This window comes from Roseibium sp., from assembly GCF_965232425.1.
GTDB lineage: Bacteria > Pseudomonadota > Alphaproteobacteria > Rhizobiales > Stappiaceae > Roseibium.
Window position 1 is genome coordinate 6,197,112 of record NZ_OZ246971.1, and the last position, 56,495, is coordinate 6,253,606.

The window sequence follows — 56,495 nt, forward strand, 5'->3', positions numbered from 1 at the left end:
TGCTCTTCGCCGGCGTGCTGGTCGTCTATTTCCTTGCCCTGGTGACGGAGCAAAGCAACCAGCGCAGGATGCGCCTGATCATGATGGGATTTACCGGCGTGCTGGCCGTCTTCGCGCTTCTGGCAGCCGCGCTCTCCATCGATACCGTTGCGGAGATGTTCGAACAGCGGGCGCGCCTGGTCCAGGACTACGACAGCGCCCGGCTTGGCCGGTTCGCGCGCTATGCGCTCGGTTTTCAGCTGGTGATGGAACACCCGCTCGGCCTCGGGACGCTCGGTTTCCGGAACTATTTCCCGGAAGACACCCACAATGTCTACCTGAAGAGCTTCACGACCTATGGCTGGCTCGGCGGCGTCACCTATATCGTGCTGGCGCTCTGGACGGTTTCAGCCATGGTGCCGCTCCTGTTCAAGTCGCGGCCCTGGACCGGCTTCACCCAATGCGTCTTCGCCGTTTTCCTCGCTCACCTGATCCTGTCGGTGATTATCGATACCGACCGCTGGCGGCACATGTACATGCTCTACGGGCTCGCCTGGGGCCTGATTGCGGCCGACAGGATTGAGACCCGGCGATCCCGCTCCGGTTTTGCGACAGGGAACCGGATGGGTGGACAAAGCCGGTCCTGACCCCAACAAGCGGCTTGCGCTTGGAAAGCGAACAAGATAGGTAGAACCCGTTCGGGCAGTAGCGCAGCCTGGTAGCGCACTTCACTGGGGGTGAAGGGGTCGTCGGTTCAAATCCGGCCTGCCCGACCAAGCCGTTTCAACGGCAAAAAGGCAAAATCTCCTGTTGCCTAAACCTTCCCCGCCCCTCCCCACTCTTGCAAAGGTCCTGTCGGGCCAATAGCTTCGGCACGAGGCGCCGGGTGCAGGCGCTCGTCGTGGGGCGACGCAAGGGGCCGATGAAACCGTTTTCCAGATTTTCCATAACCGTCAGCCTGTTCACGGTGACGTTGAGCGTTGCCCTGGCGCTGGCGGCAACCATCATTTCCTATACGCACTATGCCAACCGCGAGACGGCGCTGACGGCCGGGCGCGAGCTCATGGAGCGGTCCGCCGAAGTCGTGCGGCTGCAGACGGCCTCCTTGATCGAGCCGATCAACGCCATCGCGCACTATTCGGGAGACTGGCTCGACGTCAATATCGACCCCAAGGCGAGCGGCCACCCTGCCCGCAAACGGCTGATCTCGTTTCTCTCGGCGATGCCGCAGATCGCCAACATCTATATCGGCTACGAGGACGGCAGCAATTATCTTGTCGGCGCCACCCGCACGCTGCCCGAAGCCCGCCTGGAGGAGATGGGTGCGCCGGAGGGCACAGTGTTTCGCGAGCAGATCATCCTGAGGGGCGACCGGGCCAGGCCCGTCCAGATCGAGCGCTTTCTGGACGAGAACAGCGTCACGCTGCACACCAATTCAAACGAGGACGAGATTTCCTACGATCCACGGGAGCGGCCCTGGTACGAACAGGCCATCAACAGCCCCCTGGTGGAGCGGACGGACGTCTACCTGTTCACCGGCTCGAAAAAACCCGGCCTGACTGTCAGCAAGCGGCATGCGCGCGGCGTCGTCGGCGTCGATATCACGCTGTCGGACCTCAGTTCGTTCCTTGATTCCGAACCCCAGGCGAGAACCGGGGTTCTCGCGATCATCAGCCATGAAGGCACGCTGCTCGCGCACTCCTCCCTCAAGGACAGCCCGGACGGCGACGACAGATATGCTGCCCTGGCGGCCCTGCAGGAGCAGGTGCGCAATCCGGAGCGTGAAACGATCAAGACGGTTGAAGTCAGCGGCCATCCATGGATGACGCATATATCGGCGATCGGGCTTGGCGCGGGCGAGCGCGAAAATCTCGCGATTGCCCTGCCGTCGCGCGACGTGATCGGCGAGATCACTCGGGCGTCTCAGCGGACGATCCTCGTGTCCGCACTTATCGCGCTGTGCAGCATCCCGTTCATCTGGCTCGTCTCGCGCTCGCTGTCACGCCCGCTCAAGACCCTGGCGAAAGGCACGCAGCGCATCCGCAACTTCGATCTCGACCGGCCGTTTTCGCGCTCATCCGTGGTCAACGAGGTCTTCCAGCTCGAAACAGCCCTGGACCAGATGCGCACATCGCTTCTGACCTTCGGCAGATATGTGCCCAAGGCCCTTGTTCAGCAGATGATCAAGCGGCAGGAAACACCCGAACCCGGCGGCGAAAAGCGAGATGTCACAGTCCTCTTCATGGATATAGAGAACTTCACCGCCATGTCGTCGAAGCTCCCGCCGGAAGAAGTCATGAACCGGATGTCGCGGTATTTCGAGGTGGTCACACAGACGCTCCTGGCGCACGAGGCGACAATCGACAAGTTCATCGGTGACGCCGTCATGGCATTCTGGAACGCACCGAACCATGTCGACGATCACCCGGTAAAAGCCTGCCGTGCCGCGCTCGCCGTGATCGAGGCGTGCAAGGCCGAGACGGATTCCTGGTCCGACGCGGACATCCTGCCTCTCAGGACCCGCATCGGCCTTCATTCCGGCGAAGCCATTGTCGGCAATGTCGGCAGTTCGGACCGCCTGAACTACACGGCGCTTGGCGACACGGTGAATTTCGCCTCGCGGCTCGAGGGACTCAACCGGGAAAAGAAAACCAGCATCCTGGTCAGTGCAGAGCTCGCAAAGCGCGTTGAAGGCCGCATCCAGGTCCGCTCGGCAGGAGACGCGCGCGTCAAGGGATACGACGACACCATCGAAGTGTTCGAGTTGACGGCGGCGCATACAAAGGACGCCGGCTAGAGCTCTTGCCCGAGCCGAAGACCATCCGGCAAGCAAAGAAAAACCCGCTCGGCATCACGATGCCGAGCGGGTTCGAATTCCTGAACGGGACGCAGGCTTACGCAGCCTGACGCCGCCTCCAGCCAACAAATCCAAGTACCGCGAGCCCTGCTCCCAGAAGTGGCAAGGCCGCCGGAAGCGGCACAGGCGTGACGCGCACAGCGTCGACGTCGAAGCCACCGGTCGACAATCCGCGGGTCGGAGACGTGTCCATGATACGCACCGTGTCGAATGTCCCGGCCAGCGCTATCGGCACCACTCCGCCGCCCTGGGCATCGTCATTGCCGATGGATGCGATGAGTTGGAAATTGATCCCGTCGCCCACGAAGATCTGGGCAGCCTCAGGCCAGTTCAGAACATTTCCGAACGTGATTTCGAAAACGGACACGCTCGTATCGAAAAGCGTTCCGAAAGTCAGGTCGATATAGCTTCCGAAACCGATCTCGAAAAACGAACCGTCATGCGCACCGAGCGCATTCTCAGCGTTGCCGCGATCGTTTGCGCTGCCGCGTGCCGCGTTGGCATCATACGTGATGGAGGTCGCGTAGCCGTTGTCAAAGCCGCCGGCCCCGACCGTATTCCACATGGGTGCCGCGGTGGCGGCAGCTGGCCCCGCGAACAGAATTCCTGCTGCAATCACAGCGCGCACAGTTCCAAGCATCTGAAAATCTCTTTTATTGATTCAACTTTTATGCATTACAGCTGCTTCGTAGCTGCTTGGCGACTGATGTGTCAACGCATTTCAGGCCTTCTTTAACCTTACGTAGCGTCGTTCAATACTTCATGGTTAACGCGCTCCACGCGATCCGCCCGTCCTCACACGTCGCACGGGACTGTCCACTGCCATCGGGACAGATCAAACCGTTGCGGATTGGAGATACCTTAGGCTGTGGTGTAGGCTGCTCCAACCGGCGCTGCGACGCCCAAGTTGCATGCCCAGGCCGGCTTCAGTCCGCTGAAAAAGATGGGCCGGACCAGGACGCGGAAACTGAAAAGGAGCCTTGCCAATGACCATGATCAGGAACCGTCTGTTGTCCAGCGCGGGCGCGTGCGCCGCACCAATTCTGCTGGTGCTTGCAGTATCGCCTTCTCCTGCCTCCGCTCCACTTCTCGTCACGACCGGCGCAGACACCGGCGAAGGGTCCTTTCGTACGGCACTTGAGACGGCGTCCCGGGACACCCAGACAAGGCCGATCTTCATCGTGACGGGTGATGACATCGACATTCAAACAACCCTTGCCTATTCGGGCCGCGCACCTCTTGAAATATACGGCAACGGACAGACGGTTCATGCCCGGGAAAACGTGACGCTGCTCGAAATCTCCGAGGGCGCCGACCTTTCCGTTTCGAAACTCCATTTCAAGGGCCCGGGCGGCTTCAGCATCGAAAACCGCGGCGACGAAGCCGGCTCAGGCGGAAAGGGTATTTTTCTCGATGTGAGAGACGATCAGACCGGGGTCGTTCATATGACGCTTGAAAACGTCTCGGTGTCCGGCGTTGCCTATCATGGCATACATATTTCGGATTGCGACCTTGCCGACGCATGCGGCGGCGGCAGCGGCGGCGGTGGCGACGGTGCCCCGGCCTCCATCAATGCGCAGCTTACGGATGTCAGGATAGAGAGAGTGGGTCTCGGCGCGTTTGACGCCGACGGGATCCGGGTCGACGAACGCGGGGACGGCGACATCACGTTCGTTTCCTACAACTCCGTCTTCCGCAAGGTGGGCGCGGACGGCGTGGAGCTCGATGAAGGCGATGCCGGGAGCGTTTACGCCTCTGCCGTCGAGAACCGGTTTCTAGACAACGGCGATTACTGCGACCCCAGGATCCTGCACAGCTATCTGCCCGATGAGCCCGATGGGGAGTTCGATGATGGGGAGAAAAGCGAAGCCGACCTCCCTGCAGCCGTGACCGGCTCGCCGGACGACCGTTGTTTTGAACGCGAGATATCGCTTCATGCGTCCGGGTTCGTCGAAGAGTATGAATTCTCAATCGATCTTGATGACGGCATCGACATCGACGAAGCAGGTGACGGCGACCTGGTCGTGACGATGACCGACAGCGAAATCACCGGCAATCTCGACGAAGGTGTCGACCTGGACGAGGAAGACGCAGGCAATGCCGTCATCTCCCATGTCAGGTCGTTTGCCGATCACAACACGGATGACGGATTTCGGACGTCAGAATCAGGCCCGGGCGACCTGACAGCAGTCGTCTACGAAGTCGGCGCGTGGAAAAACGGCGGCAACGGATTGCGCTTCGACGAAGCGGGCCAGGGAACGGTCACGGTAACCATCCACAGGGTCACCACCGCCGGAAACGACGACGGCAACGATACGGGCATACGCGTTTCAAGAGAGGGCGACGGCAAGGGCACGTTGACGGTGGATCAGTCGGACCTTCGCGATGGAATCGATGCGCGCAATGTCGAGGTCGTTGACGTGAAGTGAAGCCTGCGCACAAAAACGTCGCGTTTTCGTGGTTTCATCAAGTCGCGACACGGGCCGAACATGGTTCGCTCCCGCAAATGTGCTTTCATCCGGGCCACGATGGATCGTAATGTTCCCGTCTTTCGAAATTGAGTCGGGCTGTCGCTTTGTCAGGCACGGAGATTGGTGCAAACTTGATCGAAAATGGCTATATTAAGCGTGTTTTCATCCAGCCGCTTCCAGAGCCGCGATGAAGACCTATAAGAAAGACCGTGCCGGACAGACATCCGGCAGAATCGTTCTGAGTTGTCACGGACCAAGGGACTTCCGGTGACAGGCGGAGGAAACTGAATGCAAATCAAGCGCGTTGATCCGGCGAACATGAAAGGATTGGCGGGTCAGCACATACAGGAGCTTGAGGCTTTCCTGAGGGCAACGGACGGAAAGTTCCGGCCGGACATGCCCCAGTTTCATCGTGTCGTCTTCACGTCGATCGCCGCCAATGGCGACCATATCCCGCAGATCGGATATGTCGGACAGAGCAGTTACATCAAGGAAGTGATGGAAGGCCAGTTCGGCAGCGATTTCGCGTCAGCAATCCGGAGCCAGGATCCCAAGTTCGACCAGGCCGTTGCCGGCGGGTTCGCACGGGCCGCACAGGGCGACAGGGTCTTTGAACTCGTCGAGATGGAGGTGACGCCTCCCGGCGCGCTCACCAACATACCGGTCAGCTATTATCGTCTGATCGAAAGGCTGTGGCTCGGCACGCCGAAGCCGGTTCTCGTGAATCTCACCCTGCCGACGACGGCGCAGTTTCATGAGCATCTATTTTTGCAAGATAGAGAACGTCTGACGGCCAGTTGAACAGGAACATGTCGTCCTGCTTCCTGTCCTCCGGCGGGTTCAACCATCTCGTGGCGTAGGGATACCTGTGGAACGCCCCGTAGATATCCCCCAGGGATTTGCGCACCCTGTCCGCTCTTGCGAGGCCGACACACGCGTTGGCGTCCTGCCACGTCGCCAGCCCGAGATACAGGTTCATCCGCGCAATGAGCGCCAACCGCTCCAGCGACAGCCGGGCCGAGCCGTGACCCGAGACATTCAACGCATCGCCGGAATAGATGACCTTGCCTTGTATGTCCTTCATCGGCGGACACACCCAGGATTCGTCGACCGGATACTCCGGCCCGTAAATCCGGGACAGTTGCACCCTGTGGTAGTCGAGATACTGCATCGCGCCGGTATCGAACAACTGGCTGCAATAGAATGAAACAGGTTCGTCATCGGCAAAGGCCACGTGGCAGAAACCGTTGTGGCCGTTGAAGTCGAAAAACCGCGTCTGGAAAAAGGGGGTGACGTCCTTGCCGCACTTTTCAAGCGCCGGAATGACTTCGCTGAAATCCCGCAGGACACGGGCCGTGCAACCGAGCCCGTAGAGCCTGGCCCGGCACGCTGAATACGCATTGAACAAGATCGAAACGTCTTCAGGTCCCAAGGAACCCCCCAATTACGTCAAGTCGCAGGTCCGCATGATCGCGATCAGCAGGAGATGAACAGGATGATATTCCTAACGGTCTTCCGTGGAGAGCGGACACCAGAAGCCGCTCCAATCCCGCAACAGGATCGGTCCGGACCTCACTGACACAGTATTATTCCCTATTCGCTGTTTTGACTAGAAAAAAACGGCGAATTTACCATAAATTGGAACTTATTTGGAAAATGAAGACTGTTAAATTCCAGTAAAATTTTATCTATTATCCGTATTGGCAGCAACTTTCTTAAAAGCTGCCCCAAAAGTACGGCAGATGCAGCCATCACAACCGCTAATATACTCGATAAATTCGGTTTTCGCACGCTATAAACTGAATAGATTTGGGTTCGAAACGCAAATACAGGCATCTGCTTCAGATATTGATAAATTTCCGCAGGCCAAGCTGCCCACGCGTCGGGCCTTTGCCACACAGGTGCTCTTCTTCTTCGCGCAGCGAAACGTTTTCGGTCAAATCTGGAGAGAGTCGTGCAGCGGTATTGGCGCGTTTCCCCTCTTCCCGCTGTACCCGGCTGCCTTGCAAAACAGATGGAACTTGAAAACTTGTCCTCAATGCCGGATGTCAGAAGGCGGTCCCTTGCAAAACCCGGACCTTGAAATGAACCACCGCCAACAATCCGTGCGTTCCAGATCAGTGAGACCTGAATGAGCCCGTCGCCGCTCCCCGCCTTCGATCCCCTGTCCGATGCGTTCGCGAAAGATCCCTATCCCTTTTACGAAGCCCTGAGAGCCCGGCCGGGCCTGACCTATTTCGAGGATTTCGATGTCTGGCTGGCAGCAAGGTTCGACGATGTGTCGGACATCGTCATGAATGACAGGATGGTCCGCTCGCTCGATCACATAGCCGACGCTGAAGAAATCGCAGAACAGAAACGTGCAGGCAACTGGCACGACATGCCGCATCACAGCCGTTTCGTTCAGTTCTCCCTGCTCGACAGCGACGGCGACGTGCATGACCGCCTGCGAAAGCAGGTTTTCAAGCTGTTCACACCGGTGATGGTCAACAACCTGCGCACCAGCATTCAGGCTTATGTGGACACGCTGTTCGACGCGCTCGAGGATAGAACCGGGATTGATTTCGTCGAAGACCTTGCGGCACATGTCCCCGGGCACATCATCGGTCGCATCCTCGGCGTGCCGGACGCGGACTGCCCGCAGCTCCGGACCTGGTCGGAAAACATCGTCCAGTTCTTCGATATCGACAGATCCGATGACCGAAAGGAACTCGCCGAACGCAATACGACGGAGTTCTATCACTATCTTCTGGAGCTGAAGGCAGCCCGCGAGAAAGCCCCCAGGGACGATCTCCTTTCGGTCATGATAGAGGCGGAAAGACAGGGTCACATGTCGCATGACGAGTTGTTCTCCACGGCCATGCTGATCCTGATGGCCGGGCACGGCTCGACAATCGACGTTCTGGGCAGCGGCATGCACGCGCTTCTGACGTTCCCTGCCGAACTGCAGCGCCTGCGCGACGAGCCGGGACTGATGAAAACAGCGGTACAGGAGATGTTCCGGTACGAATCCCCCCTGCCCTTTTTCCACCGTTATTGCACGGAGGATGTCGAGATTTGCGGTCAGGACTTTCCGCGCGGGACCAAGTTCGGTGTCTTATACGGTGCGGCGAACCGGGACCCGAAGCAGTTTCCGAACCCAGACCGCTTCGATGTCGGGCGCGTACCCAACTGGCACGTGGCATTCGGGCGCGGCGCGCATTTCTGTCTCGGCAATCACCTGGCGCGGCTCGACATGGACATCATTTTCTCGACTTTGCTGAAACGCTTCAATTCGATAGAACTTGTGGAAGAGACTGTGTCCTACAAACGGGGTTTATCGGTCAGGGGACCTGAAACGCTCCGTATTCGATGGAAAAATATCTGAGCCGGGCATGCGTCCCGGATGTCCCGAAATCCTGGGCGTGTCCTTCCGGTCCGCTCTCAGATAAACCTGAAAACGAGAGAACCTGCCATGTCCTTGCCAGCGAATTTTCGACAGCACCCCCGCAAGGGCGGTTTTCTCAAACAGACCGCTTCCGTCTGTCTCGCCGGGCTGGCGGTTGCCGGATTGCCTTCTCCCGGCAAAGCGGAAACAGTTTCGGTCGGCCCGCGCCCCGCCTATCTCGTCAGCCAGATGGCGGACAGCGACCTGAAAACAAAGCTTGAGAGCTGCATTGGCCAGCCGGTAGACAAGACCCTGTTTTCGATTTCCCATCGCGGGGCACCGCTGCAATTTCCCGAGCACACCGAGGAAGGCTACCGCGCAGGCGCGCTGATGGGTGCCGGCATCCTGGAATGCGACGTCACCTTCACCAAGGACAAGGAACTTGTCTGCCGTCATTCGCAGAGCGATCTGCATACGACGACGGACATCCTCGCGACGGATCTGGCCGGCAAATGCACCGGCGCATTCGTCCCGGCGCAAGGTGACACACCGGCTTCCGCCGAGTGCCGGACATCGGACATCACTCTTTCCGAGTTCAGGACCTTGCGCGGCAAGATGGACAGCGCCGACAAGACCGCGCAAACCGTCGACGACTATCTGAAGGGAACCGCGGACTGGCGGACCGAACTTTACGGCCATACGGGAACCCTGATGACCCACGCGGAGTCGATCGACCTCTTCAAGGATCTCGGTGTCAAGTTCACACCGGAACTGAAGGCACCAAAGGTTGCCATGCCGTTCGACGGATTTTCGCAAGCCGACTATGCGCAGAAGCTGATCGACGACTACAAGGCGGCCGGTGTGGCTGCGGAGGATGTGTTCGCCCAGTCCTTCAATCTCGAGGACGTTCTCTACTGGATCGAAAACGAGCCAGAGTTCGGCAAACAGGCGGTCTATCTCGACGGGCGGCGCAATCTCAATCCCCTCGACCCGTCAACCTTCTCCCCCTCCATGGCCGAACTGAAGGAGATGGGCGTCAATTACCTGGCACCGCCGCTTTTCGTGCTCCTGACCCTGGAAGACGGCAAGATTGTCCCCTCGCCCTATGCCGAAGCCGCCAAGGCAGCCGGGCTCAAGCTGATCACCTGGACGCTGGAGCGTTCGGGCCCGCTCACTTCGGGTGGCGGCTGGTACTACCAGACCGTGGGAGAGGCAATCGACAGTGACGGAGACATGATGGACGTCATGCACGTCCTTGCACAAGACGTGGGTGTGGAAGGCATTTTTTCCGACTGGCCGGCAACGACGAGCTTTTATGCCAGTTGCATGGGATTGAAATGAGGCTGTGCCTTCGACGCCGGGATTGTGAACTTTGCTAATACCTTGTTCACCGATTTTGTTTACCCTTACGCAGCGTTGAAAACAGTCTGCGGTCAATGAGTTGAAAATACATCCTCTTTCAAGCGTCGACAGCCAGATCCTGCATCAGGAATTTCGGCCATTGGGCGGTGACAGGATCCGGCATATCCTTGCCGAAGCGGCCGAACATGTCGGGCTGAATGCGGAGGACTGCGTTCAGCAGGAAAGCGGTTCTGAACACGACATCGCCATTCAAATCGCGGATTTGAAAGTGTCGGTCGTGCAGTCGATCCCGTTTGCCGAAGACGACTATCTGCAGGTTGCCCTCGACACATTTTCCCTTGAAAACTTCATCAAGGGCGACCAGCGCATCGACGATGCGGTGACAGCCTGCACGCATGTTTCCATCCAGCCCGTTTCCGGTGACAACGTGACGGCTCTGAATGGTTCCGGCGCCCCGGGCGCCGGCAATCAGGCCGTTTTCGAGGACACGGAGCGTGCGCTCCGGGCCATGTCGTTCGCCAAGGCGATCGTGACGGGCCTTCTGGCGGAGACGGACCCTGTCTCGGTCTTCTGGGGCCCGAGCACCTTTCTGCTCGAACCGGAGACATTCAGGCGGCTGGCCGCGGCGAAAGAAGAACTGCTCCTCTACCTGCACTGTCACCTGTATTCCGAAGACGATCCGAAGACCGGCGAGACACTGACCGGTGTCGTCGCCGCCGGTGCCCAATGGCTTTTGGGACGGTACGTGGAGATCAAACCGTGTCCGCAACCGCCCGAATATCTGGTCGAAAAGGTCTATGATTTCGTTCGCACGGCGCTCAAGTCCGACAGCATCGGAACCGACGGGCTGTCTTTCGGCAGAGACGAAGACGAGAGAATCGAGATCCGTATGGAACCGTCCGAGGGCTACGCCCCGGGGCGGATCCTGTTGCAAGTCGGAAACAGTGACGCGCAGGTCCCTGCAGACGAAGCTGAGAGCGAACTTGCGCAAGACGCTTCTGCCGCCGCCGCCGAAGAAACCGATCGCGCTCCGCTCGATCCGCCAACTGCTCCCGCGCAGCACCGGCTTCCGGCAACAGCCGATTTCCGGGATTTCGATGATGACGACGCAGAGCTGGACCCGGATAATCCGGTTGATGCTGCCATCCTGCAGCGGTTGGCGGAACTGAACGACGCCGGAGCGGACGAAGAAGTCGCCATCGCCGAGGAAGACGTTCCGATGCCCGCGGAAGACGAACCGGCTCCGATTGCGGTTGCGGCAGAACCGGTTCCCGAACCTGTCTTGGCAGACGCCGGCGACCAGGTAACCGAAAGCGTCGAGGCCGGGCAACGGCCAAGACCAAAGAAGCCTCAACCCAAGCGCATGTCCATGGCCGAACTCAGGAGTTTCGCGCAAGAAGCTCAGGTCGCCCAGAAGGACCGGGACGTTTCGACAAAAAAGCGCGGCTTTATCGGAAAGATGTTCAACGGAAAAACAGGCTGACCGGCTGCACGCGTTACCTGGCCTGATCCAGGGTCCGCTTGCATTCCAGCAATTCAAACAGGGTCGCCTGCAGCCGGCGGATATCTTCCTTGGAAACCGCTGACTGCCCCGTTGCCGAACCCGGTGTCGGCTTTTCCCCCCTGAGCCTGTTCAGGAAATTCATCCCGCCGGACGCAGGCGGCGAAGATGTCTCTTCACTGTTTTCCGGAAGAACGCCATTGGGCAAGGCTTCTTCCGGCATGGGGGTTTGTTCCGATGCGACGTCCGGCTGGGCTTCGTCGGCCTGCACGGTCATCGTGGCCAATGGCGAGGCATCTTCGCGCCAGATCTGGGTTACGAAGCGCTGGCCCTGTTCCTTCAGGATGCGTTGTACGCCCTTTATGGTGTAGCCTTCACCGTAAAGAAGATGCCGGATACCCTTGAGAAGTTCGACATCATCGGGACGATAGTATCTGCGTCCGCCACCGCGCTTGAGCGGCTTTATCTGGGAAAACCGTGTCTCCCAAAAGCGCAAGACATGCTGCGGCAAGTCCAGATCTTCTGCGACTTCGCTTATCGTTCGAAAGGCGTCCGGGCTTTTTTCCTGTGAAGTCATCCGGTCGTTGTTATTTGCTTGCCTGCCCTGTCAGCGCATCATTGATCCGCTGCTTCAAAACGTTTGACGGCTTGAACACCATCACGCGACGCGGTGAAATCGGTACTTCCTCACCTGTCTTCGGATTGCGGCCGATACGCTCACCCTTGGAACGGACCACAAATGAACCGAAGCTTGATAATTTTACCGATTCGCCGGTAACAAGACAGTCCGAAATTTCAGAAAGTACACGCTCGACCAGTTCTGACGACTCGGTTCGCGAGAGGCCGACCTTTTGATAAACGGCTTCACACAAATCCGCACGGGTAATAGTCCGATTGCCCATGACCCCTCCACAAAGATGCCAGCGATCTGGCTGATTTTGCAATGGAACTCCAACGCAAGGCCCTACGGTATTGCCTCACGGCGGGCCGGTCAACCGGAACTCCACCTCAAGATAATATTTGTCGGCAATGGACTTGCCGCCGATTACCAGCGCAGGAGAACCGATCCCCAGGTGAAGCCGCCACCCATCGCCTCGAGCATCACGAGATCGTTGTTTTTGACACGTCCGTCCTTCAGCGCCGTGTCGAGCGCCAGAGGGATCGAAGCTGCAGAGGTGTTGCCGTGCAACTGCACGGTTGTGACAACTTTTTCAGGAGCGATGCCGAGCTTTTTCGCGCTCGCGTCAATGATGCGCTTGTTCGCCTGGTGCGGCACGAACCAATCCAGGTCCTCCGACGTCAATCCCGTTGCCGCGTATGCGTCCTCGATGACGTCCGTGATCATGCCCACCGCATGCTTGAAGACCTCACGGCCTTCCATGCGAAGATGTCCAACCGTCTGCGTCGACGATGGTCCACCATCGACAAAGAGCTTATCCTTGTGGCGGCCGTCCGAGCGCAGGTGGCTGGTGAGCACGCCCCGGTCGACATTCGTGCCCGAGCCATCGGTTTTCTCCAGCACCACGGCTCCCGCGCCGTCGCCGAACAACACGCAGGTCGTCCTGTCTTCCCAGTCAAGTATCCTGGAGAAGGTTTCAGCGCCAATGACGAGGCAGCGCTCGGACACGCCTGCGCGAATATAGGCGTCCGCCGTCGTCATGGCATAGACGAAACCAGAACAGACGGCCTGCACATCGAAGGCGAAGCCCTGGGTGATGCCCAGCTTGGCCTGCACCGTCACGGAGGTTGCCGGAAACGTGTTGTCGGGCGTTGCAGTTGCAAGAATGATCGTATCGATGTCTTCCGCCTTGCGCCCGGCGCTGTCCAGCGCACGGCGCGCCGCCTCCAGCGCGAGATCGGACGTCACCTCGCCCTCGGCGGCAATGTGACGTTGCCTGATGCCGGTCCGCTGGACGATCCACTCGTCGGACGTGTCGACCTGCCTTGCAAGATCGTCATTGGTAAGAACATTGTCGGGCAGATAACTGCCGCACCCGGTCACGGTCGAACGGATTACGCTCACAAATCACCTTCCGTTGTCGGCGCGGCTTCAGCGAAGCGGCCGCGATGGTAGTGCACAAGATCCTGCGCGATCTTGTGCGTCAATTCGTTTTTCACCATGTCATAGGCCAGATCAATCGCTGAAGCATAGCCTTCAGCGTCCGTGCCGCCATGGCTTTTGATCACAATTCCGTTCAGCCCGAGAAAGACGCCGCCGTTCACCTTGCGCGGATCCATTTTTTCACGAAGCAGGTCAAAGGCACCCTTGGCGAACAGGTACCCGATCTTGGACATAAAGGTTCGATTCATCGCGGAGCGCAAGTAACTGCCGATCTGCTTCGCAGTGCCTTCGGCTGTCTTGAGCGCAATGTTGCCTGCAAATCCCTCTGTCACGACGACATCGACCGTACCCTTGCCGAGATCATCCCCTTCGACAAAGCCTGCATATTCGAGGGAACGCAGCGGTGTTTCCCGCAGAAGCCGCCCGGCGGTCCTGACGTCCTCGAGCCCCTTGACCTCCTCGACACCGATGTTGAGAAGACCGACGCTCGGGCGCTGAACGCCAAACAGCGCGCGCGCCATCGCCCCGCCGAGAATGGCGAAGTCTATCAGTTGCTGCGCATCGGCGCCGATCGTCGCCCCGACATCCAGAACGACCGACTCCCCGCGCGTGGTCGGCCAGATCGCGGCGATGGCCGGTCGTTCGATATTGGCCATCGTGCGCAGACAGAATTTCGACATGGCCATCAAGGCGCCGGTGTTTCCGGCGGAGACGGCCACGGAGGCATCACCGGATTTCACCGCTTCGATGGATCGCCACATGCTGGAGCGCCAGCGGCCCTGCCGCAATGCCTGGCTCGGTTTCGTATCCATGGCGATGGAAACATCGCAATGATGCAGCACCGACGCGTCCCGCACGCGCGGGTACTGTTCCAGCAACGGGCGAATGACGTTCTCGTTTCCGTAAAGCAGGAAGCGGATCTCGGGGTGACGAACAAGTGCGATCTCTGCGCCGGGAATAACGACTTCGGCCCCGCTGTCGCCGCCCATGGCATCCAAGGAAATCGTAATTGTCTTCGCCATTCAGAAGGTCTTTTAACGTTTCACACAAAAGGACGGCACAGGTCAGCGCACCTACGGGTCAACACCCTTCCCGAAGGGGCTGGAGTCGGGCGCGAACATAACGGTTTTGCCCGGAGTGACAACCGTTTTCCTGAACTCTTTCCGAACTTACGCCCAAAACATCCGCCTATGACATTGCACAGATGCCCGGCACGCACCACGAAACCCATTATTTCAGTCTTCCTGCCCGGATTTTAAAGCCTCCAGCGCCGCGAAAGGGGAAGGTTCCTTCTCGCCTTCGTCTTCCTCGCCGGTTTCCGTCTCGCCACCTTGAAACTCCACGCCGGGTTTTCGCGGAAACGGATCGAGCGAAAGCGCGAGTTCCTCGCAAATGACCGCTCCGAGGTCAACGACACCGTCAACGACAAGATCGGGGGGATCCAGGGCCTCGAGATCGATCTCGATCTCGCCGTCGTCGTTCAGATCCCGGATCTTGCCGGACCTGCTCGACGCCGGTTCGAAGGTCCGGTCCACCTCCAGTTTCAGCTCGCTTTCGAAGGGCTCCAGCGTCACCACGCAGGTTTGCGTCACCGACGCCAGAACCGGGCCGACGACCCGGACACCGGCCTTGCGATAGGGTTTCAGCGTGAAGCGGGCCTCCAGGTCGCGGATGCGAACGAAGTCATACGCTGCGGCAATTGCTTCCAGAGCGGCGGCATCGGGCTTCACGGTGATCGTCTCATCCTTGTCGACGACCCGATTCGCATTCACCTTGAAAGCGTATGGGAATGTTTCTTTTTTCATTTTCCGGTTTTCCGCTGCCGTTTACACCGGCAAATCCTTGTAGGCTGCAGGATTCGGCCAACTCAGCTTTCCCTGCATGAGGTCAGCGGTTGCCTGTCCCGACATTATGTCTGCTGCGTCCAGCATATACCTGGCAAGACGCATCTGCGCCATCGGCTCGGGATTGTCGGGAAACAGATTGCGTCCCACCGCGGCTGCGAGCGCTTCCGCGTCGGCAGCGTCAATGGCGGGAATATACGCATCCGCCCTGCCGTAGAAGGCTTCCCCCATCACCTTGACCTTCTTCGGAACGCGCGTGTCGCTCACGCCCATTTCACGGAGGGAGGCGTCCATGTCCTGGAAAAACAGATCGAATACGGCCTGGGCGAATTGCGAGACCTTCGCGCCCTCGCCGCGCATCCGCCTGAAATAAAGCACGGCGTGCAGAACGATAAGATCAAATCTGCCGTCAATCGTATCCGGTACAAGAAAGTCTGTATAAAACTCCGGCTGCCGCGCTTGAGCCACGATTTCACAATAGACCTCGTGTTCAGCTTCTGTGGACCGGCGGCGAAACAGGCCGAATACCATGACCGTCTCCATTTGACTCAGGTGTTGCCTTGTGCCCTATCCCACGATAGTGAATTTGCCAAGCAACGAAATACAAGATCGGCCGGTGTGGCCTGGCGAAACGGGACTTCTTAGATGAACTTCAAGGCGAGCGCCCTGATCCTTCCGCTTCTGGCGACCCTGCCGCTCGGCGGTTGCTTCACCTCCACCTATACGCATGGACATGTGGTGACGACATCCATGCTGAACCAGGTGCAGGTCGGTTCCAGCCGAGAGCAGGTTGAACTGGTTCTAGGCTCGCCCTCGACAACTTCAAGCCTGAGCGGGGATGCCTATTACTATATCTCCCAGAAAACGGCGACCACGGCCTTTCTGTCCCCCGACATCGTTGAGCAACGCGTCGTGGCGATCTACTTCGACGATGACGGATTTGTTCAGGATATCGGCAACTACACGCTCGAAGACGGCAAGATCGTCGATATCGTCACCCGCAAGACACGCACGGGCGGTGCGGATTACGGCTTCCTGACGCAGATCCTCCGGGGTGCGACCAACCCGGGTCTTGGGCTCTAGGGTACGGACACCCAGGCAAAACAGACAACGGCGCGCAGCGGCAGGTCAGCTCGCTGCTACGCCAGTCGGTCTGGTGAAACGCAACTGCTGTTTCCGGGCGTCAACCGCCCTCTCCTTCGGCCCCTGTTCCATTGAGTGCCGGCGGAACCAGCGTCCCTGGGACCGCGCCTTGCCCCTGCTCTACACCGACGCATAAGGCCGAGCTTGTGAAAGCTGCCGCTTTCAGAGTAAACCGCATGTGTTCAAGGGAATGGCGCAAGCGCCTGCAAGCCAGTGGCGCGAACAGCCTTCCGAACGGCTTTTCAGGCCTCCTCACCCAGGTTCGGGGTGCGGAGGTGATCAAAACAAAGAAACAGAACCCAGGGCGCGGGAATTCAATTCATGAAAGTTGCGAACAGGAAAAGAATTCTCGTCACGGGCGGCGCCGGGTTTCTGGGGTCGCATCTGTGCGAGCGCCTTCTGGATGAAGGTGCCGATGTCTTGTGCATCGACAATCTCTACAGCGGCACCAAGGACAACATCTCCCATCTGCTCGCAAACCCTCATTTCGAGTTTCAACGGCACGACGTCACGTTTCCGATCTATCTAGAGGTCGACGAGATCTACAATCTCGCCTGCCCGGCGTCGCCCGTTCACTACCAGCGTGACCCGGTCCAGACGACCAAGACGAGTGTCCACGGTTCCATCAACATGCTGGGCCTCGCCAAGCGCACCAGGGCACGGATCTTTCAGGCCTCCACGAGCGAGGTCTACGGAGATCCCGAGGTTCACCCGCAAACCGAAGACTACTGGGGCCGCGTCAATCCGATTGGCGTCCGCTCCTGTTACGATGAGGGCAAGCGCTGCGCGGAAACGCTCTTCTTCGACTACAACCGCCAGCACGGCCTGGAGATCAAGGTCGCCCGCATCTTCAACACATACGGGCCGCGCATGCACCCCAATGACGGGAGGGTCGTCAGCAATTTCATCGTGCAGGCCCTGCAGGGCAACGACATCACGATCTACGGAGACGGGCTTCAGACGCGCAGCTTCTGCTATGTCGACGACCTCATTGACGGCTTCGTCCGCCTGATGGCCTCGCCCGGTGAACTGACCGGGCCGATCAATCTCGGCAATCCGTCCGAATTCACGATCCGCGAACTCGCAGAAACCGTTCTGGACCTCGTCGGCGGGAGCTCGAAACTCATCTACCGCCCGCTTCCGCATGACGACCCGAAACAGCGTCAGCCGAACATCGCGCTGGCAAAGTCGGAACTTGACTGGGCTCCCAAAATCCCCCTCAAAGAGGGACTCAAGAAGACCATCACCTATTTCAGGGAACTGTGAACCTTGATGATCCCGACGGACGCCCGCATCATTATCGTCACACCGGTCTACGAAGACTTCGAGGCCAGCAGCCGGCTGTTCCAGGAGCTGCAGGCAGAGCTCGGCGACAGTGTCTATATCGTTGCCGTCGACGACGGCTCGGTCAAACAGCCGCTTGATACCTCAAGCCTGGACCAGGCAGGCGCCAGGGGAACCGTCCTGAAGCTGAGACGCAATGTCGGCCACCAGAAGGCGATCGCGATCGGCGTCGGGTATGTTTCAACGCATATCAGCGACAACCAGTTGGTGGTCGTGATGGATTCCGACGGGGAGGATCTCCCCTCTTCCATACCGAAACTGCTGAGCGTGCTCAGCAAGGACGATGTCGATGTCGTTGTTGCACGGCGCAAGAGCCGCTTCGAGACGATGCGCTTCAAGACCTTCTACAAGATCTACAAGCGCCTGTTCCGCATCATCACCGGCCGGACGATCAGCTTCGGCAACTTCATGGCGATGAAGCCGATGGGCGTCAAACGCCTGGCGGCCATGCCGGAGCTGTCGATCCATGTCGCATCGGCGGTTCTCGCGTCCAAGCTCCGGATTGCGACCTGCCCCCAGGACCGCGGTCCGCGCTATGCCGGCCAGTCGAAGATGAATTTCGTCGGCCTCGCGCTTCATGGCTTCAAGGGCATGATGGTCTTCGCCGAGGACGTTCTTGTGCGCGTCGGCATCGCCTCGGCGATTGTCGCCGCACTGTGCGTCGTTTTCGGATCGACGGCCGTCATCCTGAAGACCATCGGCTATTCGACGCCCGGTTGGGCGTCGGTCGTGCTCGGCATCATGATCCTCATGTTCCTGCAGACCGGCGTCCTTGCGCTCATGACCCTCATGCTCACCGGGGTCGTCCGCAGCGGAACGGTCACGTCGGAACTCGACTACCAGGATTTCATCGATGAAATCCTGGTTAGCCGGCAGATCTCACCCCAGAGCAAAATCGTTTCCTGATCCATCCAAAAAAGAAACGGCGAGCCTCCTGAGAGACCCGCCGTTATTCGTTTCGGCAGAAGCATTCCCGCTCGCAGGGCGAGCGGGAGGTTTCCGTCAGTGTGCCAGGATCGCCAGGAGCAGGAGCGCCATGATGTTGGTGATCTTGATCATCGGGTTCACCGCGGGTCCGGCCGTGTCCTTGTAGGGATCGCCGACCGTATCGCCCGTGACGGACGCCTTGTGCGCTTCGCCGCCTTTTTCGTGGGTGACGCCGTCCTTGTCGGTAAAGCCGTCTTCGAAGGACTTCTTGGCGTTGTCCCAGGCGCCGCCCCCTGCCGTCATCGAGATGGCCACGAAGAGGCCGGTCACGATCACGCCGAGCAGCATGGCGCCGAGCGCGGCGAACGCATCCGCCGGCGTGGCGACCGCGCGAACGACGTAGAACACGACGATCGGCGACAAAACCGGCAGCAGCGAGGGTATGATCATCTCGCGGATCGCGGCCTTGGTCAGCATGTCCACGGCACGCCCGTAGTCGGGACGCTCCGTGCCCTCCATGATGCCCGGCTTTTCCTTGAACTGGCGGCGGACTTCCTCCACCACGGCTCCGGCAGCTCGGCCGACGGCCGTCATGGAGATACCGCCGAAGAGATACGGCAGCAGTCCGCCGAACAGCAATCCGGCAACGACATAGGGGTTGGAGAGCGTGAACAGCGTGTCCACGTTGATGCCCGCGAAGATCGATCCTTCCTCAGCCGTGCTGGAGAAGTATTTCAGATCCTCCGTGTAGGCTGCGAACAGCACGAGTGCACCCAGACCCGCTGACCCGATCGCGTAGCCCTTGGTCACGGCCTTGGTCGTGTTCCCCACCGCATCGAGCGCATCCGTTGTCGTACGAACTTCCGCAGGAAGATCCGCCATTTCCGCGATGCCGCCCGCGTTGTCGGTGACCGGCCCGAAGGCGTCAAGCGCCACGACCATTCCGGCAAGCGCAAGCATCGTGGTCACCGCGATCGCGATGCCGAACAATCCGGCAAAGCTGTAGGTCACCAGGATACCGGCGATGATGATGATCGCCGGAAGCGCTGTCGCCTCCAGAGAAACCGCGAGACCCTGGATCACGTTGGTGCCGTGACCGGTGACCGAGGCCTGGGCGATCGACTTCACCGGACGGTATTCCGTCCCGGTGTAATACTCCGTCACCCAGATGATGAGTCCGGTCACAATCAGGCCGACAATACCGCACACGAACAGGTCGAAACCGGTGAAGGTGGCTCCGCCGGACGTGGTGTACTCGGTGCCGGATCCCAGCCAGCCGAAGACAATCACGGCCAGGGCAACAGCCGACAGCACAGATGTTGCGATAAAGCCCTTGTAGAGCGCACCCATGATCGAGTTGTTTTCGCCGAGCTTGACGAAAAAGGTGCCGATGATCGACGTCACGACGCAGCTTGCGCCGATCAGAAGCGGCAGCAGCATCAGGTCGGTCGCGGCTTCGCCGGTGAAGAAGATCGATGCCAGAACCATGGTTGCCACCACGGTCACCGCGTAGGTTTCGAACAAGTCGGCCGCCATGCCTGCACAGTCACCGACATTGTCGCCGACGTTGTCGGCAATCGTTGCCGGATTGCGCGGATCATCCTCCGGGATACCCGCTTCGACCTTGCCGACAAGGTCACCACCGACGTCGGCGCCCTTGGTGAAGATACCACCGCCGAGACGCGCGAAGATCGAGATCAGGGAGGCACCGAAGCCCAGTGAGACGAGTGCATCGATAACCGTGCGGTCCGTCGCCTCGTATCCCATCATGCCTGTCAGGATGGCGTAATAGACGGCGACACCCAGCAGCGCCAGGCCTGCAACCAAAAGGCCGGTGACGGCACCGGCCTTGAAGGCGATTTCCAGCCCGGCACCAAGGCTCTGGCTGGCGGCCTGCGCCGTGCGCACATTGGCACGAACCGAGACCATCATGCCGATATAACCGGCAGCTCCTGAAAGGACGGCCCCGATGGCAAAACCGATTGCCGCGGGCCCGGACAGCAGTATCCACGCGAGCACGAAAACAACCGCGCCGACGATGGCGATGGTTGTGTACTGCCTGTTGAGATAGGCACTGGCCCCTTCCTGAATCGCTCCCGCGATTTCCTGCATGCGGGCATTTCCCGCGTCCGCCGCCATGACGGACTGGATCGCCCATGCGCCATACGCAATGGACAAGAGGCCACAAACAACAATGATGACAAGCTCGATCATACTTCCTCCCAGAACTGCGGCGGATACTTGTTATCGTTGTTTTTGCCGCCAGATCGCACCCCGCACAGATTCCTCAGCGTGAGGCGCGCACACGATAGCAACAAAGCGGAGCGTTTCGTCAAGCTCTCACATCGTTTAATTTCACTCTTCCGTTGCGACAAGATTTGTTGCAGTGCAGTATTTTTGCTGCACCGACGAAAGAGATTCAGGAAGATACTTTAAGCGGTTGTAACTGCTTTTCTTTCAGCAAGGACCAGCCAGACAAGCAATCCGATGCAAAGCACAACAAACGGAAAAACGAGAACATTGACCGTTTCCCATCCGAAGGCGTTGAGAAGCGCTCCGGAGGAAAACGACGCCGCGGCGACAAAACCGAACACCAGAAAATCGTTCACGGCCTGAACCATGTTGCGTTCCTCCGGCCGATAGGTATCGGTCAGCATGGCCGTGGCACCGATGAAACCGAAGTTCCAGCCCAGTCCGAGCAGGACCAGCGCCGTCCAGAAATGCGCCAACTCGATCCCCATCAAGGCCACGACCGAACAGCCGGCAAGAAGGCTCAAGCCGATTGAAACGATCCGTTCCTTGCCGAACCGCGCAATGAGACTGCCCGTGAAGAAACTCGGCCCGAACATGGCCAGCACGTGCCACTGGATGCCGAGCGCCGCGTCTGTCTCCGACAGGCCGCAGGCGATCATGGCAAGCGGCGTCGCGGTCATGACGAGGCTCATCAGGGCGTAGGAACAGATCCCGCAGGCAGCCGCGACGATGAACCTGGGCTGCGCCATGATCGTTCGCAGCGGCCGCCCACCTGCTTTCGTGCTGCTTTGAACCGGTGGCTTCGGTATCCTGATGAAGACGAGCAGAAAGAGAGACACAAGTGCCAGTCCGGCCTGCGCCAGATAGGTGCCGGCGAACATGATCGGCGCGAACATGTCCTTTGTCGCGATCACCGTCTGAGGACCGACGATGCCTGCCAAAACGCCTCCGGCCAGAACCCAGGAGATCGCCTTGGGTTTGAACGCATCGCTCGCGGTGTCTGCGGCGGCGAAACGGTATTGCTGTACGAAAGCGCCAGCAAAACCGCCCATCGAACAGGCCAGTGAGAACAAGAGGAAATTGTCCCGGAACACCGCGAAAGACGCAAGCAGTCCGGAAAGCACCCCAAGAATCGCCGCGCCGGTGAAGCCCGCCCTGCGGCCGAACCTGCGCATGATCATTCCGGCCGGTATCGTCCCGAACGCGGTTCCCAGAACCATCGCGGACACGGGCAGCGTGGCGAGGGACTTGTCCTGATCGAGCATCATGTAACCGACCAGCGGCCCCGTCGCGATCACGATCGACGCCGATGCCCCGCCGAGAGCCTGGGCCAGCGACAACAAGAGGGCGTTGCGTTTCGCCAGGTGATCATCAACGAAGTGTTCCGGCTGCGCGGTGGTCATGCATCAGGTCTCGGGATTGGCCGGTTGCGGCATAGAAGGAAACAAGGCGAACGGGTAACACGGTCCGATCCGCTGGTAAAATGCTCGTGCGGTGAATTTGAAGATCGCATCATTGCTGCAGCAGTCTCCGAAGCGAACTTCAGATTCAGGTGACTAGGGTACGAACTCATAAATGAAGTCAATTTGGTTTGTATCGTTTTGACCAGCTGCGAGAAGCGAAAGCGCAGGAAATGTGGTTCATTTTCAAGCCTTTCGCGACGATGAAGATGGCCAAAACGGCCAAGTCCGAAGGACGGCAAAATGGCTTCATTTATGGGTCCGTACCCTAGCGGACAACATGCGTCGACATGGCGTCCCGCTACTCAGAAATGCGTGAATCCGCCGTCGTCGCGCCAGGCTGAAATCGTCCCGTCTTCACGGCAGTTTACAGTCCCCCGGCCTTCAACGACAGCTCCGATTGCCGTGACCGGACACCCGGCTGCCGCGGCCCGGGTCTGAAACGCGGGTGCTCCGACCATGGGGACGGCCGCCAGGATTTCATAGTCGTCGCCGCCGTTCAGGCACGCTTTGTAGGCGTCGCGGGAAGTCGACTGCAGCTGCTGCAAAGCCGGCGAGACTGGAATTCGCGCAAGATCTATTTCCAGATCCACACCGGAAGCGGCCGCCATATGAGCGCTGTCCGCAAACAGACCGTCGGAAATGTCCATCGAAGCCGACGCAAGTTCGGTCAGGAGATCGCTCAAGGCCAAGCGGGGCCTCGGGATGAGGTACCTGTCGAGCAGATGACGTTCCTGCGCGTCCGTCAGCTTGTTTTCTGTGGAGAACAGCTTGTTGAGGCGTATCTTGAGGCCCGCGGCCGCATCGCCGATCGTGCCCGTGACGAAGAGGACATCGCCCGGTTTCGCACCTGACCGCCGGACCGTCCGTTCGGCTGCGACCTGGCCGATCGCGGTAATGGAAACCTGAAGGCCGTTGCCGGAGCGTATCGTGTCTCCGCCGAGCAGCCGGACATCGAAAGTCGTTTGATCCGCCGCCAGTCCGGCGCAGAACCGCTCAAGCCAGGCCTCTGTCCAGTCGGCGGGCAGCGCCAGGCCGAGGAGGTAGCCGCGTGGCCGGGCGCCCTTGGCCGCAAGGTCCGAGAGGTTCACCCTGAGCGCCTTGGACGCGATTGCCTCAGGCGTATCGTCCTTGAAGAAATGCACGTCGGCTGCAAGCACGTCCTTCGTCAGGACCAGGTCATATCCGGCCTCCGGCACGAACACCGCAGCATCATCGGTCAGTCCCAGACTGCCCGGATCGGAAGCCAGCGGCGCGAAAAACTGCTTGATCAGTTCGAATTCGCCGGGACGGTCCTTCGACATGTCAGGACGCGCCGTCCGCCTTGCCACTGTCGAGTTCCGCGTTGCGCAGCTCGTGTGCGAGCCGATCCAGGACACCGTTCACGAGGCCCGGTTCGTCGTCCTCGAAAAAGGCTTTCGCCACGTCGATATATTCGGAGATGATCACTTTGGCGGGCACGTCCTTGCGGCGCAGAAGCTCATAGGAGCCCGACCGGAGGATCGCTCGCAACAGGCTGTCAATGCGCTTCAGTGGCCACCCCTCGGTCAGCGCGGTGTGGATGTAGGGATCCAGAAACTTCTGGTCCTCAACGACCCCAGCGACAATCTGCTTGAACCACTGTTCATCGGCATCGCGATACTGCGCGCCGTCAATTTCCTTGCCGAGACGGAACGCGGTAAATTCGCTGACGACGCTCGTGAGCGGCGCTCCGCCGACATCCATCTGGTACAGGGCCTGGACGGCGACAAGCCGCGCAACGCCGCGCTTGTTGGCGGGGCGCACTGTCTTTTCAGGTCGGTCCAGGTCGGCCTTGCCGGTCATTCTTGCTACACTCCAAGGCGTTCGCGCAACGCGATCATGTCGAGGGCTGCCCGCGCCGCGGCACCGCCCTTGTTCTTGTCCCCGACCTTGGCACGCGCCCAGGCCTGTTCATCGTTCTCGACGGTCAGGATACCGTTTCCAACGGCAAGATCGGCGTCAACGATCAGGTCCATGATAACCCGGTTGGATTCGTTCGCGACGATGTCGTAGTGCGTGGTCTCGCCGCGGATTACCACACCAAGCAGAACGAAACCGTCATAAAGAACCCCGTCGTTTTCCATCGCCGTCATCGTCATGGAAAGCGCCGCCGGAATTTCGAGCACCCCGGGAACGGCGATGCGGTCGTAGCTCGCTCCGGCAGCCTCAATTTCCTTGATGGCTCCCTCGGCAAGCGCGTCGGCCAGATCGTCATAGAACCGGGCTTCGATGATCAACAGTTTCGATGCAGCGCTCATGGGTCAGTCTATCCTAAATGGGGCGGCGACAGGAACCACGTCTGTCACGTCTTGTCCAGCGTCAATCGTGCAATGCAGCCAGAACCGGACGACATGCGCGCAGCCGGACCAGCGATGGCGTGTTCCTGCGAGAGGTTGGAACGTCCCCTACCCGTTCTTGCCGAATTCCGCAAGTCGCGCGGCATAGCGGGCCATCATGTCGACTTCAAGATTGATCCCGTCGCCGACGTTGCGGTCCGACCAGGTCGTGACTTCGAGCGTATGGGGGATCAAGAACACGGAGAAAAGACAGCCGTCGACCTCGTTGACGGTGAGCGATGTGCCATCGAGCGCAACGGAACCCTTCTTGGCGATAAACGGCGCCGCGTCTTCGGGCACGTCGAACTGGAAGTAGACCGAGTCGGGATGATCTTGCCGCTTGACGACGCGCGCTATGCCGTCGACATGGCCCAGAACCAGGTGTCCGCCCAGTTCGGCCCCAAGCGTGAGGGACCGTTCCAGATTGAGTTTCTGGCCTTCCCGCCAGTCGGAAACGGTCGTAAGCGCGAGAGTCTCGGCGGCCGACTCCACTTCGAACCAGTTTCCGCCCGCCTCATTCGCCTTCCGCGTGACCGTGTGGCAAACGCCGGAGCAGGAAATCGACGCCCCGATGTCGAAGGACTGCGTGTCATAGGACGTCCGGATCCGTGTCCGCTTGCCGGCCGGGATATCGGATATGGCGATGATTTCACCCATGTCGGTCACAATGCCGGTAAACATGTCAGCCTCCACGGCGTCTGAGGTATACGAAACGGTCCTGGTCGAACGCGCCGGTATCGACCCGCTCGAATTTGGGGTCTGCAAGCACATCTTCAAGCGCAAGATCCCGCAGCGCCGGGATGCCGCCCTCACCGATCACCAGATTTCCGGTGACGACACACAGGTCGTCGACCAGGTTTGCCTCCAGGAAAGACGACGCCATGCGCGCACCTCCCTCGACCATCACCCGGGTGATGCCCCGGGTTGCGAGCGCGCTCAAGACAACCCCGGGATCGATGGAGCAGTCCCCGGCCGGCACCCGGATCACGTTGACACCGGCGGCGGCCAGCAGCTCGATCTTGTCCGGGTCGGCGTCGTTGCCGCAGACAAGCCACACCGGAACGTCAACACAGGTGCGGACGAGTTTCGATTCCAGCGGCAGGCGTGCACACCGGTCCACGATCACGCGGACCGGCGAGCGCTGTGCGAGCCCCGGCAATCGGCATGTCAATTGCGGATCATCGGCAAGCGCGGTTCCGGTTCCGACCAGAATGGCGTCGTACTCGGCACGGAACCCGTGCACCTTGCGCATCGATAATGGACCCGAGATCTTGACCTGTCCCTCGCCGGAGCGGCCGATAAAGCCGTCTTTCGACACGGCAAGTTTCAGGAAGACATGCGGCCGCTGCCTGAGCTGGCGGAGCGTGAAACCGTTGTAGAGATCCCTCACCTGCTTTTCACGCACGCCGACGACGACCTCAACGCCTGCATCGCGCAACATATTCACGCCGCGTCCGGCGACACGCGGATTGGGATCCAGCATCCCGATGACCACACGCGCGACCCCGGCTTCGATGAGTGCCAGGGAACACGGCGGTGTGCGGCCATAGTGGGAGCACGGCTCCAGCGTGACATAGCAGGTGGCGCCGCGCGCACTCTCGCCGGCGTTCCGGAGCGCATTCACCTCGGCATGGGCCATGCCCGGCCGGGACGTGACGCCACGGCCTACAAGGACCGGTCCGCCCTGCTCTTCCCTGACGATCAGGGCCGCAACGGAAGGGTTCGGCCAGACGCGTCCAAGTCCGCGGCGGGCAAGACGTTCGGCCGCGGCCATGAACCGCGTATCGGTCGTGGTTACACAAGACATGTCAATCAAATCGCAAAGATCATTGGTCTTTTAGTGGCGCGTTCTCTGAATCGCTGAGTTCGTCCAGGAGCGCTTCAAAATCTTTGGCTTCTCGGAAATTTCTGTAGACGGAGGCAAACCGGACATACGCGACATCGTCGATGCCTTTCAGCCCCTCCATGACGTGATTGCCGATGGTCTCGGCGGTAATTTCAGTTTCTCCGGAGCTTTCAAGCTGCCGCACGATGCCGCTGACCATGCGTTCGATGCGATCGGGATCGACGGGTCGCTTGCGCACCGCAATCTGGACGGACCGCATCAGCTTCTCGCGGTCGAACGTCACACGGCGACCGGACCGTTTCAGGACCATGAGTTCACGCAATTGAACCCGCTCGAATGTCGTGAAACGGCCGCCGCAGGTGTTGCAGATCCTGCGGCGGCGAATGGTCGTGTTGTCCTCGGTCGGACGGGAATCCTTGACCTGGGTTTCCTCGCCACCGCAAAACGGACATCTCATTTCTCAAAGCTCCTGACCGGGCCGGATTATCCCCCGTAGATCGGGAACCGGGCCGTCAGTGCTTCTACCTTGGCTTTGACCGCTGCTTCAACTGCCGCATTACCCTCTTCACTGTTTGCGGCCTTCAAACCATCCAACACTTCCGTGATCAGGGCGGCAACTTCCCTGAATTCGGCGACACCGAAGCCGCGCGTGGTGGCCGCAGGCGTGCCGAGGCGGATGCCCGATGTCACGAAAGGCTTTTCCGGGTCGAAGGGGATGCCGTTCTTGTTGCAGGTGATGTTCGCGCGCCCGAGCGCCTTTTCCGCCGCCTTGCCGGTGGCATTCTTCGGGCGAAGATCGACAAGCATGGAGTGGTTGTCCGTTCCACCGGAAACGATATCCAGTCCCTGTTCCTTCAAGGCTTCGGAAAGCGCCTTGGCATTGTCGACGACCGCGCGGGCATAGGCCTTGAACTCGGGCTGCAGCGCTTCCTTGAAGGCGACCGCCTTCGCCGCGATGACGTGCATCAGCGGGCCGCCCTGCAGGCCCGGGAAGACCGCCGAGTTGATTTTCTTGGCGATTGCCTCGTCATTGGTCAGGATCAGGCCGCCGCGCGGACCACGCAGAGACTTGTGCGTCGTGCTGGTGACAACGTGGGCATGCGGCACCGGGGACGGATGCACACCGCCCGCCACAAGGCCGGCAATATGCGCCATGTCCACCATCAGGTAGGCACCGATGCTGTCGGCGATCTCGCGGAATTTCGCCCAGTCCCAGAAGCGCGAATAGGCCGTGCCGCCCGCAACGATGAGCTTGGGCTTGTGTTCGTTCGCAAGGCGCTCGACCTCTTCCATGTCGAGGCGGTGGTCGTCCTTGCGCACTCCATAGGACACGACGTTGAACCACTTGCCGGACATGTTCACGGGGGACCCATGCGTCAGGTGCCCGCCGGAATTGAGATCGAGACCCATGAAGGTGTCGCCTGGCTGCAGGAGCGCCAGGAACACCGCCTGGTTCATCTGGCTGCCGGAGTTCGGCTGAACGTTGGCAAACTGGCAGCCGAACAGTTCCTTGGCACGTTCGATCGCGAGTGTTTCGGCAACGTCCGCAAACTCACAACCGCCGTAGTAGCGCTTGCCAGGATAGCCTTCGGCATACTTGTTGGTGAAAATCGATCCCTGGGCTTCCAGAACCGCGCGGGACACGATGTTCTCCGAGGCGATCAGTTCGATCTCGTGCCGCTGGCGTCCCAGCTCCTGCTGAACGGTTCCGAAAATATCGGGATCAACTTCGGCAAGGGTACTTGTGAAGAAACCGGAATGAGTCTGCCCGGAGCTTTCCATCAAAGACATCGCACTTTCCCTGTATTCGATTGACGAGGAACCAGGCCCCGGTCCTTACCCAACCGGGCAAGGCCAGGCCGCGTGGCCAACATGGCGCGAGGAAGTAACACAGCCCCCCTGCAGAACCAAGGGGCATACCGACGCGGCCAGTTGGGAAAACGACAGATGATCGTCTCGAAAGCCTTCGCCTGCGCGGTCTTCCGGCGTTCGACGGCAAAGTTTCCGTCAATACAGGGTCGGGTCACGTGCCGCGCCGTCGCGATCGGCGATCTGGCTGATCCGGCGCATGAGTTTCCGGACCGCAACGCGCTGCAGGTCTTCCTGGGCCGTCGTTGCAGGTCCGAACGTGGAGACTTCAATGCCGGTCGCAGCATCGATCGCGGTGACCTTCACCTGCCGACCGATCGGATGGAACTCGAGATAGATCTCGCCTGGCCGCGGCTCGCGACTCATCTGGCATCTCCCTGCTGCAGTCGTCTCCTAAAAGCCACGAAACGCCGGCCTTATCAAGACCGGCGTTTCGTACCCACACATCTGTTAAGCGCTGAAAACCCTATAGGCGCGCCTGTGTTTCGGTGGTAAGGACATCATCCCTGGCATAGATGTCGTCGCGAAAATGGACGACGCCGTCCGCATTGGCCCACGCCGTCACGTAGGTCATGTAAAGCGGAATTGACTTTTTCAGCTTCACGTCCTCGCGTTCGCCGGTCCGAATGACCGAATCCACGCGCGTGCGGTCCCAGTCCGGTGTCGTCGACTGGAGCATCCAGGTGACAAGCTCACGGACGTTCTGTACGCGGACGCATCCGGAAGAGTGGAAACGCTGGCTCTCGCCGAACAGAGTCTTGGACGGTGTGTCGTGCAGATACACCTGGTGTTTGTTGTGGAAATTGATCCGGACCGAGCCAAGCGAGTTTTCCGCGCCCGGGTCTTGGGTGAAGCGATATTGCGTCGCTTCATCCGTGTTCCAGTCGATCTGCTGCCAGGCAAGCTCGTTGCCGCTCCAGTCGAAGATACGGATGTTGTTCTTCGACAGGTATTCCGGATCTTCCTTCATTTTCGGAATGAGATCCTTGCGGATGATCGAGACCGGAACCGTCCAGTAGGGATTGAAGTTCAGCTCGTAGATCTTGCTGTTCAGGATCGGCGTCTGCCGGTCGATCTTGCCGACCACGGCCGTGTGACGCGAACGGACCCTGCCGTTTTCAACGGCTTCGATCTCCGCTGCCGGAATGTTCACCATCACGTATCGGTCACCGAGGAAACCCGACATGGAGCGCATGCGCACCAGGTTGGTTTCGAGCTGGCCCAGGCGGACATGGGCCGGAACGTTGAGCGCCTGGACGGTGTCGTTGCCCATGACGCCATCGGGGATCAGCCCGTGGCGCAGCTGGAAACGGCGCAGCGCTGCTTCAACGTAGGAATCGAATGCGTCGGACAGTCCGGCCTGCTGTTCCAGGTCGCCGGATGCGATCAGACGGCGGCGCAATTCGACTACGCGCGGATCCTTCGCGCCGATGCGGAGCGCCTTGCCGCCACCGGTGACCGTTCCCCAGCCCCCGGCCTGAACGATGCGCTGGTAGCGATCGATCGCGACAGCGATATAGTCGGCTGTTTCAGGGGACAGGGTCGGCGCGGAGGAATTCACCTCGGTGATGTTCTCCGTGGCGATATCGAAGTTATCGGTCCATTCGACATTCTGCCGGTTCTGCTGCAGCGACTGCAAAGCCGTCTGTGCATTTGCCGGGCCGCCATGTGCCAGCAAGGCGCCTATTCCCAGGGCGCACACGCCCAGGAACGATTTCCCGGCACGCCACGCGGCAAAACCCGCTTTTCCGGACTGGCCGACCTTCATGTGCATCGCCAACTTCATTTGCAACGCCCTACGCCTTCAGATCTCGTGATATTGAACCGGGCCAGTAAAACAGCTCCGGCTTCCTGTTCCAAAACAAATTTCTATTCGGCAGAGGTTAATAAATCGCTTGAATTTTTAACCATGCTGCCGCCTTGAGCGCTGCACAAAGCCATTCTTTTGTGACCACAAGATGTCACCGAACAGCCGCAACACACAAAATCCGGGCGATCTCAGTCGTTTTCAGACGAGCTGTGCCCAGACCACCGGATAAGAAGAAAAGGAAACGAATAAAAGCCACAAATGCGTGAAGACCCAAAACAAAAGCACCGCCCGGTGGGCGGTGCTTTGTCATCCGGATATACCGCTTGAATTCAGAGCCGGTAGAGAATCTGGTCGGTCCAGAAGCGTTCGAGACGGCGAAGCGACTTGTTGAGTGCAACAAAGTCCTCGGCACCGATCTCGCCAACCTGCTCGACGGACAGGATGTGCCGCTCATAAAGATCGTTGACGATCTTGGCGACTTCCTGGCCCTTGTCGGTCAGGCTGACACGCACAGACCGGCGGTCCATACGGGAACGCTGGTGGTGGATGTACCCGGTCTCGACCAGTTTCTTCAGGTTATAGGACACGTTCGATCCGAGATAATAGCCGCGGGTACGCAACTCACCGGCAGTGAGCTCCGCGTCGCCGATGTTGAACAGCAGCAAAGCCTGCACGCTGTTGACATCGGACCGACCCATACGGTCGAATTCATCCTTGATGACGTCCAGCAGACGCCGATGCAGTCTTTCGACAAGAGTCAGAGCTTCAAGGTAAAGTGGCTTGATTTCCACTTCGTCCGCTTCGCTCGGTGAAACAGCGTCGACTGCCCTACTTGCGGTGATCATGTGTTTGCGCCTCTTATAGTACCTGTTGATGGGCGGATATCTTCCCGCCTTGACACTCAATCTAACCGAGTGTTTCTAAAATCCGCTTAAGAGACACGCTGAATCGTTCGTTAACGTTTGAACCGCTTTTGAGCACCCTGTTTCATCTTTTGTTAATCACGTTCCGCGCAGGAAATTCACGATACCTGAGAAGTCCTTAGCATCTCCCCCTGAGTTACAATACAGCGCATAAAGCGCCGCGGCCTCGGCTCCGAGAGGGGTTGCTGCGCCTGCGGAGCTGGACGCCTCCTGGGCGAGCTTCAGATCCTTGAGCATCATCGCCGCGGCAAATCCCGGCTGGTAATCCCGGTTGGCCGGCGAGGACGGCAAAGGACCCGGCACCGGACAATAGGATGTCAGAGACCAGCACTGGCCGGACGCCGTTGAAGAGATGTCGAACAGCTTCTGCGCATCCAGTCCGAGTTTTTCGGCGAGCACAAATGCCTCGCTCACGGCAATCATGGAAATGCCGAGGATCATGTTGTTGCAGATCTTCGCCGCCTGGCCGTTGCCCGCACCGCCGGCATGCACGATCGTCTTGCCCATGATGTCGAGAAACGGCTTGGCCGACGCGAATGCGTCCTCGGAGCCGCCGACCATGAATGTCAGCGTACCGGCCGTGGCACCGCCGACGCCGCCGGAGACCGGTGCATCCACCATCGGCATGTTCTTCCCTGCCGCGGCCGCCGAAACCGCCCTGGCACTGTCGACGTCGATGGTCGAGGAATCGATCAGAAGCGTCCCGGCCTTCGCATTGTCCAGAATGCCGCCCTCTCCCTGGTAGATCTGGCGGACATGTTTGCCCGCAGGCAGCATCGTGACGATGATATCAGCTTCGCCGGCAAGGTCTGCAACGCCGTCCGCCTTTTCACCGCCGGCCTCGACGAACGCACTCACCGCTGCTTCCGAAAGGTCGAACCCGAGGACCCTGTGCCCGGCCTTGACGAGATTGACGGCCATGGGCCCACCCATGTTTCCCAGACCGATGAAACCGATTGTGCTTGTCATATCGTCTCTCCCAGATGCATTCCGCCTTGTTCCAGAGTCGGTTGGGCGGGTTTCCTTATGATTTGAGTCAGCTGATCGGTCGTCGCAGGCGTCGGTCAACCGGTTGCCGTTGCCGCCCGGTTTTCCTTGTGCATGAGATAGGCCAGCGCCGCGTAGATCGCGATCGTGATCAGATAGAAGGTGATTTCGTAGGGTCGGCGGCCATAGAGATCCGCAAAGGCCGTGTGCATCAGGATCTGGCAGAAACACCTGAATATCCACATCACCGTTCCCCAGGAAACGGTCAGCCAGAGACCGGTAGCGGCAACCAGGTCCAGCACGGCGAAAAAGACAGTCGCTCCTTGCAGGGCGATCGGCATGTCCCAGAAAAAATTGCCATGCCACTCGACGATGCCGATGATGCGCGCCCAGTAGATGACGCCCCCGCCCATGAGAACCAGCGCGATGCAGCGCAGATAAAGGATCAGGATCGTGCTCCACGGAGGGCGGGCGTCAATGAGGTCCTGGAAGCTTGTGATCATGTGCGATCCGATTGGGCCTTAGATAAGAAGATCTCCGTCAGACGGTTCTTCGAAATACGACGCCAGCCCGGCCCTGTCTACTTGTGCGAGCTGATTAGGCTGCCATTTCGGAGACTGGTCCTTGTCGACCACGACAGCGCGGATGCCCTCGAAGAAATCCTCGCCCTTCAGGATCTGCGAGACGATCCGGTATTCCAGCTGCATGCAGTCGTTGAAGGTCAGCGCCGCGCCACGCTTCATCTGCTCGAAGGCAATCAGGACACTAGTCGGTGACTTTCCCCGGATCGCGGAAGCGGTCTTTTGTGCAAACTCGTCGCCGAGGGAGTCAAGACGGCCGAGAATCTCTTCGACGGAAGAGGCCGAGAACGCATGTTCGATCAGCTCTGCATTCTTTTCCACGGGTCCTGCTTCAGGAGACACCAGAAAACGCTCCAGCGTCGCGTCAACATCGTCTGTCGATTCGAGTGCTGTCTGCAGATCCGAGAGGTTTTCCCGCGCGGCGGCATGGGTCAGGACACCGCAAGCGAGCGCGTCTGCCTGCTTCAGCCTCCCGGCGGACAGCGCGCAATAGACGCCGGTTTTGCGCGGCATGCGCGGCAGAAAATACGTGCCGCCAACGTCCGGGAAAAATCCAATCCCGGTTTCCGGCATCGAAAACAGCGTGTTTTCGGTTCCGACGCGATGGCTTCCGTGCACCGACACACCGACACCGCCGCCCATGACAATGCCGTCGATCAGCGCGATGTAGGGCTTCGGATAGGCCTTGATATAGGCGTTCAGCGTGTACTCGTCCCGGAAGAAGGTCTTCAGTCCGTCGAGTTCCCCGGCGCGCCCGGCATCATAGATGCTACGGATGTCGCCTCCGGCGCAAAAGGCCTTGCCGCCTGCCCCCCCTATCACAACGTGGCGGACTGCGGGATCATCCGCCCAGCGTTCCAGCTGCGAGGCCAGCGCCCTGACCTTGTCATGTGTCAGCGCGTTGAGCGCCTTGGGCCTGTTCAGGGTCACGAACCCCGCCTTGCCGCGCACCTCGAACAGGATCTCGTCGTTCATTGAATTGCCTTGTGGAATGCGAGTCGTTTCAAAGGGTAAAAGGAGAGGCTTCACTCAGTCCTTCAGCAAATGGCGCGCAATGATCAGGCGCATGACCTCGTTGGTTCCCTCCAGGATCTGGTGCACCCTGACGTCGCGGAAAAAACGTTCGATCGGATAATCGCGCAGATAGCCATATCCGCCGTGAAGCTGCAACGCTTCGTTGACGACCTTGAACCCGGTGTCCGTCGCCAGCCGTTTGGCCATGGCCGCCAGCCTTGTCGCCTCGTGGGATTTTGCATCCACGGCCGCGGCCGCCTTGTGGAGAAGCAGGCGTGCTGCTTCCAGTTCGGTCGCCATATCGGCCAGCCGGAATTGCAGGGCCTGAAAATCGGCAATCGGCCTGCCGAACTGCTTGCGCTCCTTCATGTAGTCCAGCGCGTGATCCAGACAGGCCTGCGCGGCACCGAGTGAACAGGCTCCGATATTGAGACGACCGCCATCCAGTGCGGACATGGCGATCTTGAAGCCCTGTCCTTCCGCGCCGACGAGATTCGATTTCGGAACGCGGCAATCCTGGAAATTGACCTGCGCGGTCGGCTGGCTCTTCCAGCCGAGCTTGACTTCGTTGGCTCCGAAACTCAGGCCGGGTGTTCCCTTTTCAACAAGAAGACAGGAAACGCCCGCGGGCCCCTCGCCGCCCGTGCGAACCATGACGGCGTAAAGATCGCTCACCCCCCCGCCGGAAATGAAAGCCTTGGAGCCATTGAGAATGTAGTGGTCGCCGTCGTCCCTTGCGCTGGTGCGCAGGCTTGCCGCATCGGACCCGGAGCCCGGCTCGGTCAGGCAGTAGCTCGTCAGGAGCTCCATCGTGCAGAGCCTGGGCAGAAATTTCTGCCGCAGCTCTTCAGAAGCGTATGTGTCGATGATCCAGGCGACCATGTTGTGAATGGACAGATAGGCCGCAGTCGATGTGCAGCCCTTGGAGAGTTCCTCGAAGATCAGCGCCGCATCCAGGCGTGCGAGCGCGGACCCGCCGACGTCTTCCTTCACATAAATGCCGCCGAACCCCAGTTCGGCGGCCTTGCGCAGGGTCGGGACCGGAAAAATGCTGTCTTCGTCCCACTCCTTTGCATAGGGGGCAAGCTCGTCCCTTGAGAAGCTGGCCGCCATATCCTGAAAAGCGCGCTGATCTTCGTTCGGTGCAAAGTCCACGTCGTTCCTCCCAACTGAGCCTCACCCGGCGAAGGTGACAGCCATCCGTTTTCCGCTACGGCTGATGCACTAAACCATATTTGACGCAAACGTCAAACAATCTCTTTTTCGTTATTATTTTCAGTTGTTTTACAGAATGTTGGAATGCGTCAATCTGCGTGATAGATTGCGCCATAACATCCGGCACAATGTGCATTGTCCTTCCGAAACCCGAGTCCGAACCCGCCATGTCGTCCCAAAAGCCGCTTCCTCCGATTACGTCAGATCACATGGACACCCTGCTGGCAGGCACCCGCATGCGGCGCAACCGGCAGACCGACTGGTCCCGGCGCCTGGTGCGCGAAAACACGCTGACGGTGGACGATCTCATTTGGCCGATCTTCCTTGTGGACGGGGAAAATGTCCGGCAGCCCGTCGCCTCCATGCCCGACGTCGTCCGCCTGTCCGTGGACGAAGCCGTCCGCGAGGCAACGCGTGCGGCAGAGCTCGGCATTCCCGCGCTTGCACTGTTTCCCTACACGGATCCTGACCTGCGCGACGATAGCGGGAGCGAGGCACTCAACGCGGACAACCTGACCTGCCGCGCGCTGCGCGCCATCAAGGCGGAAGGACTGAACACGGGCCTGATGACCGATGTCGCGCTCGACCCCTATACCAGTCACGGACACGACGGGTTGATGGAGGGGAACACGATCCTCAATGACGAGACCGTCGACCAATTGTGCCGTCAGGCGCTGGTGCAGGCGGAGGCCGGCTCGGACGTCATCGCACCGTCCGACATGATGGACGGACGCATCGGCGCCATCCGCCAGGCGCTCGACAGCCAGGACCATCGCGGCACCCAGATCATGGCTTATTCCGCCAAATATGCTTCTGCCTTCTACGGCCCCTTCCGGGATGCGGTGGGATCATCGGGTACGCTCAAGGGCGACAAACGGACCTACCAGATGGACCCGGCGAATACGGACGAGGCGCTGCGCGAGGCGGCGCTGGACATCACCGAGGGCGCGGACATGGTCATGGTCAAGCCGGGCCTTCCCTATCTCGATATTGTCCGGCGCATCAAGGATGAATTCCAGGTCCCGACCTACGCCTACCAGGTGTCGGGAGAATACGCGATGATCAAGGCCGCCAGCGCCAATGGCTGGCTCGATGGTGATCGCGCGATGCTGGAAAGCCTGCTGGCGTTCAAGCGCGCGGGCGCGGACGGGATCCTGACCTATTTCGCCCCCAAGGTTGCCGAGATGCTGGCCGAGCGCACATGACGTCCGTTCCCGGTCCGGCGGATCAGGCTCAAGTTTCCCTAGATGGCATTCAGGCAGCGGCAAACCTCATAAAGGATGCGGTTCTGAAGACACCGTGCCTCCCCGCACCGCGCCTGTCGCAGCTCACCGGTGCCGACGTTTTCGTCAAATACGAGAACATGCAGGTGACCGGCGCGTTCAAGGAACGTGGGGCGCTGGTCAAACTGTCCAGTCTGAGCGCCGATGAAAAACACCGCGGCGTGATTGCGGTGTCGGCGGGCAACCATGCGCAAGGAGTCGCCTACCACGCCGGCCGCCTCGGCATTCCGGCCACGATCGTGATGCCGGTGCTGACGCCTTTCGTGAAGATTTCCGCCACGCGCGGCTATGGCGCCGAGGTGGTCCTGGCGGGTAACACGCTCGCGGAGGCCAAGGAAGAGGCCGACAGGCTGGCGAGAGAGAAGGATCTGGTCTGGGTTCACCCCTATGACGACGCCCATGTCATTCGCGGACAGGGCACGATCGCGATCGAAATGCTGGAGGCACAGCCCGATCTCGAGGTCATCGTTGTGCCGGTCGGCGGCGGCGGGCTGATCGCCGGGATCGCGACGGCCGCGAAGGCCCTGAAACCGAGCGTCGAGGTCATCGGCGTCGAAACCACGCTCTATCCCGGCATGTGGGGTGCGTTCTACGGCAAGGAGGTTGTGTGCGAAGGCGCGACCATTGCCGAAGGGATTGCCGTGCGCGACATCGGCGTTCTGACGACCGAGATCGTCAAGAGAACCGTCGACGACGTGGTTCTGGTCTCCGAAAGCAGCATCGAGCGCTCGATCAACGCCTATCTGACCTTGCAGCGGACGATTGCCGAGGGTGCGGGTGCTGCCGGTCTGGCGGCCCTCCTGTCGGATCGTGAGCGCTTCGAAGGCAGGAAGGTCGGTCTCGTTCTGTGCGGTGGCAACATCGACCCGCGTCTTCTTTCCAAGATCGTCGTCCGGGAACTTGCCCGGGACGGCAAGCTCGTCTCCATCCGGATCGACACGCCGGACCGGCCCGGCACTCTGGGCGAGATCGCGACCGTGATCGGCGACATGCAGGGCAATGTGGTCGACGTCGAGCACCACAGGCTGTTCTTGAACGTGCCGGCAAAGGGCGCGACGCTCGATGTCTCCTTCGAAGCGTTCGACCGGGACCATGGCGAGCGGATCGTCGCAGCGCTTAGGGACCGCGGTTTTGTGGTCCGTTATCTGGAAATCGGCGAGCGCATGGGGTGATATGAAGCGGCCTCCAGGCTTGCGGCGTCCCGCGACTTCGGTCCTGCTGAATTTGCGTTTTGCGGCGTGAATGCCCACATGAGGCTCATCACAATACAAGGAGCCGCTTAATGTCCGCCGAGACTTCGACCGACCATGTTCGCGAAGACGTTTTTGATCCCGCCCTGCATCCGGAACTGTTTTCCGGCGTGCGCAGCCGCCGGATCTTCGCGTTCTTCATCGACGTGATCGTGATCGCTCTCATGACCTTCGGGGCGGGTATTCTCGTGTTCTTCCTGGGCGTTTTCACGCTTGGGCTCGGGTTCCTGCTCTACGGAATCCTGCCGGCAGCGGTTGCGCTCCTCTACGTGGCCTTCACGCTCGGCGGGCCGCAGGCCTCGACGCTCGGCATGCGCGCCATGGGCCTGGAAATGCGCCTCTGGTACGGTGCAAAACCCTATCCCCTGCTCGCCGCCGTCCATGCGCTTCTGTTCTGGTTCTCGGTTTCACTGCTGACCCCGCTGGTACTGCTGGTGTCGCTGTTCTCGGACCGCAAGCGCCTGCTGCATGACATGATCCTCGGGGTCGTCGTGGTGAACTCGGCATACCATCAGCGGTTTGTATTGGCGGGAGACCCGCAGAACGCCTAACTGCTACCCTTGAAAAGAACCCATATTTCTCAAGTCTAGGTGCGGCAATCGAGGAAAGCGGGGGCTCAATGTCCAAGTTGCCGCCTCAGAAACCGGCGAACCACAAGGGCATGCCGTCTTAAGAGCGACTGGGCCACAAGTTCTTTCGGTCGAGGCCGGATTTTGGTTATGTTGCCGGATCTCCGGCCGCATCTCTCGTTTGCATCCAAATCTGATCGGGCTCTCAAACCAAAACCGGCGCGGCGTCGCGTCGCCGAACCTCCACACCGACAGCGAGCATCAAGGAGACGCCAACTCAATAGTGCGTCACCGGAAATGATGAAAACGCCTGCCAAACTAAATTCTTGGTTCGTTTGATCTGCCGGGCTCTCTGTAATCCTGCAGGCTAGACATGCAGGTTTGCCTGCGACCGAGCTGGATGGCTATGACGAGACAGACTGGAACGCCGCCGGTTTTCCGCTAAAGGACCAGTAATCTGTGCTCCCGCCGAAGCGTTTCGCCGCGATTGATACCCGCACACCGCAGGACCGATGAGCGGGCACTATGTTGGTTGAGCAAGAGACGTGTCCGACGCTGGCTCAGCCAGGAAGCCTGCGAACCGTTCCCAGAAGCGCGAGCCCCAACGCCAGCAGAGGCAGTCCGGCCGGTAACGGAACCGCAGTGACTCGTTCGAGCGAAGTTATGTCTGCGGTAAAGCCATCCCACCTGTCGAATTCAGTCTCGGAAACGAAACCGTTGAAACTGATAATCGCAAGATTCATATGACCCTCAAAATCCGACAGCGACAGGTTGGAAGGTATGGACAACGACGTAAAGGTGTCCGGATCGACTTCATTTACGAAGGAAATACCTGCGGACGAATAGCCGTACCCCAGTCCGGTTCCCGCATCGCCCGCCCCGGCGCCAATGAGGTCGAAACTGTCGTAGGCGAAGGGAGAATCATCAGTTACCTGAATTAGACTGCCTGCTTTCGAAATATCTATGCCCGATACAGACGCCGAAATCTGTGCGTTCGGAGAAAAATAAAGGCTCGAATCGGAGAAAACGGCGGAAGCCACGTCCGATGGATCGATCGTAAATTCGCCTGTCACCACATTTCCGGTACTGACCGCACCGAAAAAGCCCACGTCGTTCGAAGCGAAAAACACGCTCGCGGTGAATCGGTAGGTGGTCGGTGCTGCCTGTGCTTGAAAAGCGGTCAAACACAGTGCTGCACCGAGAATCATTCCATAAAAACGCATTTGCATCGCCCCTGTATTTCTTACTCAGGGTTGATAAAATTTCTTCTACGTATTGTCAATAATAACGAAATACACAGTGCTTTATAAAGCTACGTTGCGTAGTACTAATCCAAACCGACAAGCCATTTCACGGCCGTTGTGCGGCTTTCCACCCGTGCGCGTAACATCAATCGATGTTGCGGTTGCAGCGACAGTGCAGACTTGCACACTCCTTGACGTATCAGGTTGATAATGAGCTGTTTTACCGAACGCAACAGTAGAGTTGTTGTCTGGCGGGCATTTTGATTAGCGCCAATTATCTGTGGCAGGCGGTCGAGATCATCCGCAAGGGTAGCCTTGTCTTGACCCCACCATTTCGAAAGCAAATTTCAGACCGAAGTTGCCTCTGGACCGGAGTTACGTCTCTGTTTCCCTGTTCGGCTTCCTTGGCCGAGGCGAGGAATACGGATTGTTGGGCTTTCAATTCAGCAGCGCCAGGGACAGATTGAGCAGACCCGCAAAGCCGACCCAGGCCAGATAGGGACAAAACAGGAGCGCCGCGGTCCTGTCCGGCAGCCACCGGTTGGCGATGAAGAGACCGATCGCGGCCAACATTCCCAGAAGGATCACCAGCGCGAACCACAGTTGGTGAAAGACGAAAAAGAACGGCGACCACGCCCAGTTCAGCACCATCTGGGTCACCCAGAGCTTCATGGCCGCCGAGCGAGACGCTTGCCTGAATGTCCGCCAGCCGGCAACGGCGATAAACAGGTAAAGCACGGTCCAGACCGGTCCGAAGATCCAGTTCGGCGGATTGAAGGACGGCTTTTTAAGGGTCTCGTACCAGTCGCCCGGTGCCGACTGCGTGCCGATGAAAGTTCCCATCCCCAGAAGGACAACGACAAAGAACAGGAGCGTCGCAATTGCGCGTGGCGTGTTCAGCTTCAGCGGCGATTCGGTTGACATCTTCTTCATTGTTTTCCTGTTTTGCGCGATCCAGCGTTTCACGGCACGGGTCTTTTGGCCAGAACCAACTTAATGCCACGCGCAAATCGCGCACGTTAAGTCGGTCCGTCAGATCTTCGGAGACCGAAACCGGCGCTGGAATTTTCGCTGACTTTTCCGTGCTCTACCAAGACGCGAAGCTCACGGTAGCAAAAACCTGAATATTTGAGTCGACTTTAAATTCTGTTTTTGTTATTGCTGCGCTGCAATCTAACTAACGGAAAACGCTATGTCTTTCTTCAAACGCGTAGGCGCACTGACGTGCGCGTTCGTGGCCGGCTCCCTGTTGGCAACGCCAGCCACGACCGCCTGGGCCGAGGCCCTTACCTTCACCGATATTGCAGGCCGGGAAGTCACCTTGCCGGAAATGCCGGACAAGATCATTCTGGGTGAAGGCCGGATGATGTACGGCATTGCGCCGCTCATCGACGGCAACCCGTTCGAGAAGATCGTGGGCTGGAAAAGCGATCTCGTGCAGTACGATCCGGACGCATTCCGTAAGTACCAGGGCGCGTTTCCGGAAGACACGGCGCGGATGATCGACTTCGGCAACCCTTATGCCGGTGACTTTTCCATCGAGGCCGTCCTTGAAGCGGAAACCGACCTTGTGCTGCTCGATGTCGGCAACCTGTTCAAGGCCGAGGAAACCGGTCTGATCGAAAAACTCGGAAATGCAGGTGTCCAGGTCGCATTCATCGACTTCCGCCGCAATGCGACCGAGAACGCCGTTCCGTCCATGCTGATCCTCGGCCGGATCTTCGGCGAAGAGAAGCGCGCGGCGGAGTTCATCGATTTCTACATCGCCCAGATGCGCAAGGTGACGAATGTCGTCGATACCATCCCGGCGGAAGACCGCCCTCTTGTTGTGGTCGAAAACGCCGCGGGATGGCAGACCGATTTCTGCTGCTGGTCATTCGGCCCGTATAATTACGGCCGTTTTGTCGAACTCGCAGGCGGCAAGAACTATGCTTCCACGCTTGCCAATGCCTACTCCGTCGATTTGAACCTGGAAGGGATCATCGATGCGGACCCGGATGTGGTTTTCGGCACCGGTGCAAACTGGAAGGAAGCGCGCCCGGAAGTGACATCGACGCTCCTTGGGTATGACGGCGACCCGGAAGTGAATGGCGACCGCCTCGCCGCGCTGGCCGCGCGCCCGGGCTTTGCCGATCTTCGTGCCGTCAAGGAGGGTCGCTTCCACTCGATCTATCACCAGTTCTACAACTCGCCCTACCATTTCATCGCGGTCCAGGTTCTGGCGAAATGGCTGCACCCGGAAGATTTCGAGGATCTTGATCCGGAGGCGACGTTCAAGGACCTGCACGACCGGTTCCTGCCATACGAACTGTCCGGCCAGTTCTGGGTAACGCTCAACAACTAGACCATCTTTCCGGCGCACTGCCGCTCCACTGTTCGGCGGCGGTGCGCACAATGGATTTGTTATGTCCGACAGCACACTTGTATCCGGCGAAGCCCTGGCGCTGGTGCGCGCCTACAAGCTCCGCCACCTGCGGCGGGTCCTGCTCGTCTGTTTCGCCTGTCTCCTTCTTGCAGGCCTCGTCATCATCGACATCACGACCGGTCCGGCCGATCTCTCCATCTGGCGCACGATACAGGTCATTCTGGACCGCTCCGTCGCCACGCCCAAGGAAGATGTCATCATCTGGCAGTTGCGCCTGCCGGTTGCCCTCATGGCCGTTGCGGTCGGCGCGATGCTGGGCGTCGCCGGAGCCGAAATGCAGACCATCTTGAACAATCCCCTCGCCGATCCATTCACCCTCGGCCTCAGTTCCGCAGCCGGGTTCGGTGCAGCGCTTGCCATCGTGCTTGGCTGGTCGGTGATCCCGGGCGTCGGCGGGCTGTTCGTATCGGTAAACGCCTTCGTGTTCGCAATGCTGACCTCCTGCGCGCTCTTTCTCTTCACGCGGCTGCGCGGGGTCACGCCTGAGGCCATGATCCTGGTCGGGATCGCCATGCTGTTCACGTTCAACGCGCTGCTGGCGTTCCTGCAGTATGGCGCCTCGGAAATTCAGCTTGCGCAGCTGATCTTCTGGCAGCTCGGTTCGCTGGCGCGGGCGACCTGGGGCAAAGTCGGTATCTGTTTCGCCATCCTCTTGCTCATGTTGCCCTGGTTCATGAGCCGTTCCTGGGCCCTCACCGCGCTGCGCATGGGGGAAGAAAAGGCGGCCGCGCTCGGCGTCAATGTCGGCCTGTTGCGGATCACGGTGCTGGCCGGTGTCTCGCTGCTCGCAGCCGTCGCCGTTTCCTTCGTCGGGGCAATCGCCTTTGTCGGCCTTGTCGGCCCGCACATCGCGCGCATGATCGTCGGCGAGGATCAGCGCGGTTTTCTTCCTCTTTCCGCCCTCTGCGGTGCGCTCATCCTGTCCGGAACATCGATTGCGTCCAAGGCAATCACGCCGGGCATCGTCTATCCGATCGGGATGATTACGTCGCTGATCGGCATCCCGTTCTTCCTTCTGCTGATCCTGGGTCAGCGCAAGAGGCACTGGCAATGAACACACTCACTGCACAAGGTCTCTCGTTTTCCTACGGATCCCGGCGGATCTTCGATGGCATCGACCTGGACCCGATCATGCCCGGCAGGCTGACTGCCCTCATTGGCCCCAATGCCGCCGGAAAATCGACGCTGTTCCGTTTGATCGCGGGGCTGCTGAAGACCGAACGTGGCCAGGTGCATCTTGGCGATGTCGACCTCGCAACCCTATCCACGCGGGCGCGCCTGAAACGTGTTTGTTTCATGCCGCAGTTCTTTACCGCCAATGCCGCCCTCACCGTTTTCGACGTCGTCATGATGGCGCACAAACAGCTCAGGGGATGGCGTGTAAGCGAAACCGACATGATCGCCGTCGGCACCACGTTGGAGGATGCCGGCATAAGCCACCTTTCTGAAGCCTATGTGAGCGAGCTTTCAGGCGGGCAGTCACAAATGGTGTCCGTCGCCCAGGCGCTGATCAGAAAATCGGATGTCTACCTGTTTGACGAGCCGACGTCCGCGCTCGACCTGCGCCACCAGTTGGAGGTGCTCGGCAGGATAAGATCGGCAGTCGCGCAACGCGGCGCGATCGGCATCGTCGCGCTTCACGACCTCAACCTCGCCGCACGCTTTGCTGACCATCTGATCCTGCTTGGCGAAGGCCGGATCCTTGCCCAGGGATCGCCTGCGGCGGTTTTGCGCGCTGATGCAATTTCGAACACCTACGGGGTCGCGATCGAAACGTCGACGGGCCCCAGAGAGGAACTCATCGTCCATGCTTACACGCCGTGAATTCATTCTCTCCGCGGCTGCGATGGCCGGAACCGGATCGGCTCTCGCCTGCCCCGCCCCTGCATCCTCAGACGCAGAACACGGCGTGCTCATGCTCAATGCGGCCTGCGGTGACCCGGACACGCCGAATGTCTTTGAGCCGGCAATCCTTCGGATCAACCCAGGCGACGGCGTTACATTCGTACCGACGGATGCGGGTCACAACTCGGCGTCCAAGCGCGGCATGATCCCGGAAGGCGCCGCACCCTGGAACGGCGCTATCGACGAGAACCTGACGGTCGAGTTCACCGTTCCGGGGATCTACGGACACATCTGCGTTCCCCATTACGAGTGGGGAATGGTCGGCCTGATCGTTGTCGGAAACGACCTGTCGAACCTGAAATCAGTGAAGAAAATCAGGCACCCCGGCAGCGCTCGCAAGGTGTTCCGCGCGCTCCTGAAAGACCTGGAAGCAAAGGCATAGGTATGGCCGTGGAAACAAACCTAATCGAACACTGGTCCAGCCTCCCGTCCGAAGAAGACGCGATGACGGAAGAGCACACCTGGATCTGGTGTGAAATGATTGATGCCATTGATGAAACCAACCTGTCCAATGCGGACGTGCTTGATTTCGGTTGCAATCAGGGCGGTTTTCTCCGGCTGCTGCATGACCTGCGCCCCTTTAGGTCGGGCACCGGCGTCGACATCGCGCGCCGTCCGATCGAAATCGCCGAGGCGCTCAAGGGAAACCGTCTGATCTCGTACCGCGCAACCGCCGAATTCCCGGATACCGATCAACGGTTCGATCTCGCGTTCTCGCATGAGGTGATCTACCTGCTCGCAGATCTTCACGCGCATGCACGGCAGATGGCCCGCGCCCTAAAACCGGGCGGCAGCTACTATGCCGTCACCTGCTGTCACCGGGACAGCCCGCTCTGGGCGATGTGGCGCGCCCGGATCCAGGAGTTTTCGAACGTTCCCGTGCCCAATCACAGCATTGCCGACATAGCCGGGGCGTTCCGGACAGCAGGTTTTGCGGTCTCCGTCCGCCGTTTTCTGGCCAATGCCTTCGTCCCGATGGAAGCGCCGAGCGACTACTTTCCAACCGACGTGGACCGCCTGGAAACGTACAGCCGATGGAAACTGATGTTCCGCTTCGAAACAACGGGTTGAGCTCAAACCACGATCACTGCCCACGGGTTTCGAATCCGGTGTGTAAGAAACTTTTTTCTCCAGAAAGCGCTAGGCAGAGGACGATCCACTCCGTATCAACGGGCCGTTGAATTCAAGGCTCTTTCAATGAGCGGACCGCCTGTTCTACACTGTGCGTTCGTCAAGAGTGGCCACGCAAGGCTTGGGCAGGTGAATGCATTCTGTTGATATCGCGATGGCGCTGACCTTTGCGGTCATCGCGTCGACCGTCATCCTGTATGCCGTCGAGCGCTATCCCATCGAGACGGTCGCTCTTGGGTCCGTGACTGCCTTCATCGTCATCTTTTCAATCTTTCCCGTAGAAACCCCGGACGGCCATCAGGTTGCCACAGCCGATTTTCTCATGGGATTTGCCAATCCTGCGCTGGTTACGGTGATCTGCCTGCTGATCATCGGCCAGGGACTGTTCCAGACCGATGCGCTGGAGGGGCCGGCCAAGACCATTGTCCGGATGACGCGCGGACGTTCCGCATTGGCGACGATACCGATCCTGCTGGCAGTCGCCGTCCTCAGCGCCTTCCTGAACAACACGCCCGTCGTCGTCATGTTTCTGCCGATCCTGACAGCGGTCGCCGCGACTGTCGGGCAGTCTTCATCGCGCGTTCTCATGCCGCTGTCCTTCATCGCGATCCTCGGTGGTATGACGACGCTCATCGGGTCGTCAACCAACCTGTTGGTCGCCAATTACGCCGCGCAATCGTCCGACCTCCAGTTGAGCTTTTTCAGCTTTACACCGATCGGACTGATCATTGCCGGTGTCGGCTCCCTTTACGTGTTTTTCGTCATGCCGCACCTGATGACAACCCGCAAGACGATGGCAGAGGAATTCCAGGCAACGTCAGGCAAGCAGTTCATTGCGCAGATCGAAATCACCTACGGGCATCCGCTCGTCGGGGTCGAGGCGGTTTCGGGCATGTTTCCCAAGCTGAAGGACATGACGGTCCGCCTCGTGCAGCGCGGTCAGGAACCACTGTTGCCGCCCTTCGAGAATGTCGTGCTCTCGCCCGGCGATACGGTGATCGTCGCGGCGACCAGAAATGCGCTCGCCAACGCGCTCGCGCGCCGGCAGCCGCTCATGGAGGCGGAGACGGAACAGGCCAGCCCCGGGCGGGACCAGCAGGCCGTTCAGCCTGGATCGATCAGCCTTGCAGAGGTCGTCGTGGCACCCGCGTCGAGGCTGATGGGACGAACACTGCCGCAATCCGGGTTCTATGCCGACACGGGCTGTCTCGTCATGGGCATCCAGAGACGCAGCCGAATGCCCCGCATGGCGATGAACGACATCAGGCTCGAAGCCGGTGACGTGCTGCTTGTCGCCGGCAGCGAAGAGGACATTTCGCGCCTGCGCGGTAATCGCGACGTGCTGCTGCTCGACTGGTCGACGGCCGAAGTGCCCAGACGGCGCTATGCGCCGAGAGCCCTGGCGATCTTTGCCGTCGTCGTCGCACTGGCAGCGTCCGGGCTGGTCCCGATCGTTTCGGCGGCGATCGGCGGAACCTTCGCGATGATCGCGTCCGGCTGCCTGAATATCCGTCAGGCGATGCGCGCGATTGACAGCCGGATCTTCATGCTGGTCGGCGCTTCGCTGGCCGCCGCCGTTGCGCTTGAAGCAACCGGTGGTGCGACGGCGATTGCCTCCGCACTCGTCTACGCACTGCACGGGGCGTCCGCACCCGTCATTCTTTCGGCCTTGTTCTTTCTCGTCATGGTGTTGACGAATTTTCTCTCCAACAACGCCGCCGCGGTTCTGTTCACACCAATCGCGATCAATCTGGCCAACCAGATCGGGCAGCCGCCGGAGGCATTCGTCGTCTGCCTGATCATCGCGGCCAACACGTCCTTTGCGACACCGATCGGCTACCAGACAAACCTGATCGTGATGGGTCCGGGCCACTACCGGTTCATCGACTTCATCCGCGCAGGTGTCCCGCTGGCGCTCATTTTATGGTTGACGTTCTCGTTGGTCGCGCCATGGTACTATGGAATGTCAGTAACGCATTGAGGTATCGCGGGACAACAAGGTGACAAGACACCCGACCGACCATCCGCAGTTCTATCTTACAGCCCCTGCGCCCTGCCCCTATCTGGAGGGAAAGCACGAGCGGAAGGTGTTCACGCATCTGGTAGGCCACGGTGCGCCCGCCCTGAACGAGGTGCTGACGCAGGGCGGTTTCCGCCGCAGCCAGAACATCGCCTACCGCCCGGCATGCGAACAGTGTCAGTCCTGCATATCCGTGCGCGTGCGCGTGAACGACTTCAAGTGGAGCAAATCGCTCAGGCGCGTCTGGAAGTCCGGCGCGAACCTCATCGGCGCACGCCTGCCCGCCAGCCCGTCGGCGGAGCAGTATGATCTTTTCAGGGACTATCTTCAGGAACGCCACGAAGACGGCGGCATGACGGAGATGAGCGTGCTCGACTACGCGATGATGGTCGAAGACACACATGTCGAGACCCTCGTGCTTGAATACCGCCAGCGCGGACCGGACAGCTTCGTGACCGGCACCGGGGAAGGCCCGCTGCTCGGTGTCGCCTTGAGCGATCAGCTCTCCGACGGGCTGTCCATGGTGTATTCGTTCTATGACCCCGCCTATACGGAAACAGCGCTCGGCACCTACATGATCCTCGACCACATCGAGCGGGCGCGGAAGATGCGGCTTCCCTATGTTTACCTGGGATACTGGGTCGAGGGGTCGGCAAAGATGGCCTACAAGGCCCGGTTCAAGCCGCAGGAGCACCTTGGCCCGAACGGCTGGACGGTGGTCGACACAGACGCGGCAGACAAGGGTTAGCGCCCTCCCGCCAATCTCCGACGACAGTTGCACTCACCGAAATGTATCGCTGATCGATGCCGGCTATTGCGGAGGAATATGCTGTCGGATTTTCTCGAACACCGACCGGAACATGTCTTCGGTCAGACGTCCGGTGTTCGTGTTGTAGCGCGAGCAGTGATAGCTATCGAACAATGACATCTCACGGTCCGGAAGCTGATGCTCAGCGCAATGCGCAAACGGAAACGCGGCACGGCGCAGCTCCAGCGCCGTCAGGAAGGTCTCGTGCGCGATCCTTCCAAGCGCCAGGACGGCGCGGATCGACGGGTTGGCCGACAGCGTTGCAAGCAAATAGGGGCGGCACGCCTTGATTTCCGGGCCGGTCGGCTTGTTCTGCGGCGGCAGGCAGCGCACGGCGTTGGTGATCATGGCATCTTTCAGGACAAGACCATCGTCCGGGCGTGCAGCGTATGTTCCCTCCGCAAATCCGTATTCGAGCATCGTCTTGTAAAGAAGGTCGCCTGCGAAGTCGCCCGTGAACGGCCGTCCGGTGCAGTTGGCACCTTTCATGCCCGGCGCGAGACCGATGACCAGCAACCTGGGGTTTTCAGCTGAAAACGACGGCACAGGCGCGTTGTGCCAATCCGGATGCGCCGCCTGAAGCTCGTGACGCAAGGCGACGAGCCTCGGACAGACCGGGCAGTCCGGCGGCGGATCCGTTGGTCTCTGATTGTCTATCTGAGCCGGCATGACGGCGGCTTAGTAGTCATCATCCTCGTCGTCATCATCGACATGAGACGACATCTGCGGGCGCACGGGGCGCTCCGACGGATCACGGCCGATCTTGTTGGCAAGACTTGCCAGATCAATGAAGTGGTCGGCCTGGCGGCGAAGATCATCGGCGATCATCGGCGGCTGGGTCTTCAGCGTCGAAACGACACTGACCTTCCTGCCCTTGCGCTGAAGCGCCTCGACGAGCGAACGGAAATCGCCATCGCCGGAGAACAGCACAATGTGATCAACGGACTTGACAAGTTCCATGGCATCGACCGCAAGCTCGATGTCCATGTTGCCTTTGACCTTTCGGCGCCCGGCACTGTCGACGAATTCCTTCACCGGCTTGGTGATGACCTTGTAACCGTTGTAGTCCAGCCAGTCGATGAGCGGCCGGATCGACGAATACTCCTGATCCTCGATAAGCGCGGTGTAATAATATGCGCGCAGCAGATATGCCTGTCCCTGGAACTCCTTCAACAGCCGTTTGTAATCGATATCAAATCCGATCGCCTTGGCCGTCGAGTACAAGTTGGCTCCATCGATGAACAAAGCAACTTTTTCTCTAGCGTCAAACATATTAAGTGAAACCTTTCCGAGTTAAATGCGCTTTTGAATGTAAAGGAATGGTTGATCGGGCTCCCGCAGCCAGACCCATTGTGCCTTTCACCCGGCAAACGCATTTTTGCTGAGAATACATTTAACGCCTATCGCCGTTTTGCTCAGCTTATTGTTTTGATTTTCCCACCGACCCTATTGATTCTTATAGGTCCCCAGTAGTGCCCTACACTAAAAGATTGGACCGCTGCAATGCAAAAGACATTGGAGCCAAAAAAAATCGATAAAAAACCTGCAAAAAGCGGCTATCTCCTCTGAAATCCTCCAAGGGGTTGCTTTTTGGAATTGTGGTCACTATACGCTTTTTTTTCAAGTTCCTTTAGCCTATGGAGACGTCGAATGGCGCGCGTGACCGTCGAGGACTGCATCGACAAGGTCGAAAACCGGTTTGAGCTGGTGCTGCTTGCTGCGCATCGGGCCCGCATGATCTCAAGCGGATCTCCGCTCACGATCGACCGTGACAACGACAAGAACCCTGTCGTCGCACTGCGCGAGATCGCCGAGCAGACCGTCAGCCCGGAAGACATGAAAGAAGACCTGATCCACTCCCTCCAGAAGTTCGTGGAAGTGGACGAACCGGAAACCGAAGCCGTGCCTGTCGTTCCGTCCGCGAACCAGCACCAGGTTACCCAGGTCAACACTGTCGACGACAGTGCCGTGGAATTCGATCGCATGTCGGAAGAAGATCTTCTGCGCGGTCTGGAAGGTCTGGTGCCGCCGGAGCGCACCGACGACGTTTGAATTATCGTCAAGTTCCCGTCTGAAACGCAACCGCAAGGTGCACGCGTTTCAGGCGGATTTTGTTTTTCCTGCTGATGTCTCAGCCGGTTGCCTGGGTCGGTTGCGGCCATGATGCGTCAATACGAACTCGTTGAACGGGTTACACGCTATAACCCGGAAGCAGACGAAGCCTTGCTCAACAAGGCCTATGTCTATGCCATGCAGAAGCATGGCCCGCAGACGCGCGCATCCGGTGACCCCTATTTTTCACACCCGCTCGAAGTCGCCGCGATCCTGACGGATCTGCGTCTCGACGACGCGACGATCGCCGTCGCGCTGCTTCACGACACGATCGAGGACACCGATGCGACGCGCGCCGAGATCGACGCGCTTTTCGGCGAGGAAATTGGCAAGCTTGTCGAAGGGCTGACCAAGATCAAGCGGCTCGACCTTGTGTCGCAGAAGGCCAAGCAGGCGGAAAACTTCCGCAAGCTGCTTCTTGCCATCGCGGATGATGTGCGTGTCCTGCTCGTGAAGCTTGCCGATCGGCTGCACAACATGCGCACGCTTCAGCACATGCCCGCCCACAAGCGCGGCCGCATTGCGGAAGAAACCATGGAAATCTATGCGCCGCTCGCCGGCCGCATGGGTATGCATGACATGCGCGAGGAACTCGAGGACATATCGTTCCATACGCTCAACCCGGAAGCCTATGAGACGATCACCGACCGCCTGGCCGATCTGCGCGAGAAGAACCGCGATCTCATTGCCGACATCGAAACGACCCTGACGGAGCGGCTCAGCGAACGCGGCATGGCGGCGGAAGTCAGGGGCCGGGAAAAACGCCCCTACTCGATCTTCCGAAAAATGCAGCGCAAGGCGATCGGGTTCGAACAGCTTTCGGACATCTACGGCTTCCGCGTCACCGTGGGAACCGTGGAGGCATGCTACCGCGTGCTCGGTGTCATCCACACCACATGGCCGACGGTTCCCGGACGGTTCAAGGACTATATCTCCACGCCGAAGCAGAACGACTACAAGTCGATCCACACCACCATTGTCGGGCCTTCGCGCCAGAGGGTCGAACTACAGATCCGGACGATCTCCATGGACCGGGTCGCCGAATACGGCATCGCGGCCCATGCACTCTACAAGGATGGTGAACTGGGCGGACGGAACATCGCGCGCCACACCGAAGACTGCCGCGCTTTCGAATGGCTGCGGCGCACGACCGAACTGCTTGCCCAGGGCGACACGCCGGAAGAATTCCTGGAAAACACGAAACTCGAACTCTTTCACGACCAGGTCTTCTGTTTCTCGCCGAAAGGCCGTCTGATCGCGCTGCCGCGCGGCGCAACGCCGATCGACTTCGCCTATGCGGTCCATACCGGCATCGGCAACACCTGCGTGGGGTGCAAGATCAACGGCAAGATCATGCCGCTGGTGACGGAACTCCACAACGGTGACGAGGTCGAGATCATCCGCTCCGCCGCGCAGACCCCGCCACCGGCCTGGGAAGCGATTGCCGTTACCGGCAAGGCACGCGCCGCGATCCGCCGCGCGACCCGAGAATCGGTCCGCAAGCAATATGGTGCGCTCGGCGAACACATCCTGAAACGCGCCTTTGCCCGGGCAGACAAGGTGTTTTCGGAAGATCTGCTCGAAGCCGTGCTGGGCGAGCATCACCAGTCGAGCGTCGCCGATCTTCTGGCGGCGGTCGGGCGCGGCGATCTCAGCGCGCAACTGGTGCTCAAATCGGCGCACCCCGACTATCAGGATGAACGTGTTGCCATGGCCGGGCCGCCGGTGGAAGAAGGCTGGTTCGGACTGAAACAGGGGCACGGGCTGAAGTTCCGCATCCCGCCCGGGGAGCTTGACAACGGCAAGCCGCAGGCCGACGAGGACGATCAGCCGAGCGAAGGCCCGGCTCTGCCGATCCGCGGCCTGTCCGGCGACATACCCGTCAGTTTCGCGCCGGATGGCGGAGCCGTTCCGGGCGATCGGATCGTCGGTATCTTGACCCCGTCAGAGGGACTGACCATCTATCCCATACAATCGCCGTCGCTCAAGGAATTCGACGACCAGACCGAACGTTGGGTCGATGTCCGCTGGGACATCGACGTGAACAATCCGGAGCGCTTTCCGGCGCGACTGGACATATCGGCTGCCAACGAACCGGGATCACTTGCGGCGATTGCACAGGTTATCGGCGAGAACAGCGGAAATATCGACAATGTGAAAATGGTTCAACGTGCCCCGGACTTTCACCAGATGGTGATCGATCTCGAGGTCTGGGACCTGAAACACCTGAACCGGATCATCAATCAGTTGCGCTCAAAACCTAATGTATCAAGCGTCAACCGGGTTAATGGATAGCCGCAACATGACAGGGAGATTTTGATGAACCGCGACGAAGTGTTGACCTTGTTCCGCGAAGCCGGTGCGATCCTTGAGGGACATTTCATTCTGACGTCGGGTCTGCGCAGTCCGGTCTTTCTCCAGAAAGCCAGGGTGTTCATGTACCCGGACAAGACGGAAAAACTCTGCAAGGCGCTTGCCGAGAAGATCACGGCCAGCGGTCTTGGAAAGATCGACTATATCGTCTCCCCGGCCCTCGGCGGGCTGATACCGGGTTACGAAACGGCGCGGCATCTGGAGGTTCCGGCCATGTGGGTGGAACGGGAAGACGGCGAATTCAGACTGCGCCGCTTCGACATGCCCGAAGGCGCCCGGGTGATCGTTGTTGAGGATATAGTTACCACAGGTCTATCGAGCCGCGAGACGGTAACTTCGTTGAAAGCTCTTGGTGCTGAAGTCCTTGCCGTGGCCTGCCTGATCGACCGGTCCGGAGGCGAAGCCGATGCCTCTGTTCCCATCGTCGCGTTGGCCGAATACAAGGTACCTGCTTACGAGCCGGACAAACTTCCCCCGGAACTGGCCGCCCTGCCCGCGGTCAAACCGGGAAGCCGGGGCTTGAGCTGAACAACAATAAGCTGCTGACAGGACGCGACACGAATTCATGCTGTTTCAACGCCGAAATAGACCCTCGCGCATCGAGCGCTTTCGCGTTGCGGTCTGGCCGCGGAACAGCTGGTCGCGTTCGACACGGTATTTCGGCAAACGCGTCCTGCGCCTGACGGCAACGCCGCATGCCATCGCGATCGGTTTTGCCGCCGGTGCCTTTGCGTCCTGCACCCCGCTGGTGGGTTTCCACTTCCTGACGGCGTTCGTCTTTGCCTATGCCGTGCGCGGCAACATGATTGCGGCAGCGCTCGGGACCTCCATCGGCAATCCGTTGACCTTTCCGTTCATCTGGGCATCGACCTTCAAGATCGGCCAGTGGATCCTGCACGGAAGAGCCCCGAAAGCAGACCCGCATCAGGTTCATCAGCGTTTCCAGGAAGGACTGTTCGAACGGTCGCTGGATTCGCTCTGGCCGATGCTGAAGCCGATGTTCATCGGCGCGGTCCCGCTCGGGCTGGTGGTCAGTACGGTCTCCTACATCATCGTGTACAAGAGCGTCGAGGTCTATCAGCGCAAGAGGCGTCAGACCCTCGCCGACAGGGGAAAACCTCCCTATTCGGGCGGCGCGTCGACGCTCGAGGATGACGGCAGCGGTTGAGTTTTGCCGGAACGACCCCAATTAAGTGCCCAGAACTTCTCAGGAAACGGGTCCGCGACAGAATGATCTTAGGGATAGGCAGCGATCTGATCGACATCAGGCGGATCGAAAAGACGCTGGAACGCTTCGGCGACCGGTTCACCAACCGGGTTTTCACGGAAATCGAACGGGCAAAATCCGACAGGCGCGCGCAGCGTGCCGCCTCCTATGCGAAGCGTTTCGCCGCCAAGGAGGCCTGTTCCAAAGCGCTGGGAAGCGGAATCCGGATGGGCGTCGCCTGGCGGGAAATGGGCGTGGTCAACCTGCCGAGCGGCAAGCCGACGATCTCGTTGCAGGGCGGCGCGGCCGAGAGGCTGGCCGCCATGACGCCGACCGGCTTCAGGACGACAATCGACTTGACGATCACCGACGATTTTCCGCTCGCACAGGCATTTGTCGTGATCTCGGCTTGGCCCTCCGACTGGCCTTTCCCGCCATCAACAGATTCCCGGTGACCTGCGGTTTCATGACGGTAGACAGCACATTGCGTCAACCGGCATGAACCGTTAAGAGTCGCGCTCGGGTGTCGCCCCGAAAACCCGATCCACCGCAAATTGCTTTAAGGGAAAACATGAGCGTGTCTGAAAACAAGAAAGACAAGGACGGCGGTCTGTACGAGACCGTGAAGGTTGTCGTCCAGGCACTGTTGCTTGCCCTGATCGTTCGCACGTTTCTTTTCCAGCCGTTCAACATTCCCTCCGGTTCCATGAAAGACACGTTGCTGATCGGCGACTATCTTTTCGTTTCCAAATACAGCTACGGGTATTCCAGGTATTCGTTTCCCTTCGGGATCGTGCCTTTTTCAGGCCGCGTCTGGTCCGCCGACCCCAAGCGCGGCGATGTAGCCGTCTTCAAGCTGCCCACCGACACGTCCATCGACTACATCAAGCGCGTAATCGGCCTCCCCGGCGACACGATCCAGGTTCGGGACGGTGTTGTCTTCATCAACGGAGAAGCGGTCAAGCGCGAGCAGATCGACGACTACATCGAAACGTCTGCATCAGGCGCAGTCCGCCGGGTACCGCGGTTCCGGGAAACGCTGCCCAATGGCGTATCCTACGACACGTTGGACCTGACCACGCGCGGGCAGCTGGACAACACCCGCGAATACACCGTGCCCGAAGGGCACTATTTCATGATGGGCGACAACCGTGACAATTCGGTCGACAGCCGTGTCCTGTCCAAGGTGGGATACGTGCCGCTCGAGAATTTCATGGGACGCGCTGAAATCCTGTTCTTCTCCATCGGCGACGGAACGCCGGCCTGGCAAATCTGGACCTGGCCGTGGACCGTGCGCTGGGACCGGATCGGCAAGACCCTCTAGCTCTGCGTTTACCCGCGGAAGGCCAAAGCAGGCCGTATGACACAGAACCAGAAGAAAAACGCGGTATCGGCCCTCAAGGCGGCGCTGCAGTACGAATTCAGCGACCTGGAGCTGCTCCGGGTCGCGCTGACGCATGCGAGCGCCCTCGCCCCGTCCGAGACCGTTTCGGGAAGCTACCAGAGACTGGAGTTCCTGGGCGACCGGGTCCTGGGGCTCGTCGTCGCCTCCATGCTGCACGAGCACTTTCCCAAGGCCGATGAAGGCGAACTCGCCCGCCGCTTCAACCACATGGTCAAACGCGAGACCTGTGCCGAGATCGCGCAGGAGCTGGGTGTCGGAGACGCCATGCGGATCGGCCTCGCGGAAGCACAGACCGGCGGCAGGAAAAAGACGGCCCTGCTCGCCGATATCTGCGAAGCGGTAATTGCCGCAATCTACCTAGACGGGGGATATGCAGCAGCCGAAACCTTCGTCAGGCGCCTTTGGGAGCCGCGTATGTTATCCTGGACAGGTCCCCTGCGGGACGCGAAGACAACGTTGCAGGAATGGGCGCAATCGAAGAGCCTGCCGACGCCGCGGTACGAGGTCACCGACCGCGACGGGCCTGATCACGCCCCTAATTTCACGGTCGCGGTCATCGTGCAGGGATTGGCCCCGGGCGAAGGCAAGGGTGGCTCCAAGCGGATCGCCGAACAAAGCGCGGCCGAGACCGTCTTGCGCCGGGAAGGTGTCTGGAAGGAATGACGTTCCATTGAGTGAAGAAGAAAAATCCACCGACGAGGGCACCGAATTCGTTCCGGAAAAGGGCCGGTTCGATATCCCCCTGCCTGCACCGCTCGGCGAAATGCCGAAAGACACGAAAGCCGGTTTCATTGCCCTGATCGGCGCGCCGAACGCCGGCAAGTCGACCCTGATCAACCAGCTCGTGGGCACCAAGGTGTCCATCGTCACGCATAAGGTTCAGACCACGCGCTCCATCATTCGCGGCGTTGCCATGCACGGCAATGCCCAGCTGGTCTTCATCGACACGCCGGGGATCTTCAAGCCCAAGCGCCGCCTCGACCGGGCTATGGTCGACACCGCATGGGGCGGTGCGCGTGACGCCGATCTGATCGCGCTGCTGATCGATGCGCGCAAGGGCATTGACGAGGAAGTGGAGAACATCCTCAAGCGTCTCAAGAACCAGTCCGCGCCCAAGGTGCTGATCCTCAACAAGACGGATGTCGCGAGGCGCGAGAAGCTGCTGCAGATCGCCCAGCAGGCAAACGAATATCTCGACTTCGAGGAAACCTTCATGGTGTCCGCCCTGACCGGCGACGGCACCCAGACGATCCTGGACCATTTCGCTTCGAAGCTTCCGGACGGCCCGTGGCTCTATCCGGACGACCAGCCGTCGGATCTGCCCCTGCGCATTCTTGCGGCGGAGATCACGCGCGAAAAGCTGTTCGAACGCCTGCACCAGGAACTGCCTTACATTTCGACGGTGGAAACCGAGCAGTGGCAAAGCCGCAAGGACGGATCGGCGCGCATCGAACAAACGATCTATGTCGAGCGCGACAGCCAGAAAAGCATCGTTCTGGGCAAGCGCGGCCAGACGATCAAGGCGATTTCGAAGGCCGCGCGGGAAGAACTGTCCGATATCATCGAAGCGCCCGTGCACCTGTTCCTTTTC

The 56,495-nt window shown here is 59.7% G+C and carries 56 protein-coding genes and 1 tRNA gene (2 of these 57 cut by a window edge); 29 read left to right on the top strand and 28 right to left on the bottom strand.

Translation table 11 applies throughout. The features are described from left to right. The 3 genes from ACO08A_RS28270 to ACO08A_RS28280 all read left to right on the top strand — a co-directional run. Positions 1–626, top strand: partial view of an O-antigen ligase family protein gene (locus ACO08A_RS28270; RefSeq protein WP_422039176.1) — the end only. It extends 655 nt beyond the left edge of the window; 626 of the gene's 1,281 nt are visible here — the last part of the coding sequence; its start codon lies off the left edge, out of view; it ends in the stop codon at positions 624–626. A 52-nt stretch (positions 627–678) separates the two neighbouring features. Further along, positions 679–755: transfer RNA gene (locus ACO08A_RS28275), tRNA-Pro, on the top strand. A gap of 146 nt (positions 756–901) precedes the next feature. Beyond that, positions 902–2,776: an adenylate/guanylate cyclase domain-containing protein gene (locus ACO08A_RS28280; RefSeq protein ID WP_422039177.1), complete on the top strand. Its 1,875-nt coding sequence runs from the start codon at positions 902–904 to the stop codon at positions 2,774–2,776. 97 nt (positions 2,777–2,873) lie between these two features. On the opposite strand, the gene ACO08A_RS28285 is transcribed toward ACO08A_RS28280, so the two are convergent. Further along, a complete protein-coding gene (locus tag ACO08A_RS28285) occupies positions 2,874–3,476 on the bottom strand; it encodes a VPLPA-CTERM sorting domain-containing protein (RefSeq protein ID WP_422039178.1) in 603 nt (200 codons plus the stop codon). Positions 3,477–3,822: 346 nt separating this feature from the next. On the opposite strand from ACO08A_RS28285, the gene ACO08A_RS28290 reads away from it, so the two are divergent. Together ACO08A_RS28290 and ACO08A_RS28295 are read left to right on the top strand one after the other, a co-directional pair. Then, entirely contained in the window at positions 3,823–5,265 is a 1,443-nt protein-coding gene (locus ACO08A_RS28290) for a hypothetical protein (protein WP_422039179.1), read from the top strand. Positions 5,266–5,595: 330 nt separating this feature from the next. Next, a complete protein-coding gene (locus tag ACO08A_RS28295; RefSeq protein WP_422039180.1) occupies positions 5,596–6,108 on the top strand; it encodes a hypothetical protein in 513 nt (170 codons plus the stop codon). On the opposite strand, the gene ACO08A_RS28300 is transcribed toward ACO08A_RS28295, so the two are convergent. Next, positions 6,035–6,739, bottom strand: coding sequence for a hypothetical protein (locus tag ACO08A_RS28300; RefSeq protein WP_422039181.1), 705 nt, complete (start codon positions 6,737–6,739; stop codon positions 6,035–6,037). The two genes, ACO08A_RS28295 and ACO08A_RS28300, sit on opposite strands and share 74 nt — an antisense overlap. Before the next feature lie 699 nt (positions 6,740–7,438). Between ACO08A_RS28300 and ACO08A_RS28305 the strand changes: the two genes are divergently transcribed. The 3 genes from ACO08A_RS28305 to ACO08A_RS28315 all read left to right on the top strand — a co-directional run bounded on the left by ACO08A_RS28305 (position 7,439) and on the right by ACO08A_RS28315 (position 11,519). After that, entirely contained in the window at positions 7,439–8,674 is a 1,236-nt protein-coding gene (locus ACO08A_RS28305) for a cytochrome P450 (protein WP_422039182.1), read from the top strand. 87 nt (positions 8,675–8,761) lie between these two features. Continuing rightward, complete coding sequence (locus ACO08A_RS28310; protein WP_422039184.1) at positions 8,762–10,015, top strand: glycerophosphodiester phosphodiesterase family protein; 1,254 nt, start codon at positions 8,762–8,764, stop codon at positions 10,013–10,015. A 100-nt stretch (positions 10,016–10,115) separates the two neighbouring features. Beyond that, a complete protein-coding gene (locus ACO08A_RS28315) occupies positions 10,116–11,519 on the top strand; it encodes a hypothetical protein (RefSeq protein ID WP_422039185.1) in 1,404 nt (467 codons plus the stop codon). Between the two features lie 13 nt (positions 11,520–11,532). Here the strand turns inward: ACO08A_RS28315 and ACO08A_RS28320 are convergent, their stop codons facing one another. The 6 genes from ACO08A_RS28320 to ACO08A_RS28345 form a co-directional block, all read right to left on the bottom strand. Further along, positions 11,533–12,114, bottom strand: a complete 582-nt coding sequence (locus ACO08A_RS28320) for a MerR family transcriptional regulator (protein ID WP_422039186.1) — start codon at positions 12,112–12,114, stop codon at positions 11,533–11,535. Positions 12,115–12,124: 10 nt separating this feature from the next. Further along, the gene (locus ACO08A_RS28325; protein WP_023003819.1) at positions 12,125–12,439 is read right to left on the bottom strand and encodes an integration host factor subunit alpha; all 315 of its coding nucleotides are present in this window, start codon (positions 12,437–12,439) and stop codon (positions 12,125–12,127) included. Positions 12,440–12,582: 143 nt separating this feature from the next. Then, positions 12,583–13,560 carry a beta-ketoacyl-ACP synthase III gene (locus ACO08A_RS28330; protein WP_422039187.1) on the bottom strand — a complete coding sequence of 326 codons (978 nt, stop codon included), beginning with the start codon at positions 13,558–13,560 and terminating at the stop codon, positions 12,583–12,585. Continuing rightward, a complete protein-coding gene (gene plsX / locus ACO08A_RS28335; protein ID WP_421982462.1) occupies positions 13,557–14,621 on the bottom strand; it encodes a phosphate acyltransferase PlsX in 1,065 nt (354 codons plus the stop codon). Before plsX ends, ACO08A_RS28330 begins: the two co-directional genes overlap by 4 nt. 213 nt (positions 14,622–14,834) lie before the next feature. Beyond that, positions 14,835–15,404, bottom strand: coding sequence for a YceD family protein (locus tag ACO08A_RS28340; RefSeq protein WP_422039188.1), 570 nt, complete (start codon positions 15,402–15,404; stop codon positions 14,835–14,837). A gap of 21 nt (positions 15,405–15,425) precedes the next feature. Beyond that, positions 15,426–15,974 carry a ubiquinol-cytochrome C chaperone family protein gene (locus tag ACO08A_RS28345; RefSeq protein WP_422039189.1) on the bottom strand — a complete coding sequence of 183 codons (549 nt, stop codon included), beginning with the start codon at positions 15,972–15,974 and terminating at the stop codon, positions 15,426–15,428. Between the two features lie 114 nt (positions 15,975–16,088). Here ACO08A_RS28345 and ACO08A_RS28350 point away from each other — a divergent pair, with 114 nt between their 5' ends. From ACO08A_RS28350 to ACO08A_RS28360, 3 genes are all read left to right on the top strand, one after another. After that, positions 16,089–16,526, top strand: a complete 438-nt coding sequence (locus ACO08A_RS28350) for an outer membrane protein assembly factor BamE (protein WP_421982459.1) — start codon at positions 16,089–16,091, stop codon at positions 16,524–16,526. 381 nt (positions 16,527–16,907) lie between these two features. Then, entirely contained in the window at positions 16,908–17,852 is a 945-nt protein-coding gene (locus ACO08A_RS28355) for a UDP-glucuronic acid decarboxylase family protein (RefSeq protein ID WP_422039190.1), read from the top strand. A 6-nt stretch (positions 17,853–17,858) separates the two neighbouring features. After that, positions 17,859–18,836 carry a glycosyltransferase gene (locus tag ACO08A_RS28360; RefSeq protein ID WP_422039191.1) on the top strand — a complete coding sequence of 326 codons (978 nt, stop codon included), beginning with the start codon at positions 17,859–17,861 and terminating at the stop codon, positions 18,834–18,836. A 96-nt stretch (positions 18,837–18,932) separates the two neighbouring features. On the opposite strand, the gene ACO08A_RS28365 is transcribed toward ACO08A_RS28360, so the two are convergent. The 16 genes from ACO08A_RS28365 to ACO08A_RS28440 form a co-directional block, all read right to left on the bottom strand. Next, positions 18,933–21,071 (bottom strand): sodium-translocating pyrophosphatase, encoded by a 2,139-nt coding sequence (locus ACO08A_RS28365; protein ID WP_421982456.1) that lies wholly within the window; start codon positions 21,069–21,071, stop codon positions 18,933–18,935. Between the two features lie 218 nt (positions 21,072–21,289). Further along, positions 21,290–22,513: an MFS transporter gene (locus tag ACO08A_RS28370; protein ID WP_422039192.1), complete on the bottom strand. Its 1,224-nt coding sequence runs from the start codon at positions 22,511–22,513 to the stop codon at positions 21,290–21,292. Between the two features lie 362 nt (positions 22,514–22,875). Next, positions 22,876–23,874 carry a thiamine-phosphate kinase gene (thiL, locus tag ACO08A_RS28375; RefSeq protein WP_422039193.1) on the bottom strand — a complete coding sequence of 333 codons (999 nt, stop codon included), beginning with the start codon at positions 23,872–23,874 and terminating at the stop codon, positions 22,876–22,878. A gap of 1 nt (position 23,875) precedes the next feature. After that, positions 23,876–24,394, bottom strand: a complete 519-nt coding sequence (gene nusB / locus ACO08A_RS28380; protein WP_422039194.1) for a transcription antitermination factor NusB — start codon at positions 24,392–24,394, stop codon at positions 23,876–23,878. Between the two features lie 5 nt (positions 24,395–24,399). After that, complete coding sequence (ribH, locus tag ACO08A_RS28385; RefSeq protein WP_422039196.1) at positions 24,400–24,849, bottom strand: 6,7-dimethyl-8-ribityllumazine synthase; 450 nt, start codon at positions 24,847–24,849, stop codon at positions 24,400–24,402. Between the two features lie 147 nt (positions 24,850–24,996). Then, complete coding sequence (locus ACO08A_RS28390; RefSeq protein ID WP_422039197.1) at positions 24,997–25,608, bottom strand: riboflavin synthase; 612 nt, start codon at positions 25,606–25,608, stop codon at positions 24,997–24,999. A 1-nt stretch (position 25,609) separates the two neighbouring features. Next, the gene (gene ribD / locus ACO08A_RS28395) at positions 25,610–26,734 is read right to left on the bottom strand and encodes a bifunctional diaminohydroxyphosphoribosylaminopyrimidine deaminase/5-amino-6-(5-phosphoribosylamino)uracil reductase RibD (RefSeq protein WP_422039198.1); all 1,125 of its coding nucleotides are present in this window, start codon (positions 26,732–26,734) and stop codon (positions 25,610–25,612) included. A 19-nt stretch (positions 26,735–26,753) separates the two neighbouring features. After that, positions 26,754–27,230 carry a transcriptional regulator NrdR gene (gene nrdR, locus ACO08A_RS28400; protein ID WP_421982451.1) on the bottom strand — a complete coding sequence of 159 codons (477 nt, stop codon included), beginning with the start codon at positions 27,228–27,230 and terminating at the stop codon, positions 26,754–26,756. A 26-nt stretch (positions 27,231–27,256) separates the two neighbouring features. Further along, a complete protein-coding gene (glyA, locus tag ACO08A_RS28405; RefSeq protein ID WP_422041832.1) occupies positions 27,257–28,555 on the bottom strand; it encodes a serine hydroxymethyltransferase in 1,299 nt (432 codons plus the stop codon). 225 nt (positions 28,556–28,780) lie between these two features. Then, on the bottom strand, positions 28,781–29,008 hold the full coding sequence (locus tag ACO08A_RS28410; protein ID WP_422039200.1) for a DUF6898 family protein: 228 nt from the start codon (positions 29,006–29,008) through the stop codon (positions 28,781–28,783). A gap of 100 nt (positions 29,009–29,108) precedes the next feature. Continuing rightward, positions 29,109–30,428 carry a L,D-transpeptidase family protein gene (locus ACO08A_RS28415; protein WP_422039201.1) on the bottom strand — a complete coding sequence of 440 codons (1,320 nt, stop codon included), beginning with the start codon at positions 30,426–30,428 and terminating at the stop codon, positions 29,109–29,111. A 353-nt stretch (positions 30,429–30,781) separates the two neighbouring features. Beyond that, positions 30,782–31,297, bottom strand: coding sequence for a transcriptional regulator LdtR (gene ldtR, locus ACO08A_RS28420; protein WP_306145182.1), 516 nt, complete (start codon positions 31,295–31,297; stop codon positions 30,782–30,784). 156 nt (positions 31,298–31,453) lie between these two features. Continuing rightward, on the bottom strand, positions 31,454–32,344 hold the full coding sequence (gene mmsB / locus ACO08A_RS28425; protein ID WP_422039202.1) for a 3-hydroxyisobutyrate dehydrogenase: 891 nt from the start codon (positions 32,342–32,344) through the stop codon (positions 31,454–31,456). A 95-nt stretch (positions 32,345–32,439) separates the two neighbouring features. Continuing rightward, entirely contained in the window at positions 32,440–32,865 is a 426-nt protein-coding gene (locus tag ACO08A_RS28430; RefSeq protein ID WP_422039203.1) for a DUF6163 family protein, read from the bottom strand. An 18-nt stretch (positions 32,866–32,883) separates the two neighbouring features. Then, positions 32,884–33,918 (bottom strand): enoyl-CoA hydratase/isomerase family protein, encoded by a 1,035-nt coding sequence (locus ACO08A_RS28435; protein ID WP_422039204.1) that lies wholly within the window; start codon positions 33,916–33,918, stop codon positions 32,884–32,886. Positions 33,919–33,972: 54 nt separating this feature from the next. After that, positions 33,973–35,112: an isobutyryl-CoA dehydrogenase gene (locus ACO08A_RS28440; protein ID WP_422039205.1), complete on the bottom strand. Its 1,140-nt coding sequence runs from the start codon at positions 35,110–35,112 to the stop codon at positions 33,973–33,975. A 269-nt stretch (positions 35,113–35,381) separates the two neighbouring features. Here ACO08A_RS28440 and hemB point away from each other — a divergent pair, with 269 nt between their 5' ends. The 3 genes from hemB to ACO08A_RS28455 all read left to right on the top strand — a co-directional run bounded on the left by hemB (position 35,382) and on the right by ACO08A_RS28455 (position 38,256). Further along, positions 35,382–36,377: a porphobilinogen synthase gene (gene hemB, locus ACO08A_RS28445; protein WP_422041833.1), complete on the top strand. Its 996-nt coding sequence runs from the start codon at positions 35,382–35,384 to the stop codon at positions 36,375–36,377. Beyond that, a complete protein-coding gene (locus tag ACO08A_RS28450) occupies positions 36,374–37,627 on the top strand; it encodes a threonine ammonia-lyase (RefSeq protein WP_422039206.1) in 1,254 nt (417 codons plus the stop codon). Before hemB ends, ACO08A_RS28450 begins: the two co-directional genes overlap by 4 nt. 110 nt (positions 37,628–37,737) lie before the next feature. Further along, positions 37,738–38,256 carry an RDD family protein gene (locus ACO08A_RS28455; protein WP_422039207.1) on the top strand — a complete coding sequence of 173 codons (519 nt, stop codon included), beginning with the start codon at positions 37,738–37,740 and terminating at the stop codon, positions 38,254–38,256. Positions 38,257–38,834: 578 nt separating this feature from the next. On the opposite strand, the gene ACO08A_RS28460 is transcribed toward ACO08A_RS28455, so the two are convergent. Beyond that, the gene (locus ACO08A_RS28460) at positions 38,835–39,497 is read right to left on the bottom strand and encodes a hypothetical protein (protein WP_422039208.1); all 663 of its coding nucleotides are present in this window, start codon (positions 39,495–39,497) and stop codon (positions 38,835–38,837) included. A gap of 459 nt (positions 39,498–39,956) precedes the next feature. After that, the gene (locus tag ACO08A_RS28465; protein ID WP_422039209.1) at positions 39,957–40,451 is read right to left on the bottom strand and encodes a TspO/MBR family protein; all 495 of its coding nucleotides are present in this window, start codon (positions 40,449–40,451) and stop codon (positions 39,957–39,959) included. Between the two features lie 259 nt (positions 40,452–40,710). On the opposite strand from ACO08A_RS28465, the gene ACO08A_RS28470 reads away from it, so the two are divergent. The 7 genes from ACO08A_RS28470 to ACO08A_RS28500 all read left to right on the top strand — a co-directional run bounded on the left by ACO08A_RS28470 (position 40,711) and on the right by ACO08A_RS28500 (position 47,747). Then, positions 40,711–41,862: an ABC transporter substrate-binding protein gene (locus ACO08A_RS28470; protein ID WP_422039211.1), complete on the top strand. Its 1,152-nt coding sequence runs from the start codon at positions 40,711–40,713 to the stop codon at positions 41,860–41,862. 61 nt (positions 41,863–41,923) lie between these two features. Beyond that, positions 41,924–42,997 carry a FecCD family ABC transporter permease gene (locus ACO08A_RS28475; protein ID WP_422039212.1) on the top strand — a complete coding sequence of 358 codons (1,074 nt, stop codon included), beginning with the start codon at positions 41,924–41,926 and terminating at the stop codon, positions 42,995–42,997. Further along, a complete protein-coding gene (locus tag ACO08A_RS28480) occupies positions 42,994–43,767 on the top strand; it encodes an ABC transporter ATP-binding protein (RefSeq protein ID WP_422039213.1) in 774 nt (257 codons plus the stop codon). The genes ACO08A_RS28475 and ACO08A_RS28480 overlap by 4 nt, the downstream gene beginning before the upstream one ends. After that, positions 43,751–44,230 carry a pseudoazurin gene (locus ACO08A_RS28485; protein ID WP_422039214.1) on the top strand — a complete coding sequence of 160 codons (480 nt, stop codon included), beginning with the start codon at positions 43,751–43,753 and terminating at the stop codon, positions 44,228–44,230. Before ACO08A_RS28480 ends, ACO08A_RS28485 begins: the two co-directional genes overlap by 17 nt. Positions 44,231–44,238: 8 nt before the next feature. Continuing rightward, positions 44,239–44,919 carry a class I SAM-dependent methyltransferase gene (locus ACO08A_RS28490; protein WP_422039215.1) on the top strand — a complete coding sequence of 227 codons (681 nt, stop codon included), beginning with the start codon at positions 44,239–44,241 and terminating at the stop codon, positions 44,917–44,919. Between the two features lie 193 nt (positions 44,920–45,112). Then, complete coding sequence (locus ACO08A_RS28495) at positions 45,113–46,960, top strand: SLC13 family permease (RefSeq protein ID WP_422039216.1); 1,848 nt, start codon at positions 45,113–45,115, stop codon at positions 46,958–46,960. 19 nt (positions 46,961–46,979) lie between these two features. Continuing rightward, entirely contained in the window at positions 46,980–47,747 is a 768-nt protein-coding gene (locus ACO08A_RS28500; protein WP_422039217.1) for an arginyltransferase, read from the top strand. A 63-nt stretch (positions 47,748–47,810) separates the two neighbouring features. Here ACO08A_RS28500 and ACO08A_RS28505 read toward each other — a convergent pair whose 3' ends face one another. Both ACO08A_RS28505 and ACO08A_RS28510 read right to left on the bottom strand, forming a co-directional pair. After that, a complete protein-coding gene (locus ACO08A_RS28505; RefSeq protein ID WP_422039218.1) occupies positions 47,811–48,476 on the bottom strand; it encodes a uracil-DNA glycosylase in 666 nt (221 codons plus the stop codon). A gap of 9 nt (positions 48,477–48,485) precedes the next feature. Then, a complete protein-coding gene (locus ACO08A_RS28510) occupies positions 48,486–49,079 on the bottom strand; it encodes an NYN domain-containing protein (protein ID WP_422039219.1) in 594 nt (197 codons plus the stop codon). A gap of 378 nt (positions 49,080–49,457) precedes the next feature. Between ACO08A_RS28510 and rpoZ the strand changes: the two genes are divergently transcribed. From rpoZ to era, 8 genes are all read left to right on the top strand, one after another. After that, positions 49,458–49,859: a DNA-directed RNA polymerase subunit omega gene (rpoZ, locus tag ACO08A_RS28515; RefSeq protein ID WP_306145198.1), complete on the top strand. Its 402-nt coding sequence runs from the start codon at positions 49,458–49,460 to the stop codon at positions 49,857–49,859. 108 nt (positions 49,860–49,967) lie between these two features. Further along, the gene (locus ACO08A_RS28520; RefSeq protein ID WP_422039220.1) at positions 49,968–52,214 is read left to right on the top strand and encodes a RelA/SpoT family protein; all 2,247 of its coding nucleotides are present in this window, start codon (positions 49,968–49,970) and stop codon (positions 52,212–52,214) included. 24 nt (positions 52,215–52,238) lie between these two features. Continuing rightward, complete coding sequence (pyrE, locus tag ACO08A_RS28525) at positions 52,239–52,820, top strand: orotate phosphoribosyltransferase (protein WP_422039221.1); 582 nt, start codon at positions 52,239–52,241, stop codon at positions 52,818–52,820. A 37-nt stretch (positions 52,821–52,857) separates the two neighbouring features. Beyond that, the gene (locus tag ACO08A_RS28530; RefSeq protein ID WP_422039222.1) at positions 52,858–53,460 is read left to right on the top strand and encodes a DUF2062 domain-containing protein; all 603 of its coding nucleotides are present in this window, start codon (positions 52,858–52,860) and stop codon (positions 53,458–53,460) included. A 62-nt stretch (positions 53,461–53,522) separates the two neighbouring features. Then, a complete protein-coding gene (gene acpS, locus ACO08A_RS28535; RefSeq protein WP_422039223.1) occupies positions 53,523–53,954 on the top strand; it encodes a holo-ACP synthase in 432 nt (143 codons plus the stop codon). A gap of 116 nt (positions 53,955–54,070) precedes the next feature. After that, positions 54,071–54,823, top strand: a complete 753-nt coding sequence (gene lepB / locus ACO08A_RS28540) for a signal peptidase I (protein WP_422039224.1) — start codon at positions 54,071–54,073, stop codon at positions 54,821–54,823. Between the two features lie 36 nt (positions 54,824–54,859). Continuing rightward, entirely contained in the window at positions 54,860–55,567 is a 708-nt protein-coding gene (rnc, locus tag ACO08A_RS28545; protein WP_422039225.1) for a ribonuclease III, read from the top strand. Positions 55,568–55,667: 100 nt separating this feature from the next. After that, on the top strand, positions 55,668–56,495 hold the 5' portion of the coding sequence (gene era, locus ACO08A_RS28550) for a GTPase Era (protein WP_422041834.1). Its footprint extends 72 nt past the window's final position; the window shows 828 of its 900 coding nt (coding positions 1–828); it begins with the start codon at positions 55,668–55,670; the stop codon falls past the right edge of the window.

Bases quoted from the DNA above. Each gene is read 5' to 3' on its own strand.
- ACO08A_RS28320 (WP_422039186.1), bottom strand. From the start codon at position 12,114: ATGACTTCACAGGAAAAAAGCCCGGACGCCTTTCGAACGATAAGCGAA.
- ACO08A_RS28485 (WP_422039214.1), top strand. From the start codon at position 43,751: ATGCTTACACGCCGTGAATTCATTCTCTCCGCGGCTGCGATGGCCGGA.
- ACO08A_RS28430 (WP_422039203.1), bottom strand. From the start codon at position 32,865: ATGATCACAAGCTTCCAGGACCTCATTGACGCCCGCCCTCCGTGGAGC.
- ACO08A_RS28290 (WP_422039179.1), top strand. From the start codon at position 3,823: ATGACCATGATCAGGAACCGTCTGTTGTCCAGCGCGGGCGCGTGCGCC.
- ACO08A_RS28480 (WP_422039213.1), top strand. From the start codon at position 42,994: ATGAACACACTCACTGCACAAGGTCTCTCGTTTTCCTACGGATCCCGG.
- ACO08A_RS28355 (WP_422039190.1), top strand. From the start codon at position 16,908: ATGAAAGTTGCGAACAGGAAAAGAATTCTCGTCACGGGCGGCGCCGGG.
- ACO08A_RS28365 (WP_421982456.1), bottom strand. From the start codon at position 21,071: ATGATCGAGCTTGTCATCATTGTTGTTTGTGGCCTCTTGTCCATTGCG.
- lepB (WP_422039224.1), top strand. From the start codon at position 54,071: ATGAGCGTGTCTGAAAACAAGAAAGACAAGGACGGCGGTCTGTACGAG.
- glyA (WP_422041832.1), bottom strand. From the start codon at position 28,555: ATGGAAAGCTCCGGGCAGACTCATTCCGGTTTCTTCACAAGTACCCTT.
- rnc (WP_422039225.1), top strand. From the start codon at position 54,860: ATGACACAGAACCAGAAGAAAAACGCGGTATCGGCCCTCAAGGCGGCG.
- ribD (WP_422039198.1), bottom strand. From the start codon at position 26,734: ATGTCTTGTGTAACCACGACCGATACGCGGTTCATGGCCGCGGCCGAA.
- ACO08A_RS28455 (WP_422039207.1), top strand. From the start codon at position 37,738: ATGTCCGCCGAGACTTCGACCGACCATGTTCGCGAAGACGTTTTTGAT.
- ACO08A_RS28460 (WP_422039208.1), bottom strand. From the start codon at position 39,497: ATGCGTTTTTATGGAATGATTCTCGGTGCAGCACTGTGTTTGACCGCT.
- rpoZ (WP_306145198.1), top strand. From the start codon at position 49,458: ATGGCGCGCGTGACCGTCGAGGACTGCATCGACAAGGTCGAAAACCGG.
- ACO08A_RS28310 (WP_422039184.1), top strand. From the start codon at position 8,762: ATGTCCTTGCCAGCGAATTTTCGACAGCACCCCCGCAAGGGCGGTTTT.
- ACO08A_RS28325 (WP_023003819.1), bottom strand. From the start codon at position 12,439: ATGGGCAATCGGACTATTACCCGTGCGGATTTGTGTGAAGCCGTTTAT.
- plsX (WP_421982462.1), bottom strand. From the start codon at position 14,621: ATGGCGAAGACAATTACGATTTCCTTGGATGCCATGGGCGGCGACAGC.
- hemB (WP_422041833.1), top strand. From the start codon at position 35,382: ATGGACACCCTGCTGGCAGGCACCCGCATGCGGCGCAACCGGCAGACC.
- ACO08A_RS28390 (WP_422039197.1), bottom strand. From the start codon at position 25,608: ATGTTTACCGGCATTGTGACCGACATGGGTGAAATCATCGCCATATCC.
- ACO08A_RS28415 (WP_422039201.1), bottom strand. From the start codon at position 30,428: ATGAAGTTGGCGATGCACATGAAGGTCGGCCAGTCCGGAAAAGCGGGT.
- ACO08A_RS28285 (WP_422039178.1), bottom strand. From the start codon at position 3,476: ATGCTTGGAACTGTGCGCGCTGTGATTGCAGCAGGAATTCTGTTCGCG.
- ACO08A_RS28465 (WP_422039209.1), bottom strand. From the start codon at position 40,451: ATGAAGAAGATGTCAACCGAATCGCCGCTGAAGCTGAACACGCCACGC.
- ACO08A_RS28450 (WP_422039206.1), top strand. From the start codon at position 36,374: ATGACGTCCGTTCCCGGTCCGGCGGATCAGGCTCAAGTTTCCCTAGAT.
- ACO08A_RS28350 (WP_421982459.1), top strand. From the start codon at position 16,089: ATGAACTTCAAGGCGAGCGCCCTGATCCTTCCGCTTCTGGCGACCCTG.
- ribH (WP_422039196.1), bottom strand. From the start codon at position 24,849: ATGAGCGCTGCATCGAAACTGTTGATCATCGAAGCCCGGTTCTATGAC.
- ACO08A_RS28305 (WP_422039182.1), top strand. From the start codon at position 7,439: ATGAGCCCGTCGCCGCTCCCCGCCTTCGATCCCCTGTCCGATGCGTTC.
- ACO08A_RS28495 (WP_422039216.1), top strand. From the start codon at position 45,113: ATGCATTCTGTTGATATCGCGATGGCGCTGACCTTTGCGGTCATCGCG.
- ACO08A_RS28530 (WP_422039222.1), top strand. From the start codon at position 52,858: ATGCTGTTTCAACGCCGAAATAGACCCTCGCGCATCGAGCGCTTTCGC.
- ldtR (WP_306145182.1), bottom strand. From the start codon at position 31,297: ATGATCACCGCAAGTAGGGCAGTCGACGCTGTTTCACCGAGCGAAGCG.
- ACO08A_RS28360 (WP_422039191.1), top strand. From the start codon at position 17,859: ATGATCCCGACGGACGCCCGCATCATTATCGTCACACCGGTCTACGAA.
- ACO08A_RS28370 (WP_422039192.1), bottom strand. From the start codon at position 22,513: ATGACCACCGCGCAGCCGGAACACTTCGTTGATGATCACCTGGCGAAA.
- thiL (WP_422039193.1), bottom strand. From the start codon at position 23,874: ATGTCGAAGGACCGTCCCGGCGAATTCGAACTGATCAAGCAGTTTTTC.
- ACO08A_RS28410 (WP_422039200.1), bottom strand. From the start codon at position 29,008: ATGAGTCGCGAGCCGCGGCCAGGCGAGATCTATCTCGAGTTCCATCCG.
- ACO08A_RS28475 (WP_422039212.1), top strand. From the start codon at position 41,924: ATGTCCGACAGCACACTTGTATCCGGCGAAGCCCTGGCGCTGGTGCGC.
- ACO08A_RS28295 (WP_422039180.1), top strand. From the start codon at position 5,596: ATGCAAATCAAGCGCGTTGATCCGGCGAACATGAAAGGATTGGCGGGT.
- ACO08A_RS28470 (WP_422039211.1), top strand. From the start codon at position 40,711: ATGTCTTTCTTCAAACGCGTAGGCGCACTGACGTGCGCGTTCGTGGCC.
- nusB (WP_422039194.1), bottom strand. From the start codon at position 24,394: ATGACCGGCAAGGCCGACCTGGACCGACCTGAAAAGACAGTGCGCCCC.
- acpS (WP_422039223.1), top strand. From the start codon at position 53,523: ATGATCTTAGGGATAGGCAGCGATCTGATCGACATCAGGCGGATCGAA.
- ACO08A_RS28345 (WP_422039189.1), bottom strand. From the start codon at position 15,974: ATGGTATTCGGCCTGTTTCGCCGCCGGTCCACAGAAGCTGAACACGAG.
- ACO08A_RS28340 (WP_422039188.1), bottom strand. From the start codon at position 15,404: ATGAAAAAAGAAACATTCCCATACGCTTTCAAGGTGAATGCGAATCGG.
- ACO08A_RS28520 (WP_422039220.1), top strand. From the start codon at position 49,968: ATGATGCGTCAATACGAACTCGTTGAACGGGTTACACGCTATAACCCG.
- ACO08A_RS28435 (WP_422039204.1), bottom strand. From the start codon at position 33,918: ATGAACGACGAGATCCTGTTCGAGGTGCGCGGCAAGGCGGGGTTCGTG.
- nrdR (WP_421982451.1), bottom strand. From the start codon at position 27,230: ATGAGATGTCCGTTTTGCGGTGGCGAGGAAACCCAGGTCAAGGATTCC.
- ACO08A_RS28505 (WP_422039218.1), bottom strand. From the start codon at position 48,476: ATGCCGGCTCAGATAGACAATCAGAGACCAACGGATCCGCCGCCGGAC.
- mmsB (WP_422039202.1), bottom strand. From the start codon at position 32,344: ATGACAAGCACAATCGGTTTCATCGGTCTGGGAAACATGGGTGGGCCC.
- ACO08A_RS28280 (WP_422039177.1), top strand. From the start codon at position 902: ATGAAACCGTTTTCCAGATTTTCCATAACCGTCAGCCTGTTCACGGTG.
- pyrE (WP_422039221.1), top strand. From the start codon at position 52,239: ATGAACCGCGACGAAGTGTTGACCTTGTTCCGCGAAGCCGGTGCGATC.
- ACO08A_RS28510 (WP_422039219.1), bottom strand. From the start codon at position 49,079: ATGTTTGACGCTAGAGAAAAAGTTGCTTTGTTCATCGATGGAGCCAAC.